The sequence below is a fragment of the Halobellus sp. genome, assembly GCF_042218505.1.
Taxonomy (GTDB): domain Archaea; phylum Halobacteriota; class Halobacteria; order Halobacteriales; family Haloferacaceae; genus Haloquadratum.
Genome location: NZ_JBDGQZ010000044.1, coordinates 1 through 42,352 on the forward strand (window position 1 = coordinate 1; position 42,352 = coordinate 42,352).

At 64.2% G+C, this 42,352-nt stretch carries 37 protein-coding genes and 1 tRNA gene; 23 read left to right on the forward strand and 15 right to left on the reverse strand.

Annotated elements, in window-relative coordinates:
* Both ABEI27_RS11760 and ABEI27_RS11765 read right to left on the reverse strand, forming a co-directional pair.
* On the reverse strand, positions 1-566 hold a 566-nt coding region (locus ABEI27_RS11760; protein ID WP_375799597.1), incomplete at its 3' end, for a lactate utilization protein.
* A 210-nt stretch (positions 567-776) separates the two neighbouring features.
* On the reverse strand, positions 777-2,570 hold the full coding sequence (locus ABEI27_RS11765; protein WP_375799598.1) for a nitrite/sulfite reductase: 1,794 nt from the start codon (positions 2,568-2,570) through the stop codon (positions 777-779).
* Between the two features lie 482 nt (positions 2,571-3,052).
* Between ABEI27_RS11765 and nasA (ABEI27_RS11770) the strand changes: the two genes are divergently transcribed.
* The 5 genes from nasA (ABEI27_RS11770) to ABEI27_RS11790 all read left to right on the forward strand — a co-directional run bounded on the left by nasA (ABEI27_RS11770) (position 3,053) and on the right by ABEI27_RS11790 (position 10,222).
* Positions 3,053-5,185, forward strand: coding sequence for an assimilatory nitrate reductase NasA (gene nasA, locus ABEI27_RS11770; protein WP_375799599.1), 2,133 nt, complete (start codon positions 3,053-3,055; stop codon positions 5,183-5,185).
* 166 nt (positions 5,186-5,351) lie between these two features.
* Positions 5,352-7,439, forward strand: coding sequence for an assimilatory nitrate reductase NasA (gene nasA, locus ABEI27_RS11775; RefSeq protein WP_375799600.1), 2,088 nt, complete (start codon positions 5,352-5,354; stop codon positions 7,437-7,439).
* Between the two features lie 487 nt (positions 7,440-7,926).
* Entirely contained in the window at positions 7,927-9,225 is a 1,299-nt protein-coding gene (locus ABEI27_RS11780; protein WP_375799631.1) for an MFS transporter, read from the forward strand.
* Between the two features lie 134 nt (positions 9,226-9,359).
* Positions 9,360-9,770 (forward strand): dCTP deaminase, encoded by a 411-nt coding sequence (locus ABEI27_RS11785; RefSeq protein WP_375799601.1) that lies wholly within the window; start codon positions 9,360-9,362, stop codon positions 9,768-9,770.
* Positions 9,771-9,877: 107 nt separating this feature from the next.
* On the forward strand, positions 9,878-10,222 hold the full coding sequence (locus tag ABEI27_RS11790; RefSeq protein ID WP_375799602.1) for a hypothetical protein: 345 nt from the start codon (positions 9,878-9,880) through the stop codon (positions 10,220-10,222).
* Between the two features lie 170 nt (positions 10,223-10,392).
* Here ABEI27_RS11790 and ABEI27_RS11795 read toward each other — a convergent pair whose 3' ends face one another.
* Complete coding sequence (locus tag ABEI27_RS11795) at positions 10,393-10,614, reverse strand: hypothetical protein (RefSeq protein WP_375799603.1); 222 nt, start codon at positions 10,612-10,614, stop codon at positions 10,393-10,395.
* A gap of 458 nt (positions 10,615-11,072) precedes the next feature.
* On the opposite strand from ABEI27_RS11795, the gene ABEI27_RS11800 reads away from it, so the two are divergent.
* A complete protein-coding gene (locus tag ABEI27_RS11800) occupies positions 11,073-11,210 on the forward strand; it encodes a hypothetical protein (protein ID WP_375799604.1) in 138 nt (45 codons plus the stop codon).
* Between the two features lie 197 nt (positions 11,211-11,407).
* Here ABEI27_RS11800 and ABEI27_RS11805 read toward each other — a convergent pair whose 3' ends face one another.
* The 3 genes from ABEI27_RS11805 to ABEI27_RS11815 form a co-directional block, all read right to left on the reverse strand.
* Positions 11,408-11,557 carry a hypothetical protein gene (locus ABEI27_RS11805; RefSeq protein WP_375799605.1) on the reverse strand — a complete coding sequence of 50 codons (150 nt, stop codon included), beginning with the start codon at positions 11,555-11,557 and terminating at the stop codon, positions 11,408-11,410.
* 218 nt (positions 11,558-11,775) lie between these two features.
* Positions 11,776-11,931, reverse strand: a tRNA-Met gene (locus tag ABEI27_RS11810).
* An 86-nt stretch (positions 11,932-12,017) separates the two neighbouring features.
* The gene (locus ABEI27_RS11815; RefSeq protein WP_375799606.1) at positions 12,018-12,689 is read right to left on the reverse strand and encodes a TVP38/TMEM64 family protein; all 672 of its coding nucleotides are present in this window, start codon (positions 12,687-12,689) and stop codon (positions 12,018-12,020) included.
* A 357-nt stretch (positions 12,690-13,046) separates the two neighbouring features.
* On the opposite strand from ABEI27_RS11815, the gene ABEI27_RS11820 reads away from it, so the two are divergent.
* On the forward strand, positions 13,047-13,496 hold the full coding sequence (locus ABEI27_RS11820; RefSeq protein WP_375799632.1) for a DUF5830 family protein: 450 nt from the start codon (positions 13,047-13,049) through the stop codon (positions 13,494-13,496).
* Between the two features lie 3 nt (positions 13,497-13,499).
* On the opposite strand, the gene ABEI27_RS11825 is transcribed toward ABEI27_RS11820, so the two are convergent.
* Together ABEI27_RS11825 and carA are read right to left on the reverse strand one after the other, a co-directional pair.
* Positions 13,500-14,780: a hypothetical protein gene (locus tag ABEI27_RS11825; protein WP_375799607.1), complete on the reverse strand. Its 1,281-nt coding sequence runs from the start codon at positions 14,778-14,780 to the stop codon at positions 13,500-13,502.
* Between the two features lie 114 nt (positions 14,781-14,894).
* Complete coding sequence (gene carA, locus ABEI27_RS11830; RefSeq protein ID WP_375799608.1) at positions 14,895-15,962, reverse strand: glutamine-hydrolyzing carbamoyl-phosphate synthase small subunit; 1,068 nt, start codon at positions 15,960-15,962, stop codon at positions 14,895-14,897.
* A 97-nt stretch (positions 15,963-16,059) separates the two neighbouring features.
* Here carA and ABEI27_RS11835 point away from each other — a divergent pair, with 97 nt between their 5' ends.
* Both ABEI27_RS11835 and ABEI27_RS11840 read left to right on the forward strand, forming a co-directional pair.
* Positions 16,060-16,482 (forward strand): Lrp/AsnC family transcriptional regulator, encoded by a 423-nt coding sequence (locus tag ABEI27_RS11835; protein WP_375799609.1) that lies wholly within the window; start codon positions 16,060-16,062, stop codon positions 16,480-16,482.
* A gap of 101 nt (positions 16,483-16,583) precedes the next feature.
* Positions 16,584-16,793, forward strand: a complete 210-nt coding sequence (locus ABEI27_RS11840) for a 30S ribosomal protein S17e (protein WP_375799610.1) — start codon at positions 16,584-16,586, stop codon at positions 16,791-16,793.
* Between the two features lie 57 nt (positions 16,794-16,850).
* Here ABEI27_RS11840 and ABEI27_RS11845 read toward each other — a convergent pair whose 3' ends face one another.
* Both ABEI27_RS11845 and ABEI27_RS11850 read right to left on the reverse strand, forming a co-directional pair.
* Positions 16,851-17,129 (reverse strand): acc operon protein, encoded by a 279-nt coding sequence (locus tag ABEI27_RS11845; protein WP_375799611.1) that lies wholly within the window; start codon positions 17,127-17,129, stop codon positions 16,851-16,853.
* Positions 17,130-17,135: 6 nt separating this feature from the next.
* Complete coding sequence (locus ABEI27_RS11850; RefSeq protein ID WP_375799612.1) at positions 17,136-18,680, reverse strand: acyl-CoA carboxylase subunit beta; 1,545 nt, start codon at positions 18,678-18,680, stop codon at positions 17,136-17,138.
* 168 nt (positions 18,681-18,848) lie between these two features.
* Between ABEI27_RS11850 and ABEI27_RS11855 the strand changes: the two genes are divergently transcribed.
* The gene (locus tag ABEI27_RS11855) at positions 18,849-19,052 is read left to right on the forward strand and encodes an HVO_0649 family zinc finger protein (RefSeq protein WP_375799613.1); all 204 of its coding nucleotides are present in this window, start codon (positions 18,849-18,851) and stop codon (positions 19,050-19,052) included.
* A 36-nt stretch (positions 19,053-19,088) separates the two neighbouring features.
* On the opposite strand, the gene ABEI27_RS11860 is transcribed toward ABEI27_RS11855, so the two are convergent.
* Positions 19,089-20,522 (reverse strand): sodium-dependent transporter, encoded by a 1,434-nt coding sequence (locus ABEI27_RS11860; RefSeq protein ID WP_375799614.1) that lies wholly within the window; start codon positions 20,520-20,522, stop codon positions 19,089-19,091.
* A gap of 169 nt (positions 20,523-20,691) precedes the next feature.
* Here ABEI27_RS11860 and ABEI27_RS11865 point away from each other — a divergent pair, with 169 nt between their 5' ends.
* From ABEI27_RS11865 to ABEI27_RS11880, 4 genes are all read left to right on the forward strand, one after another.
* Positions 20,692-21,345: a potassium channel family protein gene (locus tag ABEI27_RS11865; protein WP_375799615.1), complete on the forward strand. Its 654-nt coding sequence runs from the start codon at positions 20,692-20,694 to the stop codon at positions 21,343-21,345.
* Between the two features lie 617 nt (positions 21,346-21,962).
* Positions 21,963-27,752: a PAS domain S-box protein gene (locus ABEI27_RS11870; protein ID WP_375799616.1), complete on the forward strand. Its 5,790-nt coding sequence runs from the start codon at positions 21,963-21,965 to the stop codon at positions 27,750-27,752.
* A 19-nt stretch (positions 27,753-27,771) separates the two neighbouring features.
* Complete coding sequence (locus tag ABEI27_RS11875) at positions 27,772-30,495, forward strand: helix-turn-helix domain-containing protein (protein WP_375799617.1); 2,724 nt, start codon at positions 27,772-27,774, stop codon at positions 30,493-30,495.
* A gap of 114 nt (positions 30,496-30,609) precedes the next feature.
* Positions 30,610-30,927, forward strand: a complete 318-nt coding sequence (locus ABEI27_RS11880) for a hypothetical protein (protein WP_375799618.1) — start codon at positions 30,610-30,612, stop codon at positions 30,925-30,927.
* Between the two features lie 481 nt (positions 30,928-31,408).
* Here ABEI27_RS11880 and ABEI27_RS11885 read toward each other — a convergent pair whose 3' ends face one another.
* Positions 31,409-32,776 carry a sodium-dependent transporter gene (locus ABEI27_RS11885; protein WP_375799619.1) on the reverse strand — a complete coding sequence of 456 codons (1,368 nt, stop codon included), beginning with the start codon at positions 32,774-32,776 and terminating at the stop codon, positions 31,409-31,411.
* 218 nt (positions 32,777-32,994) lie between these two features.
* Here ABEI27_RS11885 and ABEI27_RS11890 point away from each other — a divergent pair, with 218 nt between their 5' ends.
* Positions 32,995-34,401: a DUF6498-containing protein gene (locus tag ABEI27_RS11890; protein ID WP_375799620.1), complete on the forward strand. Its 1,407-nt coding sequence runs from the start codon at positions 32,995-32,997 to the stop codon at positions 34,399-34,401.
* A 15-nt stretch (positions 34,402-34,416) separates the two neighbouring features.
* On the opposite strand, the gene ABEI27_RS11895 is transcribed toward ABEI27_RS11890, so the two are convergent.
* Positions 34,417-35,373 carry an NADPH:quinone reductase gene (locus tag ABEI27_RS11895; protein WP_375799621.1) on the reverse strand — a complete coding sequence of 319 codons (957 nt, stop codon included), beginning with the start codon at positions 35,371-35,373 and terminating at the stop codon, positions 34,417-34,419.
* 185 nt (positions 35,374-35,558) lie between these two features.
* Here ABEI27_RS11895 and ABEI27_RS11900 point away from each other — a divergent pair, with 185 nt between their 5' ends.
* The 7 genes from ABEI27_RS11900 to sucD all read left to right on the forward strand — a co-directional run bounded on the left by ABEI27_RS11900 (position 35,559) and on the right by sucD (position 41,342).
* Complete coding sequence (locus tag ABEI27_RS11900) at positions 35,559-36,572, forward strand: thiamine pyrophosphate-dependent dehydrogenase E1 component subunit alpha (protein WP_375799633.1); 1,014 nt, start codon at positions 35,559-35,561, stop codon at positions 36,570-36,572.
* On the forward strand, positions 36,572-37,582 hold the full coding sequence (locus ABEI27_RS11905; RefSeq protein ID WP_375799622.1) for an alpha-ketoacid dehydrogenase subunit beta: 1,011 nt from the start codon (positions 36,572-36,574) through the stop codon (positions 37,580-37,582). The genes ABEI27_RS11900 and ABEI27_RS11905 overlap by 1 nt, the downstream gene beginning before the upstream one ends.
* A 1-nt stretch (position 37,583) precedes the next feature.
* A complete protein-coding gene (locus ABEI27_RS11910) occupies positions 37,584-37,850 on the forward strand; it encodes a lipoyl domain-containing protein (RefSeq protein ID WP_375799623.1) in 267 nt (88 codons plus the stop codon).
* Positions 37,840-38,562: a 2-oxo acid dehydrogenase subunit E2 gene (locus tag ABEI27_RS11915; RefSeq protein WP_375799624.1), complete on the forward strand. Its 723-nt coding sequence runs from the start codon at positions 37,840-37,842 to the stop codon at positions 38,560-38,562. The genes ABEI27_RS11910 and ABEI27_RS11915 overlap by 11 nt, the downstream gene beginning before the upstream one ends.
* Complete coding sequence (locus ABEI27_RS11920) at positions 38,559-39,242, forward strand: lipoyl protein ligase domain-containing protein (RefSeq protein ID WP_375799625.1); 684 nt, start codon at positions 38,559-38,561, stop codon at positions 39,240-39,242. Before ABEI27_RS11915 ends, ABEI27_RS11920 begins: the two co-directional genes overlap by 4 nt.
* Before the next feature lie 88 nt (positions 39,243-39,330).
* The gene (gene sucC / locus ABEI27_RS11925; protein WP_375799626.1) at positions 39,331-40,476 is read left to right on the forward strand and encodes an ADP-forming succinate--CoA ligase subunit beta; all 1,146 of its coding nucleotides are present in this window, start codon (positions 39,331-39,333) and stop codon (positions 40,474-40,476) included.
* The gene (sucD, locus tag ABEI27_RS11930) at positions 40,473-41,342 is read left to right on the forward strand and encodes a succinate--CoA ligase subunit alpha (RefSeq protein WP_375799627.1); all 870 of its coding nucleotides are present in this window, start codon (positions 40,473-40,475) and stop codon (positions 41,340-41,342) included. The genes sucC and sucD overlap by 4 nt, the downstream gene beginning before the upstream one ends.
* Positions 41,343-41,378: 36 nt before the next feature.
* Here sucD and ABEI27_RS11935 read toward each other — a convergent pair whose 3' ends face one another.
* Positions 41,379-41,732: a type II toxin-antitoxin system PemK/MazF family toxin gene (locus tag ABEI27_RS11935; protein WP_375799628.1), complete on the reverse strand. Its 354-nt coding sequence runs from the start codon at positions 41,730-41,732 to the stop codon at positions 41,379-41,381.
* Positions 41,729-41,965 (reverse strand): hypothetical protein, encoded by a 237-nt coding sequence (locus ABEI27_RS11940; RefSeq protein ID WP_375799629.1) that lies wholly within the window; start codon positions 41,963-41,965, stop codon positions 41,729-41,731. The genes ABEI27_RS11935 and ABEI27_RS11940 overlap by 4 nt, the downstream gene beginning before the upstream one ends.
* A gap of 121 nt (positions 41,966-42,086) precedes the next feature.
* Between ABEI27_RS11940 and ABEI27_RS11945 the strand changes: the two genes are divergently transcribed.
* Positions 42,087-42,352, forward strand: a 266-nt coding sequence (locus tag ABEI27_RS11945) for a CBS domain-containing protein (protein ID WP_375799630.1), incomplete at its 3' end; no start/stop codon positions are given.

Consider the following 42,352-nt stretch of genomic DNA (forward strand, 5'->3'; position numbering starts at 1 on the left):
TCGACGCCGTAGGCCTCCTGGGCGCGCTCGTTCTCCAGGGGATAGGCCACGGACTCGAGGCGATCGAGCGCGTCCTCGAGCGTGGGGACGATCTTGTTTGCGCCGCTGACGATGACGACGTTGCCCGCGGCGAAGGGGTACGCGCCGATTCGGCTGCCCGAGAGGTCCGCGGCGACGAGTTCGCCGGTCTGTGCGATGGCGTTGATGCCGCCGAGGAAGTAATCCGCAGTCTGAGATTTCCGGCGTGCGGCCTGCCGCTCCGCGTCGTCGTCGATGCTCCAGATCTCGTCCGGGAGGCTCTCCCACTCGTGATCGCCCTCGGAGAGATAGTCGATAAAGCCGATCTCTTCGAGCGTCGTCGAGTGGCCGTTCATAACGGACGCGCCTGCGGGGATGTGCGACTGGATCGTCTCGAGCGCTTCGTCGGCCGAGTCGACGACGACGACCTCGAAGCCGTGATCTTCCAGATTCGAGACGGTCTCCTCGATCGTCTCGTCGTCGGGAAGTTCGTCGAGTGTGCTGTCGATGTCGGTTTCGTCGATGTAGTCTGTTTTCTGCTGTGACATATGGGGTGCGTCTGATTCGGCAAACAAGCGTTGGGGCGCGACCCGCTTAAGCACTCGCAGACACCGGTATCAGGTGGTAACACCGGTGTTACTCGGAGATCCAGATAGGTGGATCGGTCGCCCCTCGGCGTCCCGCCTGATCCCACGTCAGACACGATTTCGGGAGTCGTGACTGATGCGGGCCCCACGGCGTCTCTACACGCAGCGGGGTCAGTCGTCGGCGGAGGTCGGTTCCCCGCTCGCGTCGGTGGGTGCCGGGCTCTCGCCGTCGGCGAAGGGATACCAAGACTGCTTTGCGTCGTACAGACAGGGATCCTCGTAGTCGGTCTCTTCCGGTTCCGCGAACTCGACGAGGGACTCTTCGCCGGTCGCCTCGACCCACTGCCGGAACGTCTGGCCGGACTCGCGGTTCGCGGCGAAGGCTTCGAGCAGATTCCGCAGCAGCCCTGGCACCTCGTCAGCGGGCACACGCTGGCGGATCCACTCGACGAAGGAGGGTTCGGTGCCGATGCCGCCGCCGACGCCGACGTCGAGCGCCTCGACCATCTGTCCGTCTTTGCGGGCCCGCATTCCCTGGAAGCCGATGTCGGCGGTCATCGCCTGTCCACAGTCGGCCGTACAACCGGAGTAGTGCATCTTGACCTGTGCGACGTCGTCCGGCAGTTCGACGTTTGCACGGAGCCACCGGAGCATCGCCGCCATCCGCGCCTTCGTCTCCGTCAGCGCGAGCGAACAGAACTCGGTCCCGGTGCAGGCCATCGCCCCTCTGGTGAACACGCTCGGCTCCGGGGTGTGGGTGTCCAGTAGCTCGGCGTCTGAGAGTTCGTCAAGTTCCGCCTCGGGAATGTCCATAATGAGGGGGTTCTGTCGGCGCGTGAGCCTGATCGAACCGGATCCGTGTTCGTCGGCGAGATCTGCCAGTTCGATCGTCTCCGCGGCCGTCAACCGCCCGATCGGGACCGAGAGACCGACGTAGTATCGGCCGTCGGTCTGCTCGTGGACGCCGACGTGGTCGTGCTTGCCTGCGTCGGGCGACTTGCCGGCATTGTAGGTGTACTCCTCGCGGAGGTTTCGCCCCTCGCGTTGCAACTCGAAGTCCACGTACTCGGCCTGCAGCAACTCACGGATCTTCTCTGTGCCCCACTCGTCGACGAAGAATCGGCTCCGGTTCTGTTGACGGTTCTCGCGGTTTCCGTGCTCGAAGTACAACTCGACGAAGCCGCGGACGACGTCGTAGGCTCGGTCGGGTTCGACGAAAATGTCGAGGCTGCGCGCCCGCCGGGGTTCACGACCCCCGAGGCCGCCGCCGACACGGACGTTGAAACCGCAGACCGACTCGCCGTCGTCGGACACCGTCTGGTTGTTCGTCGAGGATTTCCCGGCGGGTTCGAGCCCGATCCCGTTGATCGAATCCTGCGCGCAGCCCTCACGACAGCCGGTCACGCTGATGTTGAACTTCCGCGGCATATTTGCGAGATCGTCGTCGTCACGGAGTTTCTCGGAAATCTCGTCTAAAACCGGCTGGGCGTCAACGAACTCGTGCTTGTCGCGGCCGGCGACCGGACATCCCGAGATGTTCCGCATCGTGTCGCCGCCGGCTGAACGGGACGTGACGCCGACTGCCTCCAGTTTCTCCCAGATTTCGGGGACATCCTCGAGTTTGAGCCAGTGGAGTTGAATCGACTGCCGCGTCGTGAAGTCGATCCAGGTGTTCCCGAACTCGGGGTTCGTCGCTGGGCCGGCGGCGTACTCGCGGGCGACTTCGCCAATTGCGCGCAACTGTCCGGGTTCGAGAACGCCGTTCGTGTTCGCCAACCGCATCATAAAATAGCTCTCCTGTCCCGAACGCTGGTGGAACACGCCCCAGAACTTGAATCGGGAGAACCACTTCTCGCGTTCGTCCGCCGGAATAGATTTCCAACCCTGTTCGGCGAACTCGATAATCTTCGCCCGGACCTCGTCACCGTACATCCCCGCCTTCCACTCCTCTTTCTTGTTCGCCATCAGCGACCACCAGGTACGATTATCCGACAACTATTCTCTAATATAGTGCCTAATTGCATTGTTCTCGAAAGTTAAGAGCGACTCACAGAAACAAAATAGTACGCATTTAAAAAATACGGAAATTTTGGTGTGAAACGAGACGGACGGTGACCCCGTCCCGAGAACCGACTTTATTTCTCTGTCATTGGACCGAATTTTTTAATAGGAACCACAGGCCCAGAGCAATCCACCGTTTGGAAATTTCCAACCGAGACCGGCCGTCGTCCCGCCCGGATGCGTGTATACACGTATGTTCATTTTACCGGCGAAATTGCGGAATTGTTGCCGTATCGAAACCGTTATGATGTTGTTATGCTGAACGTTGTGCTATACAATCAAACGATGGGAGAAGACAGGCACGTTTTGAATGACGGATCGAGAGGCGCAATCGATGTGGATCTCCCGGCGGCCGGGGCCTGTCGAGGCGTCGGGCGGAGCGAGCGATGAGCGAGTGGACGTCGACGACGTGTATGCGGTGTGCAGTCGGCTGCGGCCATCTCCAGCAGGGCGTGGATGAGGGATACGGTCTCGATACCGTCCGCGGCGATGCGAACCATCCAGTGAACCGAGGGCTCGCGTGTCAGCGGGGCGTCCGCGAGACGGCCGATCCGGACGGCGAGTGGCTGACGCGCCCGCTAATTCGAGACGGGGGTGAACTCGTCGCGACGACCTGGGACACCGCCCTCGACGTGGTCACCAGCCGGTTTTCCGAGGCACTCAACAGAACTAGCGACGGCGTCGCCGTACTGGGGAGTGGTCAGCAGACGAACGAAGCCGCGTACGCGTTAGGGAAACTCGCCCGTGGCGGATTCGGGACCCGGAACTACGACGCAAACACGACACTGTGTATGGCCTCGGCAGTCACCGCCTACTACGGGGCGTTCGGTAGCGACGCACCGCCGCCGACCTACGACGATGTCCCCAAGGCGACGACGCATCTGATCTGGGGTGCGAATCCGGCCGTCGCACACCCCGTCCTGTACCGCTGGATCATTGACAGCGCCGGCGACGACGATAGCGAACTGCTCGTCGTCGACCCGGTGGAGAGTCGGACTGTCGACGACGCCGACTATCACGTTCAACTCGAACCTGGGACCGACCTTGCGTTCGCCCGCGCCGTGCTCGCCGAAGTGATCGAGACCGACGGTGTCGACGAGGCGTTCGTCGGTGCCCACACCGATGGGTTCGACGCACTTCGAGAGGTGCTGCCGACCGCGGCAGAGGCCGCCGACGTCGCCGGCGTTTCCATAGAAGCCGTCGAGCGGGTTGCAGCGGCGCTCGACGCCTCGACGCTGGTGTACTGGGGGATGGGGGTGAACCAGAGTGTCCAGGGGACCGGCACAGCACGGGCACTGATCGACCTCTGTTTGGCGACCGGCAATATGGGCCCCGGCAGTGGCCCCTTCTCGCTCACCGGGCAGGCCAACTCGATGGGGACGCGGGTCTGCTCCTCGAAGGGGACCTGGCCCGGCCACCGGTCGTTTACCGATTCGGTCCACCGGGAGACGGTCGCCGACGCGTGGGGCGTCCCGGTAGAGCGCCTCCCGGACGATCCTGGGCCGGGTCCCGTCGGCATCGTCGATGCGATCGCTGACGACGACGTCGAGGCGTGCTGGACGGTCGCAACGAATCCGGTCGCGGGGATGCCTGATGCCGGGGGCGTCCGTGAGGCACTCGACGACGCGTTCGTCGTCGTCCAGGACGCTTTTCGGACGGAGACGGCTGAACTCGCCGACGTAGTGTTACCGGCGGCTACGTGGGGCGAATCCGAGGGAACGGTCACGAATATGGAACGGACCGTCTCCCGGGTCCGATCCGCCACGGAAGTCCCGCCACAGATCAGGCAGGATATCGACGTCATCGCGGCCGTCGGGCACCGACTCGCGCCCGAACTGTTCGAGCGACCGCCGCTGAATCCGGAGTCGGTCTTCGAGGAGATCAGGGCGTTGACGGCAGGAACACCTGCGGATCTCTCGGGGATCACCTACGACCGCCTGGAAACCGAACTGGCAGTTCGGTGGCCCGCGCCCGATGCCGACACACAGGGCGGGTACCGATACGACGACGGCGACGGATGGACGTTCGCCACCGAAACCGGCCGAGCGAAATTCTCGACAGCGATGCACGGGGGACTCGCAGAGCCGATAGACGAGGAGTATCCGCTGACGCTGACCACGGGACGAGAGCCCGATGTGTACAACACCGGCGTGCGGACTCGGGGCGACGGGACCGACGATCCGCCGACTGCGCGGATCCATCCCGAGACCACACTGGAGCGTACCGAGGCACTGGATCGGGGTCACACGGTCGTGGCGTCGCGTCGCGCCTCGGTCACCGTATCGGTTCAGCCGGACGACGGCGTCCCGCGGGGGACGATCTGGCTCCCGATCCACCATCCTGCGGTCAACGCGCTCACACTGCCCGTCGTCGACCCCGAGTCCGATGAACCGAATTTCAAGCAGTGCGCGGTCGACGTCCGCGCGCCGGATCCGACGAATCCGCTAACGCAGCAGGGGATGACCCCATCTGAGGACGTCGTGTCAGCCGACGATGTCGCCCCCTCGGACGACGACTGAGACGTCGTATATGTTATCGCGAATCAGCAAATGAAACGGCCTACAATTACAAAAACGGTTATGCATCGCGAATATAATACTATGTGTGAGGACACAGACGAACTATGAGTGAATATATTGCATCTTTAGATGACCAGTCCCGACGACTATCGACTCCCGCTGTGCGATGACGAAGCAGAAGCCGACCACCTGTATGCGGTGTGCGGTCGGGTGTGGCTATCTCCAGTCGAGCGACGGCGATGCGGTTGGCGTCACCGACGTCTGCGGTGATCCGGATCATCCGACGAACGGCGGACTCAAGTGCCAACGGGGCGTCCGCGAAACGGTCGATCCGGATGCCGAACGCCTGACTGAGCCTCTGATCCGCCGCGGCGGTGCGCTTCAACCGACCGATTGGGACACCGCCCTCGGCGTCGTGACTACTCGGCTCATCGAGGCGCTTCGAGAGAGCCCTGACAACGTCGCGGTGTTGGGGAGCGGCCAGCAGACCAACGAATCCGCCTACGCGCTGGGGAAGGTCGCTCGCGGTGGGTTTGGGACGCAGTACTACGACGCGAACACGACACTGTGTATGGCCTCGGCCGTCACCGCCTACTACGGAGCCTTCGGTAGCGACGCGCCCCCGCCGACTTACGATGACGTCCCCCGGGCCGACAGCCACGTCATCTGGGGAGCGAATCCGGCCGTCGCACACCCCGTCCTGTATCGCTGGATCGCCAACAGCGCCGCGGACGACGACAGTCAGTTGATCGTCGTCGATCCAGTGGCGACGAAGACAGCCACCGATGCCGACGTCCACGTCCGACCGGAGCCGGGGACTGACCTCGCGCTGGCGCGGGCAGTACTCGCACAGATCATCGAAGACGACGGTGTCGACGAGGCGTTCGTCGACGCCCACACCGACGACTTCGAGGAAGCCGTCGAATCCCTTCCAGACGTCGAGACGGCGGCCACGACCGCAGACGTCCCGGTCGAGCGGATCCGCGAGATCGCCGCGGCGTTCGATACCTCGACGCTGGTGTACTGGGGGATGGGGGTGAATCAGAGCGTCCAAGGGAGTGGAACCGCCCGGGCGCTGATCGATCTCTGCCTGGCGACCGGCAGTATGGGTCCCGGTAGCGGCCCGTTCTCACTCACCGGGCAGGCCAATTCGATGGGGAACCGCGTGTGCGCCTCGAAGGGAACCTGGCCCGGTCACCGCGAGTTCTCCGACCTGCGGCACCGCGAGCAGATCGCCGACGCGTGGGATGTGCCGCTGGCCCGCCTCCCGGAATCGTCGGGTCCGGGCTTCGTGCGGATCGTCGACGAACTCGCCCGAGACAACATCGACATCTGCTGGACAGTCGCAACGAACCCCGTCGCGGGGATGCCCGACTCAGGACACGTCAGACGGGCGCTCGACGACGCGTTCGTCGTCGTCCAGGACGCGTTCCGCTCGGACACGATCGAGTACGCCGATGTGGTGTTGCCGGCGGCCACGTGGGGCGAATCCGAGGGAACGACGACCAATATGGAGCGGTGCGTCTCGCGGGTCACGGCGGTGTCAGATCTGCCCGCGGCGGTCCGGCCCGATATCGACATTATTGCGGCCGTCGGAAACCGGATCCACCCCGGACTGTTCCCGTCGCCACCGCTGGACCCGGAGTCGGTCTTCGAGGAGATCAGAGGGCTGACCGCGGGGACGCCCGCGGACCTTTCAGGTATCACTTACAGCCGTCTGGAGTCGGAGCGGGCGGTCCGATGGCCCGCACGAGACACCGACACACAGGGGGGCTACCGGTACTACGACGACGGCGCGTGGGCGTTCGCTACCGACACCGGCCGGGCGAAGTTCTCGACAGCCACCCACAGCCGCGTCCCCGAACCGAGCACCGACGAGTATCCGCTCGTCCTGACGACCGGCCGGGTGGCCGGCACCTACAACACGGGCGTTCGGACCCGAGATGGCGAGGACGACGGACGGCCGACGGCACGGATGCACCCCGAGACCATCGCGACACATCTGGTCGCATTCGACCGCGGTCGAACCGTCATCGCGTCCCGGCGCGCCAGCGTCGACGTCGAGGTCGTCCCGAACGACGGTGTTCCTCCCGGCGTGGTCTGGCTCCCGATCCACAATGCGGCCGCCAACGAACTGACGCTGCCGGCGGTCGACCCCGACTCCGCAGAGCCGAACCTCAAGCAGTGTGCCGTCGCCCTCCGCGCGCCTGAGTCCTCCCGCGGCGATCCCGACTGGATCTCGGTATCAGGGTGACCGAGAACCGGCTGTCGTCTGCTGTTCGATCCGGTCCGTAGAGCGATGTTCAGTGCGGAATGGTTTCGACAGTCCGTCCCGACCTTGGAGACACTGCAGGTATATAATGTACGATAATAGCATTTTGAACTGACTACGTGAGTTATTACTCACCGTAGAATCAAAGAACAATTATTTCTGCTACATAGCCCAGAAACCAACATCTGTGAGTTCTATTGTGTCGATATCAACAGTATAAACGTACAGAAATTGTTATTCACCCATCGAGACTATTATTAACTGTTGGTGTATGGCTCTCAAACGAAATGGATTTCAGGATAGGAAGAAATTCAGGCAGTTCAGTGTGCGCTGCGAGTTGTGGACTCACTGGCCGGCACGCGGCCCGGAGTCGGCCTGCAGACTCAACGAACGAACGGTTCGATCAGTGGCAATCACGCAGTCCGCCGCTCTCCGCCGGGGGTGAGCGGGTATGAAAAGTCCGGTCGAGATGACGAAATACCGGACGCTGCTACTCGCGACGGTCGGATTCAATTTCTCGTTTCTGATCTGGTTCTCCTTTGCCCCCTTCACTGGCCCGATGGCTGAGGAGTTCGGCCTCTCTTTGGCGGAGATCGGCATTCTTGCGAGCGCGGCAATCTGGCTCGCGCCGTTCGGGCGCATCCTGACCGGGTGGCTCTCGGATAAGTTCGGCGCGCCGACGGTCTTCGCCATCGTTCTCGCGTATGTCGGCGTTTTCTCGATGTGGAGCGCCGTCGCCGAATCCTACGCCGTCTTTTTCACCACGCGACTGATTGTCGCGACAGCAGGTATCACGTTCGTCATCGGTATCCAGCACGTTTCTGAGTGGTTCGAGGAGGAAGAGCTCGGGACCGCCGAGGGCATTTACGCCGGAATCGGGAACGCCGGCGCGGCGGGTGGCGCACTCATTCTTCCGCGGGTATTCTCGACGGAATGGGCTGGACCATTGTTTACGACGAACTGGCGCGCGGCGTTCTTCTACACGGGGGTCGTCGCGATCCTGCTCGCGGTGGTGTACTACGTCTTCGGTGAGGCCGCAAAGAGCGACGCCAAGCGCCAAGCGACCAAAGACGGCGCGGGTCTGCGTGAGTGGGTGTTCACCGCCACGCGGTACGGGACGATTGTCCTCGCCCTGGCCTACGTAATGACGTTCGGCCTCGAACTGTCGATGAACGGGTGGTTAGCCACGTACTACCGCGAGGGATTCAACACCCAGAATCTCGTGCTCGCTTCGACGTTCGCGGCGACGTTCTCGGTCGCCGCCGGCCTCTTGCGACCGATCGGCGGCTACGTAAGCGACCTGCTGGCTCGAACCGAGCGGAACATCCTCCCGGTCTTCCACGGTCGGTACCGCGAACAGTGGACGTTCCTGGCGCTGTGCTTCGTCGTCGTGACGATGTTCGGAATGACACTCGCCGGATTGAGCGGCCACGTGCTGGTGGCTGTCGCTACAGGCTTCCTCGTCGGAATGGGCTGTGCGTTCGCAGAGGGGGCGATCTTCGCACAGGTCCCGGCGATGTTCCCCAACAGTTCCGGAGCGGTCGCCGGCGTCGTCGGCGGCGTCGGCACCATTGGAGGGATCGCCTACCCGCTCGTGTACACCGCGCCGTTCCTAGCGAATCTTCATATTGGCTACTCGATCGTGGCCGTCTCGATGATTCCGATCGTCCTCCTGGCGGCGTGGGTGTTCCAGCCCCACATCGCCGCACGCGCCACCGACGAAGGGGTCGTCGCTGGACGCGATTCGTCGGTAGTGGCTGACGACTGACGCGGCACAGGCGCGGCAGACCGCGATTACCCTCGTCATCACTGACGCCCTCTGCCGACCCGTACACGAGATCTGATCGGGAGAGTTCGGTCCGAGCGCTGACGTTTTTGTCGCTGGCGACCGCACTCGGAGATATGTCCGACCTCGCCGACGCAGTCGACGACATCGTTCACGAACCCACGCAGGTCCACGACGACGGCGTCGATCTCACCGTGAGCGAAATCTACGAAGTACACGGCCCTGGTCGGGTGGACTTCGGGGGCGGTGAACTCACCGACGCTGACCTCGTTCCTCACAGTCGCATCTGGCGCGACGAAGGCGACGACTACCAGTGGTGGCACCTCGAAGCGGGGACGTACCTCCTCGAGTACAACGAATCGTTGACCGGGCCGGCGGTGCTCCAGACGCGGAGCGAGATCCTCGAACGTGGCGGATCGCACCCGACACTCCGGATCGCGGAACTCCCACGGGTCCCACTGACCGTCGGTGGCGCGGGCCTTCGTCTCAAGGAGAACGCCCGGGTGTCGACGCTGCGACCGCGGTGAGCGATTCGGGTGGCTGTTCGTCGCGGGAATGTGAGGTGGGCGTCGCGAACGGCCTCACTATCGGAAGAAAGGACAGAACAGAAGGGTTCGGCGTGAAAAGCGAGGGTATGGCTGACGAACCAAGCAGAGAGCCCCCCGAGAGCGGTGCCCCCACGGTCTCGTGCTCACGATGTAATCGCGAGTGGGACCTCGACTTCGAGTTCGAGGAACTGTACGCCGGCAACCGGGCGGTCGAACAGTTCGCGCTTGATCACGAACGCCATACCGGTCATTTCCCCGACGACGTGACTCCCTGGATCGTCGACTGTCGCGAGTGTCCGGACGGCGATCAGTATCTGGAGGAACGACCCGCCCGTCGCTGGGCGAAGACCCACGCGCGACACACCGATCACACGGTCGAATTCCATCCCCCCACAGAGGAGGGCTCGACAGAGGCAATCGACGCGGAGTAAGGGTCGTCAGGCGTCCAGTGACGGGGCCAAAGCTGGCTGCCAGCCATCGAGGCCGAGGCCGCGCGGTCGTCTGCGAGCTTCGATACGAAGGGGTCTGTGTCGAAAACAGCTCCAAGCGTCCCGGCAGGGGGTTCTTACACCCGCAATCGAAGATACTCGTCGGGACGGATTCAGGGGCCGAATCCGAGTACTCCCAGAACGATGAGCGTGAGGCCACCGAGTATCGCAAAGAACGCCGTCATTGCGGCGGACGCACGCTGTTCCTGGGTAGCCTGTTCGGGGTCTGCCTTCCACTCGTCGGCACGCGGGTAGCTGCGAATCGACAACGGACGAGCCAGTGCGTAGCCGCCGATCAGTACACACAGCAGCCCCGTCGCCTCTGTCAGTACCATTCGCTGTTTTCCCCACTCGGAGAGCGCGTACTACGTTTTCTGCAACCGCTCGGCCACACCCGCGGAAGCGAGTCCGCGTGAGCGTTTCTGCGACGCAGAGGAACGGAACCGCAGGAAGTCGAGATAAGATAGTAGCGTTTACAACTGATTGCACAGCCGATCGCACGCGGTCGGGCGATCGAGTGAGCGAAGACTTGCAGACGCTACTATAACCCCACTCGGTGAGTACGTCTTCGGTTCCACGCGGCCTGCAGCAGGCGTCGTTCAGTCTGTTCGGATCACAGTCCCGTTAGTCGCCAGGACGGTGCTGTTTCCCTAGTGCGATAGGGAGTACCCCTACCGTTCATTGATTATCTATCGTATATCAGAATAAAATCAATCATATGGAAACTAAATAGCGTCATAAACATTCATTCGACTAAAGTCTTATACGTCCCGTCAACCAAGTAGTAGTTGCAATGACCGAAACCAGTGACGAGTTCGAGACAGCGCCGATCGCAACGACGAGTCGAGTTCCGCCCACGGAGAGTGAGTCGGACGACGAATCTGACAGCGAGCCGATCGCGACTGCGACGCGCGTTCCCGAACGCGACTGAATTCGCGGCCGATCACGAGTCGGAGACAGCCAGGTGCGTTGACTTCGGGGGATGTCGGATAATCGGATCCTGATGCAGCCCCCGACGTGCCCACTGGTAGCGAACGCTAACGTTCAGACGATACCGTGACAGGATTTCGGCGGCAGCAATCAGAGTTTCTGCTCGTGCGGAGTGATGGTGAAGACGCCACGTATCGATCAGTCGCGTCTGTACGCCAGCCAGTACGAGAGCGGGGGGGTGACCACGAGTAGCACCAGCGTCACGACGATCTGAGTGTAGACGTCCGGAGCCGACACCTGCGCGGCGATGGCGAAGCCGACGATGATCAGGGCCGAGTCATATATCACAAACTGGGACCGGCTCGAGCGGGCCACGACGGACCGATGCGCAGCAGCCACCAGAATCCATCGGTGGCGTCGACACGCTGACCGCTCGGGCGGGCGTTTTCAAGAGAAGCGTCGCGCCCCTAGCTCCCAGCGGTGCCTTCCGTCTCTGCTGTCGGAGGTGGTTCGATCTTTTCGAGGCGATGTGACTCCCGAGTTAGGAGAACGTGTGCTGAGAGAAGTGCCCGGGGTGGGCTCCGAACCCACGATCTCCGCATATCCCAGGTCCGAGGCTCGGCGGGCCCCGTGGGGAACGGGCGGAGGCTTCCAAGGCGGTCCGCACCGAATCTCAGGAAACCCTATGAGTGCGGCGCTATGTCCAGCTAAGCCACCCGGGCTCACTCCTCAGTAGTTCGATGACGTTCTTAAACCTTCGCAAGTCAGATGACGGCGACGGCGTCGGGAGCGTTCCGGCACACGGCCGTTACTCCCCGTCGGGCGCGGGGCCACCGCCCGCACGGTGTCGCTCGGCGTACCAGCCGTAGGCGGTCGGTGCAAGCAGTGCGAGGGCGGCAAGGCCAACGACAGCGACGACGCGAAGGTCGAACGCACCGGCGATAGCGGCAGCCGTGACGCGCTCGGCGGATGCGCCAGCCAGAATTCCGAGAAACACCCACGGAATCTCACCGATTGCGGTGCCGACCAGAAACGCCGGGAGCGAAACGCCGGCGACCCCGGCAGCGACGGAGACGATGTCGGAGGGCGCGGGGACGAGTCGGCTGGCGATCACGCTCCGGACGTCGCCCGTTCGCTCGACGAACGCTTCGCCGGCGGCGGCGACGGCTCCGATCCGGCCGTACCGACGGGCCAGGAGAAACGGCGGCACGCTCGTCAGCGTGACGAGCGCCAGCGCGAGCGGGAACCCCCAGACGCCGAGCCCATAGCCGAGAAGGACGGCTAGCAGCGTCGTCGGCCAGGCGACGAGCGGGCGGATCGCCGCGAGGACGATTGCCGCAGCGACGAGTCGGACGGGATCGGCCGCCAGCCACGACGCCCGAGCGAAGACGGCGTCCGGGGAGACGACGACCGCGCCCACGGCGACGACCGCGAGCACTGCACCTGCGACGCTGCGGGCGCGCAATCGAGAACGGTCCATCGGTTCCGGTTCGCCGCTCGGGCGACATAACAGTTCGTGACTGCTTCGGACGAACGTTCATATACGGAGCCGCGGCCAGAGCGCACGTGCGCTGAGAGGTGCCCCGTGTCGGTTTGCGGTTGCTCGACACGTCGATACGGGGGCGGGAAATCGGGTGTCGACTGTACGCATTGGCTAGCGTAGCCCGTCCGTTCGGCAGAGGGGCTATTTCGCAGGTCGCGACCCTACAAGTATTTTGCTCGCGCCGATCGATCTGCTGTCGTGGCTGACGAGGAGGACCAGATCGACCTCGGCGCGTTCGAGGCAGACAACGCGAACGACGCGGGCGCTGAAGGGGCAAACAACGCAAACGCCGAGGTGGATCCAGAGACAGAAGACTCCAAGGACCACGGCGGAGACGAGGCAAACAGTGGGGACGCTGTCGAGACGACACCCGTCGCAGACCTCGGCCGCGACGAGCGCGTCGAACTCGGCGTCGAACTTCTCGCACATATCGAGCGCGACTCGCTCTCGCTGGCGGACGTCGTCGACCGCATCGAGACCGTGACGACGAACCCCGCGCTCACCCGGGAGATTCTCGACACCGCTGAACTGCGGGGCATCATCGAGCGCGCTGAGGGGCGCCTGCAGACGCGTCGCCGCGGGACCGCAGTCCGAATCGAAGAGGAGGTGATCGAGCGCGAGGGCGACTACGAATGCCGTCGCTGCGGGGCGAGTCTCTCGACTGGACACTTCGTGCGCTTCGCGACAGGAGAGCTCGGACCGTTCGGACCGTCGTGCGTGCGGGCGGTGCTCGGCCGCGAGTGACCGCTAGCGGCCGCGCCGGAGTTCCTCGATGAGTTGCTCGACGAGTTCGCGCTGTGCGCGGAGTTCCTCGTTCTGCTGCTCGACGACGGCTCTGAGTTCCGAGAGTTCCTCGCGGACTTGCTCGTCGACCGCCGGTGCGGCGGACTCGAAACCCGAGCCCTCGAAGCTGAACTCGTCGGCCGACGACGTGGACTCCTCGGGCCGACCCGAGGGCGCAGACCCCTGCTCCGTCGCCGGAGACTGTCCATCTCCGACGTCCGAGGCTGACTGCGGTTCGGCCGACTCCGCCCACGACTCGCCTCCGGTGCTCGACTGAGATTCGGACGCTGACTCGGCCGCACTCGCATCCGTATCCGAGGAGGGTGACTCCCCCAGCGGTGGATCCGCGGTCGCGTCCGATCGGTCAGCGGTCGATGCCTCGACCTGCTGGCCGATCTGATCTGCCGACTCTGCGGCCGCCGACGTGTTCGCGGTGTCCACGGACGACCGCTCGCCGCGTTCGGCCTCTGTAGCTTCGCGCTGTCGGGTCGCGTTCTCGGGCAGTTCTTCCGGCTCGGTCGGATCGGCCATCAGCGGGTCCGGCCCGTCCCCGAACGAGACGTTGTCGGCCTCCGGTGGGTCGGCGTCGGTCTCCTCGTCGTCCTCGGATTCGACCACGGTCCGGAGTTCGGCAACCGAGTCGACGTCCCAGTACGACAGTAAGGTCGTCTCCAGGGCTGCGCGGACCGCGCGAGCGTCCTCTTTTGGGGCCTTGAAGCGTTCCTGTCGCCCGTTGACCGTCAGGACGACCGAAGTGGCGACGCTGCCGTCCTCGAACGTCAGGTCACTCACGTCCTCGTAGTGGTACGTCTCGAAATCCTCGTCCCAGAGGTTCGCCCCGATGTGGCGGACGACCCGTCGGCCGGCGATGACGATAGTGAGTTCGCTGAACCGGAACAGTCGCTCTAACTGCTCGTCCTCGTCGAGAATGTCGTTCGCGTGCAGGACTCCCTCGACGATCGGCGGGAGGGCGCGGTCGAGTCGCTTGGCGGGCAACGATATCGTCTCCTCACCGTCGAGACCGTAATCCAGGGTCACCTTCGCCTTGCGTCGGCCCTCAGAAACCGTGATTCGCTCGGCACCGTGCGGGTACTCCTCGACGGACTCGTCGGAGAGCAGCCCCTCAGCACGGTAAAGCAGCGTCCGCGTGGGCGTCACGTACAGTTCGTCCTCGCCGCCGAGGTCGACCCGAGCGGCGACGTCCTCGTCGGCGAGGTCGTTCTGGACGATCTCCGGTTGGCTCATAGATGCGTTCACCGTGCGTTTCGTCATAAATCCGTGGGTCTCCGCAGGCGATTCAACCAAGTGGTCGGACTGCCGGGCGTCGAACAACAGAACGCAGTGTGTTGGAAAGCGGGGTCAGTCGTCGGCGACGGCGTGCGCGCTCGTATCGGTCATCGAGAGCACCTTGTCGAAGAAGCCGAGTGAGTCGTGGGGACCGGGGTGAGCCTCGGGGTGGTACTGACGGGTGATGACGTCGAGTTCCTCGTTAGCGAGTCCCTCGGCGGTCCCGTCGTTGACGTTCACCTGTTTCACGTGCAGTTCGTCGCCGGGTTCGCCGACAGTGTAGCCGTGGTTCTGGGTGGTCATAACGACCTGTCCGGACTCGAGGTCGCGGACGGGCTGGTTGACGCCGCGGTGGCCGAAGTCCATCTTCTCGGTGGTGCCGCCGAGCGCGCGAGCGACGACCTGCTGCCCGAGACAGATCCCGGCGATCGGAATCTCGCCGGCGTACTCCCCGACGAGCGTCTCGGCGGCCTCGAAGTTCGCCGGGTCGCCGGGGCCGTTGGAGATGAAGAGCAGTTCGGGGTCGAGACCGGCGAGTTCTCCGGGCGTGGTATCGTACGGAAGCACGTGGACAGCGGCGTCGCGCTCGACGAGCGATTCGACGATCGACATCTTCGCGCCACAGTCGATGAGCGCGACGTCGACGTTTCCGCCGTCGCCGTAGGTGGTATGCTCGACGGTGGTGACGCGCTTGCCGATGTCGACGTGCTCGCTCATCCCTTTGCACTGTTCGAGTTCGGCCCGCGCATCCGCGGGAGTGACGTCGTCGCCGACCGCGAGACCGCATTTCATCGCACCCTCCTCCCGGATGGAGGTGACGAGTTCGCGGCTGTCGATGTGGTCGATCGCGGGGACGTTCTCCGATTCGAGCCACTCGGCGACGTCCTCGGTGAACTCGTGAGCGATTGCCGCACGCGGGTGGACGCGATCGGACTCGAATCGGTCCTCACGGACGCCGTAGTTACCGATGAGCGGGTAGGAGAACGTCAGGACCTGCTCCTCGTAAGAGGGGTCCGTCAGGCTCTCCTCGTAGCCCGTGTACGCAGTCGTGAACACTAATTCGCCGCGGGTCCGTCCTGGAGCACGACCGCGAGCCTCGATCACGCGGCCGTCTTCCAGGGCCAGATAGGCGTCCGACATTACGAGAAATGGATGTCATCTGGGGGTATAAGTGTTGCTTTCGTAGTTGAGTTACGAAATTCGTAATCGGTAAGCCATCCCGATTCGTTGGCTTCGTATGGACGACCTCGACCGACAGATCCTGGATATTCTTCGCCGAGACTCCCGGACCCCCTACACGGAGATCGCCTCGCGGGTCGGCACGTCCGAGGGGACCGTGCGCAACCGCGTCGAGCGCCTGATGGACGACGGGATCATCGAGCGCTTCACCGTCTCCACGCGCACGGGAAACATCAAGGCGATGATCGAGATCTCGGTGAAAGTCGACGTCGACACCACCGAGATCACCGACCAGATGGTCGAGTGGGACCAGGTCGACTTCGTCTGGCAGGTCTCCGGCGAGGAGGACGTCGTTCTCGTCGTCGACGCCGCCGACACGCAGTCGGTCAATACCCTCATTACTCGCGCGCGTGAACTGAACGAGGTGAAAAACACCAAAACGCGACTCATCCTGGACGAGCAACTGGGCCGCTCGCCGTAAGGCGCGCTGCGACTGTGGTGACCCCGCGACGACGCTCACGCCCGGCAGCGTCTGCGACCCGGAACGAATCGTTTTAGTGCGACGCTGGCGGAATGAGGGGTATGGCGATCAAACCCAAGTACGTCAAGCAGCTCGGGAAGCTCCTGTTGGAAAAGTATCCCGAGGCGTTCAACACGGACTTCGAGACGAACAAAGAGAGCGTCTCGCAACTCACGAACGTCGAATCGAAAGGCGTCCGCAATCGGATCGCGGGCTACATCACCCGGAAGCAGGGCGGCTCGGATCCCTCTTCATCCTCGGCCTCGGCGTAATTCCTCTCTGTAGATCTGTTCTCGAAGACCCCGCGTCGACAGCGGCGGGACCTGTCGTCAGAAGCGGTCTGTCCGTCCCGCGGCACGCCAGCCGTCACGGGGCGCACCGTCGGGGACGCGGTGGATGCGGCGCCCGCTTGTCACGTCGACGCGCCCGGCGAACGTCCACTTTAGGCCCTCCCACGTCGGCTCCGACGTGGCCGCCGCCGCTGCCGCAGCAGCGGCGACCCGCTCACCGTCGGACACGTGCGCCGCGATGGCGGCGGCGATGGCGGCGGCCTCCTCGTCGGTGGCGTCGTCGGGGATCGACAGCGACCCCCCGTGTGCGTCGTCCATCGGCGCTCAGATCGGGAGGTTTCCGTGTTTCTTCTCTGGGAGCGAGTCGCGCTTCGAATGGAGCAGTTCGAGGTCCGAAACGAGTCGCGAGCGCGTCTCCGGCGGCTCGATCACGGCGTCGATGAAGCCGCGGTCGGCGGCGGTGTAGGGGTTCGCAAACTCCTCGCGGTACTCCTCGATGAGTTCCTCGCGCCGCGCATCCGGGTCTTCGGCCGCCGCGAGTTCGTCGCCGTAGAGGATGTTGACCGCGCCCTTCGGACCCATCACCGCGATCTCGGCGGTCGGCCAGGCGTAGTTGACGTCGGCACCGAGATGCTTCGAGGCCATCACGTCGTACGCGCCGCCGTAGGCCTTTCGCGTGATCACGGTGAGAAGTGGCACTGTCGCCTCGGAGTAGGCGTACAGCAACTTCGCGCCGTGGCGGATGATGCCGTTGTGCTCCTGGTCGGTGCCGGGGAGAAAGCCCGGAACGTCGACGAAGGTGACGATCGGCACGTTGAACGCGTCGCAGGTGCGGACGAACCGCGAGGCCTTCTCGGAGGCCTCGATGTCGAGCGTGCCGGCGTTGACGCGAGGTTGGTTCGCGACGACGCCGATGGCGTGCCCATCGAGTCGAGCGAACCCGACGACGACGTTCTTCGCGAAGTCCTCGTGGACCTCGAAGAACGAGCCCTCGTCGAGGACGCCGCCGATCACGTCGTGCATATCGTAGGGCTTGCGTGGCTCGTCGGGAACGACGGTGTTCAGCGACTCGTCGGCGCGCTCGGGGTCGTCCCACGGCTCGGCCCGCGGCGGGTCCTCGACGTTGTTCGGCGGGAGATACGAGAGCAGTTGTCGGATGTCGTCGAGCGCGTCCTCCTCGGAGTCGCAGGCGAAGTGAGCGACGCCGGAGGTCGAAGCGTGCGTGACCGCGCCGCCGAGTTCCTCGAAACTGACTTCCTCGCCGGTGACAGTCTTGATCACGTCCGGCCCGGTGATGAACATATGGCTGGTGTCTTTCACCATAAACGTGAAATCGGTGAGCGCGGGGGAGTAGACCGCGCCGCCGGCGCAGGGGCCCATAATCGCCGAGATCTGCGGGACGACGCCGGACGCCTCGGTGTTCCGGCGGAATATCTCGCCGAAGCCCGCGAGCGACTGGACGCCCTCTTGAATCCGCGCGCCCGCGGAGTCGTTGAGGCCGACGACCGGCGCGCCGACTTCCACGGCCGTGTCCATCACTTTCGTGATCTTCTCTGCGAGCACTTCGCCGAGAGAGCCGCCGAAGACGGTGAAGTCGTGGGCGAAGACGAACGTCTTGCGCCCGTTGACCTCCCCGTAGCCCGTCACGACACCGTCGCCGGGGAGTTGTGTCTCCTCCATCCCGAAGTTGTGGCTCCGGTGCGTCCGGAGTTGGTCGAGTTCGTTGAACGTCCCGTCGTCGAGGAAGTACTCGATCCGTTCGCGGGCGGTCAGTTTTCCCTTCGCGTGTTGGGCCTCGATCCGCTCCTCGCCGCCGCCTTTCAGCGCGCGCTCGCGCTTCTCGCGTAGCTCCTCGATTCGGTCCTCCATCGTCACGTCGGACCACCTCCGATCATCGTCACGTACGTACCGACGGGAGGCAAAAGGGTTTCCGCAATCCGATACACAGGGGTTCGTCGAACGTCGAAACTTCCCGCGGTAGGGTGGATGAACGTTCGTGATAATTTATATACGGTGATGGCGTGCTAGTCAGGTGTAATGTCGGGCGCAGATCAATCACCCTTCGAACGGCTTCGGACACGCTACAGCGACGACAACCTCGTCTGCCCGAAGTGCGGCTACGACGACGCCGACGGCGAGTGGCAGGCGGTCACGACGGGCGGTGTCGTCGAATACCGGCACGTCTGTCCGGGGTGTGGGTCGATCCGCCGGCGGACCATCTCGCTCGACGACGTGGAGTAAGCGGGTCGATATCCTCGGGAGCGGGAGCGCCCCGGTTCAGACCAGCGCTCGCTCCGTTCTGAGCCCCGCGACGGCCGCCGTGCCCACGAGGACGGCGACGAGTACCGTCGGCCAGAAGCCGAGACTGGCGCTGACGCCGAACGTCGTGAGCAGCGTGAAGACCAGGAATACCGGGAGGACGACACCGATACCGAGGAGCCACGGCGTTGCGATGGCCGCACTCAGGTCGCCGCCGCCGGCGCGAAGTTCTGCGAGGGCGTCGGTACCCATCACCCACCCGACGAAGAGCAGCACCGCCGCGAGGCCGGCCGTGAGAAGCGCGTCCACGAGTGACCCGGCGACGAAGCCGAACACCGTCGTGCCCCAGAGAGTTGGGTTGATCGCGCAGAGTCCGCCGGTGACGACGACGCCGAGCGTGACGAGCGCCACGGCGCGCCGGCGGGCGAGGCTGTACTCATCGACGAGAAAGGAAACGGGAATTTCGAGCATACTGATCGACGAGGAGAGTGCCGCGAGCACTACGACGCCGAAGAACGTCGTCGCGATCAGCGCGCCGCCGGGGAGTTGGGCGAACGCGCCCGCGAGTCCGACGAACAGCGCACCGGGGCCGGGCGCCGTCTGTGTCGGGTCGACGCCGAGCGAGAACAGCAGCGGGAACACGACGAGTCCCGCGAGAACGCCGACCAGCGTATTGAGAATCGCGATCACCGTCGCATCGAAGGGAAGCGAACGGTCCTCGTCGATGTACGAGGCGTAGGTGATCATCGTCCCCGCGCCGAGCGAGAGCGTAAAGAGCGCCTGCCCGGCGGCTGGCCCGAGAACGTCGAAGACGTTCGCCCGGATCGTGTCGATGTCGAAACTGAGGTAGAACGCGTAGGCCTCAGCCGCGCCCGACCGTGCGCCCGCCCAGACGGCGAGGCCGATCAGAAGCACGAGGACGGCCGGCATCATCACCTTCGTCCCGAGTTCGATCCCGCGGCGGACGCCGCCGAAGACGACGAGCGCGGTGAGGGCTAAAAAGAGCAGGTGGAACCCCAGGGCGTCGAGGCCGGCCGCGACGCCACCGAAGTACCGGCCCGGCGCAGCGAAGTACGCCGGTCGCGCGCCGACGAGTCCCAGCGCGCTCTCGCCGAAGTACCGGAGAATCCACCCGCCGACGACGCTGTAGAAGGAGATCAACGCGACAGCCGTACCGACGTAGAAGACGCCCCACAGACCCCAGATCCGGGACCCCGAGAGGGCCCGAAGCGCCCCGACGGGGCTCTGGTTGCTGCGGCGTCCGATCACGAACTCGGCGAGCAGACCGGGAACGCCGACAAGGAGTACGATACCGAGATACACGGCGAGAAACGCACTGCCGCCGTTCTCCGCGGTCACCCACGGGAATCGCCAGATGTTCCCGAGACCGACCGCAGAGCCCGCGGCGGCGAGGATGAAGCCCACACGCGTCGCCCAGGTCTCACGTGCCATTGCGTCTCAGTCGCGTGTAATCGAGTAAGTGGCTTTCGGACCGCTCATCTCCCGGACGAAGGACAGAACGGACGTTCCTGATGGATCCACCCGGTCGCTACCGACGGAAGTATGAAAGCCAGAAATAGGCCTGACTGAGTTTTATATATCGATACCATAATGAACGAATATGACTGAAACGGGTCACATCGTGATCGCGGGAAGCGGCCGAGTCGGGCATCGCGTGGCACAGCACTTCGCCGATCGGGGCCGAGCGGTGACTGTCATCGATCCCGAACCGGACGAGGCAGTCGAGGAGAACGACATCGAGGTGCTGGAGGGCGACGCGACGAAGCCGTCGGTGCTCGAGTCGGCGATCACCGACCACACGGACGTCGTGGGTGCGCTGACTGACAAGGAGGACACGAACCTCGTCGTCTGTATGGCCGCGAAACGGTACGACCCGGACATCCGGACCGTCGCGCGGACCGAGGATCGAGCCGGCGACGAGTACGAGGCGTACGTGGATAAGATCTACTTCCCCGAGCGCGCCAGCATCCGTGCGGGCGTCAACGCGCTCGCCGGAAGCGACGTCCGCACGATCGAGGAGGTCACCGGGCAACTGGAGGTGCTCGACATTCGGGTCGGCTACGGCGCGCCGGCCGCGGGCGAAGTGGTGGCGGACACGCTCCCCGAGGGCACCGTCGTCATCGCCGAATCCGGCGGTCACGTGGCCGTGCAGCACTCGACGAAACTGGTCGAGGGGCGGCGGTATCTCGTCGCGGCCGACCGGGACGTCGTCGGCGAGGTGCTCGAACAGTTCCGCGGCGAAGAACCCGTATAGCGGGACGAGCGCATCAGCAGGGTCCTGCAGAGAGGTCACGCGGGCCGACGGACACTGATACGGTACCGGCGCTTGTTCGGGACTGCGAGAGCGGCGGCTGTCACCGATCTGTCGTTCGATCAGATGATTTCGGGCGATCGAACGACGACCCGCGAAGGCGACCGCACGTAACGGCGATCGCTGCGGGAATCGCTCTCGCTGGCCCGGAGATACCGTAGTATAACGGGTGTCACACTCAGAATACCGAAATACTCGCTGATACCGATACTTATTGGTGTCTCTTAGCTATGCCCGATCAAAATAGGTATAAAAATCTTACAGTTGGTCTCTGTACCGTGCATATCCCGAACACAGTATAGCAGTTATCTCACAGATGTACGAAGCAGACGAAATGCGGCACGCGAGGCGGGACGGAAGCGGTGGGTTGAACGAGCGACGTGATGTCGAACACGCGACGATCTTCTCGGCATCCCGAGACGAGAGCACGGAAGCAGTCTGTGAGGCGGGGGGCGCAATGAACTATCATCAGGACAATCGTCATTCGACGGACGGGGCACTAATCAGGGGAACAGCGGGGAACGCGATATGTATTAATCACTCGGGGGCGTCGTCGTAGTATGCATACGACACACTCTTCCACCGGCCCCGACGACGGTGGTGATCCCTTCGCGCTCTCGGTTGGGCTCCACGCGTTCAGTTCGGTTCAGGCGGCCGTCGATCACACGGTTACGAGCACGGAGAAGATGTTCGAGGGAGCGGTAGTGACGGTGTGGGAGTACGAGCCCGAAGCCAAGACACTGAGACGGGTCGGCGACCCGTCCGGCAAGCCGACTGTTCGAAAGCTTCCGGACCCGTCGCTCAAACAGTTACTGGAGGCGAGAAACGACAGTGAAGCCACATCGGGGGCACCGGCCGACTCGATAGCGATCGATAGTCCGGACGATGGATTCGAGAGCGCGATTCACGTCCCGGTCGGCACTCGTCGGGTGCTAACTGTCGGAGCGATAGACGAGGGGGTCTTCGACGAGCGCAGCCGGAGCGAACTCGAGCGGGTTGCAGCGGCACTGGAAGCGGCGCTCAATCGGATCGACCGGCAACAGGAACCGGATCCAACGAGCGACCTCCGCGGAGCGGTGTTCGACGCGTCACAGCGAGCCATCTTCGTGAGCGACGCCGACGGAACACTCGTCGATCTAAACCGCGCTGCCACCGAACTCGTCGAAATCGAGCACGGAGACGACCTCACGACGTTGTCGGAGTTGGCACCTGACGACGGGGAGAAACTCCGCGACCACCTCGAAACCGTTCGGGCCGGTGCCTCGGAGTCGCTCGTCACCACGCTGCAGTGGGATGCTGAAACGGCCGCCGAAGTCGAGCTCACGAGCCACCCAATCGAAGTCGACGGCTCGCCGTGCGTGTACACGATCGTACGTGGTCGTCTCACGGAGGTGCCGCAGGTCGAACTGGGTACGGCGAGGGACGCTGAGCCGACCGACACGGCCGCACTCACCCGTCTGCACGAGTCGGCAGTCTCCGACGACGACTTCGGGACGACGGTCGACCGGGTACTCTCACTCGGTTGTGAATACCTCGGCCTCGAGACCGGCGTTCTCTCCGCTGTCGAAGACACTGATTACGAATTCGAGAACGTCGTCGACGCCACCGGGAACTACGAGAGCGGCACGGTCGTCGACCGCAGCGAGATGCTGTGTGACGTACTGCTGCGTCGGGGCCTCAGGGGGACGCTGGGGTTCGCCGACATCGACGGCACCGAATTCCGGGACCATCCGGCCGCGGGTTCGACTGGCGCGTATCTGGCAGCCCCGGTCGTCGTCGATGGCGACGTTCGTGGGACGGTACACTTCTCGAGTCCGATAGCGCGCGAGGAACCGTTTGACACAGGCGAACTCAGGTTCATCAGACTCCTCGCACAGTGGCTCGGGAACGGACTCGAGCAGCGCAACCGGATCGAGGAGTTAGAGCGCTACGAAACCATTCTCGAGGCCGTCGACGATCCGGTGTACGCACTCGATCGAAAGGGGCAGTTCACGTTCGTCAACGACGCCGCAAAGCGCGAGTTCGGATACGGCGATGAGATGCTCGGCACGCACGTTTCCTCTGGGATGGCTGAAGAGGATATCGAGCGGGTCCGCGAGCATATCGAGGCTCTGCTCGCTACGGATGCACGCTCGCAGACGGCAGAGTTCGAACTCGAAACGGCCGACGGTGAACAGCGGGTCGTCGAGAATCGGCTCGCACTGATTGGCGACGAAGACTTCCGTGGCACGGCCGGCATACTTCGCGATATCACCGCTCGGAAGGCGCGGGAACGAGAGCTCGAATCGATCTACCGTGCTGTGGAAGAAGCCGCCGACGGCGTGGCGATTCTCGACGACGACGAGTACGTCTACATCGACCGGACCCACGTTGAGATGTACGGCTTCGACAGCAAAGACCAACTCCTGGGCAGCAGTTGGCGAGAACTGTACAGCGACGAGGAGATTGCTCGCTTGGAAAACGAAGCCTTCCCGGCGCTCGAATCCGACGGTCACTGGCGGGGGAAGGTCACGGGGTCTCGCCCGGACGGATCGACGTTCCCGGCCGAAATCTCTCTGACGATCATCGACGACGGCCGGCTCGTCTGCACGGTCCGCGACGAGACCGAGAAGCGACGGCGGCAGCGCGAACTCGCCCTGAAGAATCGGGCGATGGACGAAGCCAACGTCTCCATCCAGATTACCGACGCGACGCGCTCTGACAACCCGCTCGTGTACGTCAACGATGCGTTCGAGCGAATGACGGGGTACACTAAAGACGAGGCACTCGGCCGGAATCCACGGTTCCTGCAGGGAGAAAACACCGACCCGAGGAAGGTCGCACGACTCAGAGAAGCGATCAGTGCTGACAGACCGGTATCGGTCGAACTGCAGAACTATCGCAAGAACGGCACACCCTACTGGGCACGGATCTCGATCACGCCGGTCACTGACGAGAGCGGAACAGTGACGAATTACATCGGCATTCAGCAGGACGTTTCCGACCGAAAAGAGCGGAGCCAGTGGCTCAGCAGCTTCCTGAACGAGGGGCCGTTGATGTTCGTCGAGACACGTCAGGTCGACGGCGAGGCAATCGTCGAGACGTGCAACGATCGCATTCTCGACCGACTCGGGTACGACAGAGCGGAGGTGGAAGGCGAACCACTCGCGTCACTGTACACTGCGGAGTCGGTTACTGAACTCCGCGAGGGAGGCTACGAGGACGCGCTCTCGGGCGAGTTCGGGATGGACGAACGGACGCTCGTGGGCGCAGACGGCGAACGGATCCGTGCACTGCTGCGCGCAGTTCCCCAGCAGGAGGAGGTCGACGGGACGAGCGCGCTCTTCGTCGACATTACTGAGCGAAAGAAACGCGAGGAACAGCGAAAGGCGCGGGGAGACCTGTTAGAGCGGATCTATGAGGTGACGACCGATTCGGACAGTGAGTTCGAAGAGAAAATCTCCGGGTTGTTGGATGCCGGCAGAGAACACCTGGATCTGCCGTACGGATTCCTGACGAGGATCGAGCGAGCGGATAGAGAGACGGGGACGCAGGCAATCGTCGAGGCAGTCGGGTCCCACGAGTCACTCCAGGCGGGGGAATCGGCCCCGCTGTCGGACACGTACTGTCGCAAAACCATCAACGGCGAGGGGCCGCTGGTGGTCACGAACGCAGTCGAGGAGGGCTGGGAGACGGATCCGGCCTACGAAACCTTCGGTCTGGGCACGTACATCGGCAGTGATCTGACAGCGATCGACGATGTGGCCTGGACGCTGTGCTTCGCCGCAGACGAGCCACGGGCCGAGACGTTCAACGAGTTCGAGATGTCGCTCGTCAATCTGATCAGCAGGTGGGTCAGCTACGAGATCGAACGCAGATCGACCCACGAAGAACTCCGTGAGCAGCGAGAGCGTCTCGAGCTGACGCTGGAAGGAACGCGCACGGGAATCGCCGAGTGGGAGGTAGAGACAGGAGCAGTCACGTGGAACGAGACGCTCATCGACATTCTCGACCGGGACATCGAAACGTTCGAGCAGTTCGAGGCGGCGGTCCACCCGGATGACATCGGGGCCGTTCGCGCGGGACTGGCGGATACTCTCGAAAATGGTGGACCGTTGGTGAAGGAGTTCCGGATGTTCGATCGTGAGGGCAACGCCGTGTGGATTGAAGCGCGGGCTGTCGTCAATAATCGAGACAGCGACCAAACTCGTATCCTCGCTGTGGCGACGGACGTGACCGATCAGAAGAATCAAGAGCGCGAACGTAGACGCAACGAGCGGCAGTATCGCAGCCTCGCAGAGAACATCCCGAACGGTGCCGTCATCACGTTCAACGACGACCTCGAGTACGAACTGGCTGCCGGTGAACTCCTCTCGGAGTTCGAACTCGAACCGTCAGAGGTCGCCGGGACGAAAGTCGGGTCGGTGTTTCCCGAGATGAGAGACGAACTCGTTCCGCGGTTCCGGGCGGCGCTGGACGGCGAGCGAACGAACCAACGGGTCGAACTCGACGATCGAATCGTCCGACTCCAGATCGTTCCAGTCGAGCGCGGCGACGAGGAATCGATTGGCGCGTATGGCCAGTTGCTGGCACAGGACGTCACCGAGGAGGCACAACGCGAACAGGAACTGTTCGAAGAGCGCGAGCGGTTCCGACTGTTGACCGAGAACGTCAACGAGTACGCTTTCATCGTCGTTGGCGAGGACGGGGCGATCCAGACGTGGAATACGGGTGCAAAGAGCCTCTTCGGGTACGACTCGGAGGCGGCTGTCGGAATGTCGGTGGCCGAACTCCATCCGGAATCGGACCGCGAGTCGAAACGGCACGAACGGCTGCTACAGCAGGCGCGTATCGCTGGCGACAGCGCCGACGAGGGGTGGCGCATACGGGCCGACGGCTCGGAGTTCTACGCCGACGTTCAGTACACGTCGTTCGAAACTGACAGCGATGAGTTCCGCGGATACGCTATGATCGTCCGCGATATGACAGACAGACGACAGCAACGGCGACGGACCGAGCGGTTCGTCGCGGAGTCCGAGGACGTGGTGACGATCGTCGATACGGACGGTACGATCAGCTATGCGAGCGGGTCGGCTGAGGGCGTGCTCGGGTATGAACCCGAAGAGCTCGTCGGCACGAACCTCTTCGACCATCTTCACCCGGACCGGCGAGACGAGATAATGAAGCAGTTCTTCGCCGGAACCGACGATCCGGACGCCAGCATAGAGGCTGATTGTCGCTTCGAGTCGGGCGACGGCGAGTGGCTCGACGTCGAATCACGGTGTCGGAATATGCTGGACGACGACGCCGTCGGCGGGATGCTCCTGTATCTCCGCGATGTGACCGAGAGCAGAGAGCGCGCTCGGCGGTTCGAGGGCATCTTCAACCAGACGTTCCAGTTCACGGGGCTGCTCGAGCCCGACGGCACGATCCTCGAAGCGAACGACGCCGCGCTCGAATTCGGCGGATGGGGCCACGAGGACGTCGTCGGAGCGCAGTTCAGCGAACTGTCGTGGTGGACCCACTCCGAATCCGTCACCGACCAGATTCGTGACGCGATAGACAGAGCTGCAGGCGGGGAATTCGTTCGCTACGAGACGGAAATGCGCGGTGCCGACGGTCTTGTGACGGTCGACTTCTCGATGAAGCCGGTAACCAACAACCAGGGCGAGGTGGCACTGCTCGTCTTCGAGGGGCGGGACGTCTCGGCGTTCCGGCAGCAGCAGAAGCACCTCGAAGTGGTCCAACGCGTGATGCGTCACAATATGCGAAACGACCTGAACAAACTGCGGGGCTGGACGAAGGTGCTCCGTGACGAACCGGAGGACGAATCCCGAGAGAAGCACTTCGAGACGATCGAGGAGATTCTCGACAAATGGGGGGCGATGACGGAGAAAATCGCAGAGATTCGAGAGGTCCTGTCACGGAACGACCAACTGGGGACGACGAATGCAGCATCGCTCGTAGAGGATGTCGCTTCGACAGTCCGTGAGGAGGCTCCGGAGGCGACAATCGAGACGGTCGTCACCGACGATGAGGTGCACGCCGTTCCGGAGAAGCTACGCATAGCAGTACGTGAGTTGGTCGAGAATGCGGTTTCGGTCGACGCTGCAGTCGACGTTCGGGTCTCGGCGGTTGCAGACGAGTGGGTCGACTTCACGATCAGTGACGACGGGCCGGGGCTCCCCGAAATGGAAGCCGAGGTGCTCGAAACGGGCGAAGAGTCCCCGCTGAATCACGGACAGGGACTCGGACTCTGGATGGTCCGGATGATCGTCAAGCAGACGGGCGGCGAGGTGTCGGTCGACGTGACGTCCGAGGGGACGGCCGTCTCGCTCCGAGTACCTATTACGCAGCGGGCGGTAGCGTAACTATGGAGAGGGCAGAATCGTGAGCACGCCGGACGCGGACCGACCCAGTGTGCTCATCGTCGAGGACGACCGCAGTCTGGCTGATCTGTACGCAAGGTGGCTCGGACAGACGTATCGTACTGAGACGGCTTACAGCGGAACCGAGGCGCTCGAACTGATCGACGAGACAGTCGACGTCGTCCTGCTCGATCGTATGATGCCGGGGCTCACCGGCGGCGAGGTGCTGGCCGAGATTCGGGCCTCAGACGCCAGTCCGCGGGTGGTTGTCGTTTCGGCCGTCACCCCGGATCTCGACATCGTGTCGATGGGGTTCGACGCGTACCTCGAGAAGCCGGTCGACGCCGCGACGCTCGAAGAGATGGTGGAGCGGATGCTGACTCGGGCGGAGTACGACGAGAAACTCCGCGAACTCTTCTCGTTGATCGAGCGGCAGGACACCCTCGAAGCGGTGAAAGATCCCGAGGTGCTCGAAGGGAGCGAGGAGTACCGGGAACTGACAGAGCGACTCGAAGGCGCGCAGACCGACGTCGAATCGCTCCTGACGGATCTTCCGGACGACGACTTTCGGGTCGCCGTCGAGCGGTTGCAGCGGACTGCCGCAGAGCGGGTTGACGAGCGGCGATACCGCTCGCTCACCGACGACGTCCTCGACAGTTCGCGGGAAGCGACAATCGTCGTCGACGCCGACGGCACAATCGTGTGGGCGAACGAAGCGACGGAGACGCTGCTCGGAATGAATCGGGACGACGTGCGGGGACGTGAGTACAGCGCCGTCGCCGCAGAGCAGTACCAGGACATCCAGGTAGGAGAGGAGTCGCTCGCGTCGCTCGTCCAGGCTAACGTAGACCGTCACAGCGAGGAACTGGACACGATTGTGCAGTTACCGGCAACGAGCGACGCGGGAGCGCGGTGGCTCGATTACTGGAGCGGACCGATCGAAACCGGACTGTACGCGGGGGGATGGATCGAGCACTTCCACGACATCACCGACCGGTACACGCGCGAACAGCAACTCCGGAGCCTCCACCGCGCGACACGGGAGATGATAGCCGCAGAGAGCGAGGATGCAGTCGTCGAACAGGCGGTCTCGACGGCGACGAGCGATCTCGGATTCTCGTACGCAGGCATCTTCCGCAGAGCCGAGGACACGGGCGAACTCGTCCCACAGGCGGACAGACAGGTCGATCAGGGCAGCAGTATCGACCCGCCGACGATCTCCGGTGGGAGCGATCCGGTCTGGACCGTCTTCACCGATCAGGTCGACGTACTCGATCGCACGACGTATCGGTCGTCACACGTCCGAGAGACGTGGCTTGACGAGGTCTTCGACGACTGGCTGCTCTGCTCGCTCGCGCAGCAGGGCGTGTTCGTGCTGGCGACGACCGGAGAAGACCTCGCTGCTGCAGACTACGATCTCGCGAAGATCTGGGCGGCGAACACGCGTCAGTCGCTGGCGCGCCTCCAGCGCAACCGGGACCTCAAGCGGCGGGACCGGAAACTGAAACGGAAGAACGAGCGACTGTCCAGACTCGATCGGATCAATCAGTTGATCCGGTCGATCGGTCCGAGCGTCGTGAGCGCTGACAGTCGCGAGGAGATCGAGCGAATCGTGTGTCAGCGCCTGACGCGACTCGACCGCGTCGCCGGCGCGTGGTTCGCGGAAGTGGACGTCTCCACAGACCGGACGGTTCCACGGGCGTGGGCGGGCCGACTCGACGAGTATCTCTCGGGTCTGACAGACGACGCTACGGAAGGTGCCGACGGAGAGCCCGACACGCATCGGGGACCGGCGCGGCGGGCGTACGAGCGCGGCGCTTCGGTTCTCGTCGAGGATCTGCTCGACGTCGATGTCGACACGTGGTGGCGTGCTCGCGCACTGAATCGAGGGGTGCATACGATCGTTGCGGTCCCCATCAGATATCGGTCGAGTTCGGTGGGTGCCCTGGAGGTACACATCGATCGCCCACAGGGACTCCACACCGAGGAGGTCGAAGCGCTCGAAGAACTCGGTGTGACGATCGGTCACGCCATCGGAGCGATCCGGCAGCGAAACGCACTGCTGTCCGGCGGATCGGTCACGCTTGAGTTCCGAATCAGAACTGATCCGACGCTTTCACAACTGGCCAATCGCGTCTCGGGTCAACTCAGGATCAGGGACGTCTCGTACGGCTCCGATGGCGTGTGTACGGTGTTCGCGTACGCGGAGAACGATGGGGACGCCGAGGATGCGGGAGCCGGTCAGGCGACACTGCCCGAGCGCAGCGCGTCGATTCTCCGTGAGGGGAGCGTCTACCAGGTCGAGTTGGCGCACGATTCGCCGATTCCGCGGATGGTCGAACACGGCGCGACACTGACCGACGTCGAACTGCTCCCCGATTCAGGGGAAACAGCGGTTTCGGTGTCGCTCCCACACGACGTCGTCGTCCGGGACTATGTGGAGACGATCACTGGTATCGACGAACCCGTCGAACTGATTGCGAAGCGCGAGAACTCCGGGGACGGAGATTCGCTCCGCGGCACGATACGCCTCGGCGAGCGGTTGACTGATCGCCAACGCGAAGTGCTTCAGGTGGCGTTTCACGCGGGGTACTTCGATTGGCCTCGCCAGGTGAACGCCGAGACGGTCGCCGAGGCGATCGGGATCGCACAGTCCACGTTCAGCCAGCACCTCCGCGCCAGTGAATTGAAACTGCTGGAAGAACTCTTCGCCGGAGATACCGTACACAACCACGTCTCGCGTTGAGCGAGGCCACCTGCAGGCGCGTCCACCGACAATCCCGATATGTATTGGTAGTACGAATGGGAGATCGATCAATATAGGAAGAATGTCCTATAGGCTCCTGTCAGATATCATAGTATGGGACAAACGCAGGATACGGACCCGGGTCAGGCACGCGGATGGTCCACCGATGAGAAGTTCATCAGAGAGTTCGACCGGCCGGTCGGTATCGAACAGGCGCTTGTCTCGACGGTCACGGAAGCGACACAGGAGTGGTCGGAGTTGTCGGCGACACCTCCACTGGAAGAGTTCGTCGACGCCGAACGCCTCGAGGGGCTGATCAAGACGAAATCGCTCGATACGACGGACTCGCTTCCGCTCATACAGTTCCCGTTCCAGAGTTGTCAAGTGACAGTCCTGTACGGGCTGACCGTCCGGATACTCATCGAACGCTAATACCGCAGGTCCATCCCCGAGGCCAGTCTCGTAATCGAAGCCGGCTCAATCGAGTGGTCAGTTTCTCGAAGACCGATCTCGCCATTACAGGACGAGCACGTGACTTCTGATCGAACCACAGCGCGCTGGACGCCTGAACGAGCGCACCTGATCGACGCGCCTGGGAGTCGCACCGCCGGGCGAGCGTCCGTCCAGCGCTTCGAGTCCGCCCGGCCGGTCGCCACCGCGGACACCCGCCAGGACGTCCTGCGGCGCACGAGGAGCGATTGAGGATGCTACTGGTGTCGCCGTTGCAGTTTATACTCCTCTGGATGTGGATCGGCATCGTGCTGGGCGGTTCCCTCATTATCGTCTGCGCTATGATACTCTGAGCGGCGAGTCGGAGCGCGACCTGAGGCTGGTCGGAAGCGAAACCGTGCCCACGGTCGCGACCGATGGAGACGACGGGCTCGTCGCGAATACAACAGGGCCGGTATCGGGCCTACACTGGCGGGACGACAGCGCCGTCGAGAAACAGCGTCTGGACGCCGAGCCACAGCGTGAGCAGGACGGCGAGGATTACGACCGTCCGCGCGAGCCAGAGCCAGGTCGCGCCGACACCCTGCCCGAGGGAGGATCCAGAAAGGAGTTCCTCCACCGCGGGGCGACCGTAGACCCAACCCACAAAGAGCAACACGCCGAGAACCGACAGCGGGAGGAGCAGCTGATACGCCAGCGTGTCGAACCACGTGAGCCACGCGGTGTCCCACGCGGAGGGGGTCCCGAGCAGGAAGATCAGTCCCCCGAGCACGGCCGCGACCCGCGGCCGCCGCGCCCCGTAGGTGTCGACGACGTAGGAGGTGACAACTTCCAGCAGGCTGATCGCCGACGACAGCGCGGCGATGAGGACGACAGCGAAGAAGACGGCCCCGACGAGACGCCCGGCGGGCAGTTCTGCGAACGCCGTCGCGAGGCTGATGAACAGCGCTCCTGCACCGCCGCTCCCGGGTTCGACGCCCTGCACGAACAGCAGCGGGATGACGACTAATCCGGCGAGGACGCCGACCGCGCTGTTGAGCACGACGACGGTGATGCTGTCGCCGAAGAGGCTCTGGTCCTCACCGACGTAGGAGGCGTAGGTGATCATCGCCCCCATCCCGAGCGACAGCGAGAAGAACGCCTGGCTGACCGCGAAGGGGATGACGTTCGTGAGCGGGCCGCTGAAGGAGGGGAACGGGTCGAAGGAGACCGAGAGGCTGAGTTGTGAGAGGTCCGGCGAGAGGAAGTACACATAGCCCGGACTGGCACCGGAAAGCGTGAACACCCACACCGCGAGCGCGCCGAGGATGACGACGATGCTCGGGACCATCAGTTTCGTCGCGCGCTCGATGCCGTCTTCGACGCCGCCCGCGACGATGGCGACGACGAGGAGCATAAACACCGCGTGCAGGACCAGCGCGTCGAGGCCGGCGGAGACCGACCCGAAGTAGCTCGCCGGACCGGCGAAGTACGCGCCGGTGAGGCTCCCGCCGATGTACCGGAGCACCCAGCCACCGACGACGCTGTAGTACGAGAGGATCCAGAAGCCGGTGCCGACGCCGAGGACGCCGACCCACTTCCAGTTCCGGTGCCCGAGTCGCTCGAAGGCGCCGATTGCGTTCAGGTTGCTCTGCCGCCCGATGACGAACTCCGCCAGCATCGCCGGCAGGCCGATGCCCAGCGCGGCAGCGAGGTAGACGACGAGAAAGGTCGCCCCGCCGTACGCCGAGGTCTTGAACGGAAACTGCCAGATGTTGCCGAGTCCGACCGCCGAACCGACTGCGGCGAGGATGAATCCCGCGCGCGTCGCCCACGTCTCCCGTTGGCTCATAGTCGAATCTCGCTACTCGGTAGCCGGTTGATAAGACACGCGATACGGATCCGCTCGATCCGTGAGAAGTGTACACGAGAGTCCCGAAACGGCCAGTTTCGTCGATATTCGGACAGGATCGATCGGCACCCCGGACGGTCCGGTTTCGAGGCCCCGAGACACTGTGAGCATCGGAACCGGTGTATAAATCCCGACGTGTTCCGTACACCTGAACGAGAATGCGCCCTCCCCGCAGTCGTCTCGACTCGACTCCGGCCCTCCTCGCTGGTGCCGTCGCCGTCGTCGGCGCGAACCTCCTCCCCCTCGTCGGCGTGGTCGCCTGGGGGTGGGACCTGTCCACGCTGCTCGTCGCCTACTGGGCAGAAGCGTGCAGTACGGTCCTCCTCGCCGCGGCGAAAGCCCTGTTTGCCGAGCGCGGGTCACCGGGTATCCCCGGCGGGATCGAACCGCTCCACGAACTCCGGGAAAAGCGCGGTGGCTGGGAGTGCCGAGCCGATTGGCCGCCGATCTACCCCCGGAACGTTCCCTTTGCCCTCTCGATTCTGGGCTTCTGGCTCCTTCCGGTCGCGCCGCTCAGCGTCCTTTACTGGCTCTCTGCGGATCTCGGGCTCACGTTCTCGCTCTCTCTCGCGTTCAGCATCGGCGCGCTGGTGGTCGCACAGGCGTCTGATTTCGTCTTCGAGTACATCGGCGAAGCGGAGTACGCCGACGTGTCCGCACAGGAAATCGTCCGAACGCCGGCACAGTTGTCGCTCGTCGTCATCGTTGTTGGTCTCCTCGCGAGCGCCGAGACGCACGCGGGTGGGCTGGCGGTCCTCACGGTCGTCATCCTCGGGAAGACGCTCGTCTCGACGTACCGGTACTACGTCGAGCACGTCGGCGCACCGGTGCTCGGACTGGGCGAGCGGGTGTTCGCAGACAGGCAGGACAGCGAACCGCCGCCGGAACTCGACCTTCCGGACGCGGACGTGAACGCGCGGGTCACAGTCGATGCCATCTCGGTGTTGCTCGGGAGCACCGGAGCTATTGGCCTGGGGTTCGTGAACCGCGCCGGCCTTCTCACGCTGCTGTCTCTCGCCTTCGCCGTCCTCGTCGGCGAACTGGTGTGGATCGTGGTCGCGCTACTGGCGGTTCTCGCCGTCGTGGCCGCGCGCGTCCTCAGTTACTACCTCCGTTACGGGACCGTCGAATACCAGCGCCGCGGCGACGAACTCGTCGCCTACGACACCACCCTGGAGGCACCGCAGTGGATCGCATCGATCGACGCGAGAACGGAGTTCTCGGTCCGGAACGCGATCGCCGACCGGTTGCTCGGGACGGGCACGCTCACCATCTCGGACGTCGATTCGGTCGACCGCGACGTGCGGCTCGGACCCGTCCGCGACATCGACCGCGCCGTCGAGCGACTGGATCTGCCGGTCCGAGAGACCGACCGACCGGACCGGGATCCGGCCGTCATCGCCGCCGCTGGCGTCCTGGCGCTCAGTTTTCTGGTCGTGCCGGCCGGACTGTTTCTCTCGCCGGAGGTGAGCGACGGACTGGCCTGGGGTGTCTCACTGGTGCTCTCGCCGTTTCTCCTGTTGCCGGTGGGGGTGCTGGTCTGGGCGGCCTTCTCGCGGGTGTGAATTCGTCCGCCGCCGCTACGGCACCAGGACTAGCTTCCCGACGAAACTGTCTTCGAGGACGACGCGCTGTGCGTCGCCTGCTTCCGCAAGGTCGTACGTCTCGTGTACGACCGGCAGCATCTCGCCGTTCGCGGCGAGGTCGGCCACCCGGCCGAGGACCGCGCTGAGGTCGTCGGCGTTGAACATCGACATAAACTGGTACTGGACCTCCTTGCCCTTCGTGACGCCGATGTCGTCGAAACCGCCGTCGGCGGTGTCGTTGCCGATGCCGATGACTCGCGCACCGGTGTTCACGACGTCCGCGTTGAACTGCAGGTACTGGTCCATATGGAGGTCGATGACGACGTCCGCGCCGCCAGCGTCGACGACGGCGGCTTCCAGGTCGGGGTTCTGGTAGTCGAAGACTTGGTCCGCGCCGAGGTCGAGCAGCGTCCCCTCGTACTCGGGCGACGCGGTGGCGTGGACCTGAGCGCCCATCGTCTCGGCGAGTTGGATCGCGACGTGGCCGACGCCGCCGCTGCCCCCGTGAACCAGGACGGTCTCGGTCGGCTTCGTCTCTGCGTGGTGGACGAGTCCCTGCCACGCGGTCGCCCCCACAGTCCCGAGAGCCGCCCCGTCGACGAACGAGACGTCGTCCGGAAGGTGCGCGATGTAGTCCACCGGTGCGGCCGCCCGTTCGGCGTACGAACCGGGCATCCCGTTTCCGAGCCCTGTCCCGAAGACGCGGTCGCCGGCGGCGAAGCGCTCGACGCCCGCACCAACCGCCGCGACGGTGCCCGCAACGTCCCCGCCGCCGATGAACGGCAGGTGCGGCACGGGATACGCGCCCTCGCGGAAGTAGGTATCGACCGGATTGACGCCAGCGGCTTCGATGTCGACGAGGACCTGGCCGTAGTCGGGCTCCGGATCGTCGACTTCGTCGACCGTCAGTACGTCGGGACCGCCGTGTTCGTGGAATCTGACTGCGCGCATCGGCCGGCTCTACGATACGAAGCGTCATAAATGACGGCGAACGCGGTACGAGACGGCGCTTCGACCCAGCCGGCAGCGACGGTTCTCTGCGTACTCTTGGACCATCGAGCCAATACTCACTATTAAATACAAAGGTTCGCAACTGTAGTATGAGGCCTATGGTATCTCCTACCGAACTTAAAGAGATGTACGTCGATATGGTGACTGCGCGTCACTACGAGGAACGCCTCCAGGAGGAGTACTTGGAGGGGAAACAGCCGGCTTTCGACATCTCCGCGGGCCCGATTCCCGGAGAGCTTCACCTCGCGGCTGGACACGAAGCCGCGGGTGCCGGCGTGTGTCAGCACCTCCGTGACGACGACACGGTCACCGCACCGCATCGCCCACACCACGTCGCCATCGCAAAAGGCGTGGACTTGAAGCGAATGACTGCCGAGATCTTCGGCAGGGAGACCGGACTCGGAAAGGGGAAAGGCGGACATATGCACCTCTTCGATCCGGAGGTCAACTTCGCGTGCAGCGGCATCATCGCCGAGGGGTGCCCGCCGGCCGCCGGCGCGGGACTCGCCGCACAGAAGCGAAACAGCGACAGCGTCGCCGTGGCGTATCTCGGCGAGGGGGCAATCGACCAGGGCGCGTTCCTCGAATCGCTCAATTTCGCCGCCGTCCACGACCTCCCGGTCGTGTTCGTGATCGAGGACAACGACTGGGCGATCAGTATGCCCAAAGAGCGGGTGACAGATCTCGAAGACGGCTCGAAGCGGGCCGACGGGTTCGATATGCCCGGGCACCGAGTCGACGTCGACGACGCCGTTGCGATCTACGATGCCGCCCGGGAGGCCGTCGGCCGCGCCCGCGACCAGAACGGTCCGACAGTCCTCGAAGTGCAGGTCCACCGCCGGATGGGTCACTTTATGGGCGACCCGGAGAGTTACCGCCCGGACGAGGACCAGGCGGCGGCGGCCCAGCGCGACTCGATCGAGCGACTCGAAGAGGACCTCGATGCCGCCGGCGTCGGCGACGCAGAGCTCGAAGACCTTCGCAAGGGGGCCAAAGCCCGCGTCGAGGAGGCAATCGAGTGGGCCAGAGAGCAACCGAAGCCCGATCCGTCGGCCGCCTACGAGGATATGTGGGTCAATCCGGGGAGCGGCGTGACCGACAGCGAGCCCGAGTTCGACCTCGCAGGGGGTGACGACTGATGTCCCAAGAGATCAGCCGCGAACTGACGATGAGTCGAGCGATGGTCGAGGCCATCGCCGCCGAGATGCGCGAGGACGACGAGGTGTTCTATATGGGCGAGGACGTCGCCGACTACGGCGGCATCTTCGACTCCACGGAGGGCCTCCGCGAGGAGTTCGGCTACGACCGCGTGATGGACGTGCCGATCAGCGAGACGGCCTATCTCGGCGCGGCCGTCGGGGCCGCCCAGGAGGGGATGCGCCCCATCGCCGAGTTGATGTTCGTCGACTTCTTCGGCGTGGCGATGGACCAGATCTACAACCAGATGGCCAAGAATACGTATATGAGCGGCGGGAACGTCTCCGTGCCGATGGTTCTCACCGCCGGCGTTGGGGGCACGTACAACGACGCCGCCCAGCACTCCCAAACTCTCTACGGGACGTTCGCTCATATGCCGGGGATGAAGGTCGTCGTGCCATCGACCGCCTACGAGGCCAAGGGCCTGATGCACAACGCGATCCGCGACGACGACCCCGTCGTCTATCTGTTCCACAAGCGCCTGATGGGGATCGGCTGGCTCCCCGCGCCTGACGGGCCGAAGACGCCCGTCCCGGAGACGGACTACACGGTCCCCTTCGGAAGCGCCGACGTCAAGCAGGCGGGCGACGACGTGACCATCGTCACCCTCGGTCTGCACGTTCACCGAGCGCTGGACGCCGCCGAATCCCTCGCCGCGGACGGGATCAGCGCAGAGGTGATCGACCTCCGCTCGCTCGTCCCACTCGACACCGATACGATCGTCGAGTCGGTCGAGAAGACCGGCAATCTCGTCGTCGTCGACGAGGACTACCGCTCGTACGGCGTGACCGGCGAGATCGTCGCGAGCGTCGCCGACGAGGCGATCGGCGCGCTCGAGGCCGTCGAACGGGTCGCGCTCCCGGACGTTCCGATCCCGTACGCGCGCCCACTGGAGAACGAGGTCGTCGCCGACGCCGGCGACATCGCGGCGGCCGTGCGACGGACGCAATAGTATGTCCGGAGAGACGGACCGCGTTGCGGTGACGCTCGCGGAGTGGCCCGACGACGCCGACAGCGACGAGGGCGTCGTCGTAAACTGGTTCGCCCGCGAAGGCGCCGCGGTCGACGCCGAGACCAGTCTCTGTGAGGTTCAGGTGGAGAAGGTCAGCGTCGACGTGCTCGCGCCCGTCGCAGGAACGCTCGAGGAGGTCGTCGTCGACGAGGACGGCGAGTTCGCGCGCGGAGACACCCTCGCGTGGATGGTCTCGGATGACGAGTGACGAACCCGCAGAGCGGACGGTCGCGGACGAGCGCTCGCTGAGCCCGATGCGGCGGACGATCGCGTCCAGGCTGCAGGAGAGTTACCAGGAGGCCGTTCACGTCACCGTGAGCCGGGCGGTGTCGGCCGAGTCGATGCTTGCGGCGGCGGATACCGAACTCGGCGGAGACGGCGAGCCCGTCGAACCCTCCGTCGTCGACGTGCTCGTCTGCGCGCTCTCGGAGACGCTGGCCGAGCACCCCGCGTTCAACGCGACCTTCGAGGACGGAACCCACCGCGTCTACGAGGAGCACAACCTCGGCGTCGCAGTCGACATCGACGACGGACTCGTCACACCCGTGCTCGAGGACGTGGGGTCGAAGTCGCTCGCGACGATCACCGCCGAGCGCCGCCGGTTGACAGAGCGCGTACAGACGGGCCAGTACTCGATGAGCACCTTCCAGGGCGGGACGTTCACCGTCTCGAACCTCGGCCCGCTCGGCGTCGACTCGTTCACGCCCGTGATCAACCCACCAGAGGTGGCGATTCTGGGCGTGAACCGGATCCGTGAGGCGGTCGTCCCCGACGAGAACAGCGAGCACAGCGTCGGGACGGAAAAGCGCCTCACGCTCGACCTGAGCTTCGATCACCGCGTCGTCGACGGCGCCGACGCGGCCCGGTTCCTAGGGACGCTCGCGAAGCACCTCGGCGACGCGGAGCAGTACGTCGAATGAGCGATACGGCCGAGAAAGGCGTGCACGAACGACTGCTCGACCGCGCGTCAGCGGGGGTGCCCGCGGTGGCCGTCTGGCGACCGGGGCGGTACCTGCGGTTCGGCTATCGGGACACCCGGCAGTCGGGCTATGAGGCGGCGAAGACGCGAGCCCGTGAAGCGGGGTTCGAGCCAGTCGAGCGACGCGTCGGGGGTCGCGCGGTCGCCACGACCGCAACGACGGTGCTCTTTGCTGTCGCCGAACCGGGCGATGCGGCCGACGTCCGGACGGGGATCGGCGAGCGGTACGACACCGCGGTGTCCTCGGTGCGACAAGCGCTCCGGAACCTCGGGGTGGCTGCCACGCGGGGCGAACCGCCGGAGACGTACTGCCCAGGCGACCACAGTCTCCAGTGCGACGGCAAACTCGTCGGCCTCGCACAGCGGGTGACCACCTCGGGAGCACTCGTCTCCGGGATGCTGTACGTCGAGGACCGGGACGAACTGGCGGACGTGCTCGCGGACGTGTACGCGGAACTCGGCTACGACTTCGATCCGACGAGCGTCGGGACGGTCGCAGACGCCGGGGGCGAGTGTCGGTTCGACCGAGTCGAGGCCGAATTTCGGACGCAACTCACCCGGACGCTGGACGCGCCTGCGGCGGCCGTCGAGATGATCAGATCCGACACCCAAAGTGGGTGACTCCGGCAGATCTGATCGTTAGAGCGAGCAGCGTAAAGAAAACGGATATCGGCGGGATTTATGCGGGCGCGTGTCAGTCTCTCGGACGATGCGCTTACACGAATATCAGGCGAAGGAGGTCTTCGCCGACGCCGGGGTTCCGGTGCCGAAATCGCGCTTGGCGACGACCGTCGAGGCGGTCGTCGAGGCTGTCGCAGACATCGGGTTCCCGGCGGCGATCAAAGCACAGGTACACGTCGGCGGACGGGGGAAGGCCGGCGGCATCGAGATCGCGACCGACGAGGACGAAGCGCGGCGGTACGCCGACGAGATCCTCGGAATGGACCTGAAGGGATACACCGTCGAGAAGGTCCTCGTCGAGTCCGGCGTCGACTTCGAGAACGAACTCTACGTGGGTATCACGATGGACCGCGGCGAGGGCGAGCCCGTCGCGATGGTCTCGACCGAAGGCGGCGTCGACATCGAGTCCGTCGCCGAGGAGACCCCCGAGGCGATTGCGCGCGAACACATCGATCCCGCGTTCGGCCTCCACCCGTATCAAGCCCGCAAGGTCGTCTACGACGCCGGGATCTCGGCCGACATCGCCAGCGACGTCGCGTCCATCCTCTCGACGCTCTATGACCTCTATGAGTCGAGAGACGCCACCGAGATCGAGATCAACCCCGTGATGATCACGTCAGACAGGGAAGTCATCGCCGCGGACGCCGTGATGAACATCGACGAGGACGCACTCTTTCGACACCCGGACCTCGCGGAGATGGAAGACGGAGCGGCCGCGGACGACCTCGAGGCCAGGGCCAACGAGTACGGCTTCGACTACGTCCGCCTGTCGGGCAACGTCGGCATCATCGGCAACGGCGCGGGACTCGTGATGACGACGCTCGACCTCGTGGATCACTTCGGCGGCCGGCCGGCGAACTTCCTCGACATCGGCGGCGGTGCGAAGGCCGAACGCGTCGCGAACGCCCTAGATATGGTCTTCGCCGACGAGAACGTCGACGCCGTCGTCTTCAATATCTTCGGCGGCATCACCCGCGGCGACGAGGTCGCCAAGGGAATCAACGAGGCGCTGGAGCAGTTCGACGAGATCCCCAAGCGAGTCGTTGTCCGCTTGGCTGGCACCAACGCCGAGGAGGGAATGGAGATCCTCAACACCGATCTGGTCGAAGTCGAAGCGACACTCGAAGACGCGGTGCAGCAGGCAGTCGAGAACGCACAGGAGGCATCCCAATGAGCATCTTCGTCGACGACGACACGCGCGTCGTGGTACAGGGCATCACCGGTGGAGAGGGGAAGTTCCACACCGAGCAGATGATCGAATACGGCACGAACGTCGTCGCGGGCGCGGTTCCCGGGAAGGGCGGCCAGGAGGTCGCCGGCGTCCCCGTCTACGACACGGTCGACGGGGCCGTCGAGGCCGAGGACGCCGATGCGTCGGTGATCTTCGTCCCGCCGGCGTTCGCCGGCGACGCCGTCTTCGAGGCGCTCGACACCGACCTCGACCTCGTGGTCGCGATCACGGAGGGCATCCCGACTCAGGATATGGCGAAGGTCAACAAGCGGCTCTCCGAGACGGACACGCGCCTCATCGGCCCGAACTGTCCGGGCATCATCACCCCCGGTGAGGCCAAACTGGGCATCCTCCCCGGCAACATCTTCGAGTCCGGCGACGTCGGTCTCGTCTCCCGGTCGGGGACGCTCACGTATCAGGTCGTCTCGAATCTAACTGAGAGAGGGATCGGTCAGACGACCGCGATCGGCATCGGCGGCGACCCGATCATCGGGACGTCGTTCGTCGACGCGCTGGAAGCCTTCGAGGCCGACAGAGACACGAAGGCGGTCGTGATGTGCGGCGAGATCGGCGGTGAGGACGAAGAACAGGCCGCGAAGTTCATCGCAGAGTATATAGACACCCCCGTCGCTGGCTTCATCGCCGGGCGCACCGCGCCGCCAGGCAAGCGGATGGGTCACGCCGGCGCGATCGTTTCGGGGTCCGGGACCGGAACGGCGGACTCGAAGATCAGCGCGCTCAACGACGCGGGGGTCCCCGTCGGTGACACGCCGAACGAAGTGGCGGACTACATCGAGGACTTCCTGTAGGGCGATCGGGCGCTCGGACTCTCATGCCGACTATTGTCAGTCGAGTCCGAGACTCAGTTCGAGCGCGTCGTCGATTTCTCGCATCGTTGCTGCGTCGAGACTCCCCGCGACCGAGTGAATCCGTTTCGCGATCGAGACGACACGGATCTGATCGAGTCGCACGGAAGAGTCCTTCTCGAACGGCGAATCCTCGCTCTCGACGAGAACTTCGAACGGATACCCTCGATGCGTCCCGGTCGCCGGAGCGACGATGGTCGTACTCGAATTCGCGTTACCGACGTCGTTCTGTACGACGACCGCCGGACGCGTCTTCTCTAACTCGTGCCCTTCGGCGGGATCGAGGCGGACGATGACGACGTCTCCGCGTCGAATCTCCGGTGCCTCGCTCATTCGAGGGACTCTTCCCACGCTTCGTCGGACGTCTCGTCCCACGCATCGGCCAGTGACGCGGCACTCTGTGACGCATCTCGATACGCGTCGGCAAGTTCGTCCTCGTCGGGACCATCAGTAGACACCTCCACGACGGCGACGGTGACGCGCTTGTTCGCGTACTCGGTTCCGAGATAGATCCGTCCCCGGTCGTCGGTCTCTTTCGTCCGAACGTCGTCGGCGTCTACCTCCATACCGTCCGTAGTCTGTGCTGCTACTTACTTGTTGCCCACTATAACCCACTAGCTCAGTGTGTCCGAACCGAGATCGCGTTTCGTCGGAAGGCGTAAGTTCGCGTATCACGGCCAGGAGGCAATGCGCGTCAGCGACGTCTGCTCCCGGAACGTTGTCACCGTCGACGTCGACGCCACCCTCGCGGTCGCCGTAGAGCGGATGCTCGACGCCGACGTCGGGAGTGCGGTCGTCACCAACGACGGCGCGCCCGGAGCGATCGTCACGAAGAGCGACGTGCTCAGAGCGACTCATCGGACGGACGAGCCGCTGTCGTCGATCCCCGTCCGGAGCGCGGCGAGCGCGCCGTTGGTCACGATCGGTCCCGAGGCGTCAGCGCGTCGTGCCGC

What these genes read in the sequence shown, in the direction of transcription:
- ABEI27_RS11765 (WP_375799598.1), bottom strand. Translation starts at nt 2,570, where the DNA reads ATGGCGAACAAGAAAGAGGAGTGGAAGGCGGGGATGTACGGTGACGAG.
- nasA (WP_375799599.1), top strand. Translation starts at nt 3,053, where the DNA reads ATGAGCGAGTGGACGTCGACGACGTGTATGCGGTGTGCAGTCGGCTGC.
- nasA (WP_375799600.1), top strand. Translation starts at nt 5,352, where the DNA reads ATGACGAAGCAGAAGCCGACCACCTGTATGCGGTGTGCGGTCGGGTGT.
- ABEI27_RS11780 (WP_375799631.1), top strand. Translation starts at nt 7,927, where the DNA reads ATGACGAAATACCGGACGCTGCTACTCGCGACGGTCGGATTCAATTTC.
- ABEI27_RS11785 (WP_375799601.1), top strand. Translation starts at nt 9,360, where the DNA reads ATGTCCGACCTCGCCGACGCAGTCGACGACATCGTTCACGAACCCACG.
- ABEI27_RS11790 (WP_375799602.1), top strand. Translation starts at nt 9,878, where the DNA reads ATGGCTGACGAACCAAGCAGAGAGCCCCCCGAGAGCGGTGCCCCCACG.
- ABEI27_RS11795 (WP_375799603.1), bottom strand. Translation starts at nt 10,614, where the DNA reads ATGGTACTGACAGAGGCGACGGGGCTGCTGTGTGTACTGATCGGCGGC.
- ABEI27_RS11800 (WP_375799604.1), top strand. Translation starts at nt 11,073, where the DNA reads ATGACCGAAACCAGTGACGAGTTCGAGACAGCGCCGATCGCAACGACG.
- ABEI27_RS11815 (WP_375799606.1), bottom strand. Translation starts at nt 12,689, where the DNA reads ATGGACCGTTCTCGATTGCGCGCCCGCAGCGTCGCAGGTGCAGTGCTC.
- ABEI27_RS11825 (WP_375799607.1), bottom strand. Translation starts at nt 14,780, where the DNA reads ATGAGCCAACCGGAGATCGTCCAGAACGACCTCGCCGACGAGGACGTC.
- carA (WP_375799608.1), bottom strand. Translation starts at nt 15,962, where the DNA reads ATGTCGGACGCCTATCTGGCCCTGGAAGACGGCCGCGTGATCGAGGCT.
- ABEI27_RS11835 (WP_375799609.1), top strand. Translation starts at nt 16,060, where the DNA reads ATGGACGACCTCGACCGACAGATCCTGGATATTCTTCGCCGAGACTCC.
- ABEI27_RS11840 (WP_375799610.1), top strand. Translation starts at nt 16,584, where the DNA reads ATGGCGATCAAACCCAAGTACGTCAAGCAGCTCGGGAAGCTCCTGTTG.
- ABEI27_RS11845 (WP_375799611.1), bottom strand. Translation starts at nt 17,129, where the DNA reads ATGGACGACGCACACGGGGGGTCGCTGTCGATCCCCGACGACGCCACC.
- ABEI27_RS11850 (WP_375799612.1), bottom strand. Translation starts at nt 18,680, where the DNA reads ATGGAGGACCGAATCGAGGAGCTACGCGAGAAGCGCGAGCGCGCGCTG.
- ABEI27_RS11855 (WP_375799613.1), top strand. Translation starts at nt 18,849, where the DNA reads ATGTCGGGCGCAGATCAATCACCCTTCGAACGGCTTCGGACACGCTAC.
- ABEI27_RS11860 (WP_375799614.1), bottom strand. Translation starts at nt 20,522, where the DNA reads ATGGCACGTGAGACCTGGGCGACGCGTGTGGGCTTCATCCTCGCCGCC.
- ABEI27_RS11865 (WP_375799615.1), top strand. Translation starts at nt 20,692, where the DNA reads ATGACTGAAACGGGTCACATCGTGATCGCGGGAAGCGGCCGAGTCGGG.
- ABEI27_RS11870 (WP_375799616.1), top strand. Translation starts at nt 21,963, where the DNA reads ATGCATACGACACACTCTTCCACCGGCCCCGACGACGGTGGTGATCCC.
- ABEI27_RS11880 (WP_375799618.1), top strand. Translation starts at nt 30,610, where the DNA reads ATGGGACAAACGCAGGATACGGACCCGGGTCAGGCACGCGGATGGTCC.
- ABEI27_RS11885 (WP_375799619.1), bottom strand. Translation starts at nt 32,776, where the DNA reads ATGAGCCAACGGGAGACGTGGGCGACGCGCGCGGGATTCATCCTCGCC.
- ABEI27_RS11890 (WP_375799620.1), top strand. Translation starts at nt 32,995, where the DNA reads ATGCGCCCTCCCCGCAGTCGTCTCGACTCGACTCCGGCCCTCCTCGCT.
- ABEI27_RS11895 (WP_375799621.1), bottom strand. Translation starts at nt 35,373, where the DNA reads ATGCGCGCAGTCAGATTCCACGAACACGGCGGTCCCGACGTACTGACG.
- ABEI27_RS11900 (WP_375799633.1), top strand. Translation starts at nt 35,559, where the DNA reads ATGTACGTCGATATGGTGACTGCGCGTCACTACGAGGAACGCCTCCAG.
- ABEI27_RS11905 (WP_375799622.1), top strand. Translation starts at nt 36,572, where the DNA reads ATGTCCCAAGAGATCAGCCGCGAACTGACGATGAGTCGAGCGATGGTC.
- ABEI27_RS11910 (WP_375799623.1), top strand. Translation starts at nt 37,584, where the DNA reads ATGTCCGGAGAGACGGACCGCGTTGCGGTGACGCTCGCGGAGTGGCCC.
- ABEI27_RS11915 (WP_375799624.1), top strand. Translation starts at nt 37,840, where the DNA reads ATGACGAGTGACGAACCCGCAGAGCGGACGGTCGCGGACGAGCGCTCG.
- ABEI27_RS11920 (WP_375799625.1), top strand. Translation starts at nt 38,559, where the DNA reads ATGAGCGATACGGCCGAGAAAGGCGTGCACGAACGACTGCTCGACCGC.
- sucC (WP_375799626.1), top strand. Translation starts at nt 39,331, where the DNA reads ATGCGCTTACACGAATATCAGGCGAAGGAGGTCTTCGCCGACGCCGGG.
- sucD (WP_375799627.1), top strand. Translation starts at nt 40,473, where the DNA reads ATGAGCATCTTCGTCGACGACGACACGCGCGTCGTGGTACAGGGCATC.
- ABEI27_RS11935 (WP_375799628.1), bottom strand. Translation starts at nt 41,732, where the DNA reads ATGAGCGAGGCACCGGAGATTCGACGCGGAGACGTCGTCATCGTCCGC.
- ABEI27_RS11940 (WP_375799629.1), bottom strand. Translation starts at nt 41,965, where the DNA reads ATGGAGGTAGACGCCGACGACGTTCGGACGAAAGAGACCGACGACCGG.